The 56,889-nt window shown below is 61.1% G+C and carries 52 protein-coding genes (2 of these 52 running past the window's edge); 36 read left to right on the forward strand and 16 right to left on the reverse strand.

All coding sequences use genetic code 11. The features are described 5' to 3' along the window. A protein-coding gene (locus TL5118_RS15530; protein ID WP_058244751.1) for an ABC transporter substrate-binding protein crosses the window boundary here: on the reverse strand, window positions 1-618 show its 5' portion. The gene continues 414 nt to the left of window position 1, outside the view; only the first 618 of its 1,032 coding nucleotides appear in the window; the start codon lies at window positions 616-618; the stop codon falls past the left edge of the window. Window positions 619-641: 23 nt separating this feature from the next. Then, window positions 642-1,322 (reverse strand): GntR family transcriptional regulator, encoded by a 681-nt coding sequence (locus TL5118_RS15535; protein WP_242601796.1) that lies wholly within the window; start codon window positions 1,320-1,322, stop codon window positions 642-644. Between the two features lie 196 nt (window positions 1,323-1,518). Between TL5118_RS15535 and TL5118_RS15540 the strand changes: the two genes are divergently transcribed. Then, a complete protein-coding gene (locus tag TL5118_RS15540) occupies window positions 1,519-2,751 on the forward strand; it encodes a lytic murein transglycosylase (RefSeq protein ID WP_058260806.1) in 1,233 nt (410 codons plus the stop codon). A gap of 52 nt (window positions 2,752-2,803) precedes the next feature. Here the strand turns inward: TL5118_RS15540 and TL5118_RS15545 are convergent, their stop codons facing one another. Together TL5118_RS15545 and TL5118_RS15550 are read right to left on the reverse strand one after the other, a co-directional pair. Next, window positions 2,804-5,113 carry a molybdopterin cofactor-binding domain-containing protein gene (locus tag TL5118_RS15545; protein WP_058244749.1) on the reverse strand — a complete coding sequence of 770 codons (2,310 nt, stop codon included), beginning with the start codon at window positions 5,111-5,113 and terminating at the stop codon, window positions 2,804-2,806. A gap of 5 nt (window positions 5,114-5,118) precedes the next feature. Continuing rightward, window positions 5,119-5,583, reverse strand: a complete 465-nt coding sequence (locus tag TL5118_RS15550) for a (2Fe-2S)-binding protein (RefSeq protein WP_058244748.1) — start codon at window positions 5,581-5,583, stop codon at window positions 5,119-5,121. A 189-nt stretch (window positions 5,584-5,772) separates the two neighbouring features. Between TL5118_RS15550 and TL5118_RS15555 the strand changes: the two genes are divergently transcribed. Further along, window positions 5,773-6,333, forward strand: coding sequence for a TetR/AcrR family transcriptional regulator (locus tag TL5118_RS15555; RefSeq protein WP_165590054.1), 561 nt, complete (start codon window positions 5,773-5,775; stop codon window positions 6,331-6,333). 46 nt (window positions 6,334-6,379) lie between these two features. Here the strand turns inward: TL5118_RS15555 and TL5118_RS15560 are convergent, their stop codons facing one another. Together TL5118_RS15560 and TL5118_RS15565 are read right to left on the reverse strand one after the other, a co-directional pair. Further along, window positions 6,380-7,033 carry a ChrR family anti-sigma-E factor gene (locus TL5118_RS15560; RefSeq protein WP_058244746.1) on the reverse strand — a complete coding sequence of 218 codons (654 nt, stop codon included), beginning with the start codon at window positions 7,031-7,033 and terminating at the stop codon, window positions 6,380-6,382. Between the two features lies 1 nt (window position 7,034). Next, on the reverse strand, window positions 7,035-7,550 hold the full coding sequence (locus TL5118_RS15565; protein WP_082626404.1) for a sigma-70 family RNA polymerase sigma factor: 516 nt from the start codon (window positions 7,548-7,550) through the stop codon (window positions 7,035-7,037). A 282-nt stretch (window positions 7,551-7,832) separates the two neighbouring features. Between TL5118_RS15565 and TL5118_RS15570 the strand changes: the two genes are divergently transcribed. The 5 genes from TL5118_RS15570 to TL5118_RS15590 are packed head-to-tail and all read left to right on the forward strand — an operon-like array spanning window position 7,833 to window position 12,272. Further along, the gene (locus TL5118_RS15570) at window positions 7,833-9,146 is read left to right on the forward strand and encodes an NAD(P)/FAD-dependent oxidoreductase (protein ID WP_058260807.1); all 1,314 of its coding nucleotides are present in this window, start codon (window positions 7,833-7,835) and stop codon (window positions 9,144-9,146) included. Between the two features lie 26 nt (window positions 9,147-9,172). Next, the gene (locus TL5118_RS15575) at window positions 9,173-9,922 is read left to right on the forward strand and encodes a DUF1365 domain-containing protein (protein WP_058244744.1); all 750 of its coding nucleotides are present in this window, start codon (window positions 9,173-9,175) and stop codon (window positions 9,920-9,922) included. Continuing rightward, complete coding sequence (locus tag TL5118_RS15580; RefSeq protein ID WP_058244743.1) at window positions 9,923-11,080, forward strand: SAM-dependent methyltransferase; 1,158 nt, start codon at window positions 9,923-9,925, stop codon at window positions 11,078-11,080. It abuts the gene before it with no gap. After that, window positions 11,073-11,843 (forward strand): SDR family NAD(P)-dependent oxidoreductase, encoded by a 771-nt coding sequence (locus tag TL5118_RS15585; RefSeq protein ID WP_058244742.1) that lies wholly within the window; start codon window positions 11,073-11,075, stop codon window positions 11,841-11,843. Before TL5118_RS15580 ends, TL5118_RS15585 begins: the two co-directional genes overlap by 8 nt. Window positions 11,844-11,873: 30 nt before the next feature. Then, window positions 11,874-12,272, forward strand: a complete 399-nt coding sequence (locus TL5118_RS15590) for a DUF2177 family protein (RefSeq protein ID WP_058244741.1) — start codon at window positions 11,874-11,876, stop codon at window positions 12,270-12,272. 17 nt (window positions 12,273-12,289) lie between these two features. Here TL5118_RS15590 and TL5118_RS15595 read toward each other — a convergent pair whose 3' ends face one another. Then, complete coding sequence (locus TL5118_RS15595; protein WP_058244740.1) at window positions 12,290-12,820, reverse strand: gluconokinase; 531 nt, start codon at window positions 12,818-12,820, stop codon at window positions 12,290-12,292. A gap of 358 nt (window positions 12,821-13,178) precedes the next feature. Here TL5118_RS15595 and TL5118_RS15600 point away from each other — a divergent pair, with 358 nt between their 5' ends. From TL5118_RS15600 to TL5118_RS15610, 3 genes are all read left to right on the forward strand, one after another. Further along, a complete protein-coding gene (locus TL5118_RS15600; RefSeq protein WP_058244739.1) occupies window positions 13,179-14,186 on the forward strand; it encodes a glycine betaine ABC transporter substrate-binding protein in 1,008 nt (335 codons plus the stop codon). Window positions 14,187-14,384: 198 nt separating this feature from the next. Continuing rightward, window positions 14,385-15,275, forward strand: coding sequence for an ABC transporter permease (locus TL5118_RS15605; protein ID WP_058244738.1), 891 nt, complete (start codon window positions 14,385-14,387; stop codon window positions 15,273-15,275). After that, window positions 15,268-16,293: a quaternary amine ABC transporter ATP-binding protein gene (locus tag TL5118_RS15610; protein WP_058244737.1), complete on the forward strand. Its 1,026-nt coding sequence runs from the start codon at window positions 15,268-15,270 to the stop codon at window positions 16,291-16,293. The genes TL5118_RS15605 and TL5118_RS15610 overlap by 8 nt, the downstream gene beginning before the upstream one ends. Window positions 16,294-16,341: 48 nt before the next feature. Here TL5118_RS15610 and TL5118_RS15615 read toward each other — a convergent pair whose 3' ends face one another. Then, on the reverse strand, window positions 16,342-17,286 hold the full coding sequence (locus tag TL5118_RS15615) for a GlxA family transcriptional regulator (RefSeq protein ID WP_058244898.1): 945 nt from the start codon (window positions 17,284-17,286) through the stop codon (window positions 16,342-16,344). A gap of 141 nt (window positions 17,287-17,427) precedes the next feature. Here TL5118_RS15615 and TL5118_RS15620 point away from each other — a divergent pair, with 141 nt between their 5' ends. From TL5118_RS15620 to TL5118_RS15670, 11 genes are all read left to right on the forward strand, one after another. Further along, window positions 17,428-18,588, forward strand: a complete 1,161-nt coding sequence (locus TL5118_RS15620) for an acyl-CoA dehydrogenase family protein (protein ID WP_058244897.1) — start codon at window positions 17,428-17,430, stop codon at window positions 18,586-18,588. Window positions 18,589-18,591: 3 nt separating this feature from the next. After that, a complete protein-coding gene (locus TL5118_RS15625) occupies window positions 18,592-20,649 on the forward strand; it encodes an acetate--CoA ligase family protein (RefSeq protein ID WP_058244736.1) in 2,058 nt (685 codons plus the stop codon). Then, window positions 20,630-21,433: a carnitinyl-CoA dehydratase gene (locus tag TL5118_RS15630; protein WP_370701685.1), complete on the forward strand. Its 804-nt coding sequence runs from the start codon at window positions 20,630-20,632 to the stop codon at window positions 21,431-21,433. Before TL5118_RS15625 ends, TL5118_RS15630 begins: the two co-directional genes overlap by 20 nt. 1 nt (window position 21,434) lies before the next feature. Then, the gene (gene bcoG, locus TL5118_RS15635; protein WP_058244735.1) at window positions 21,435-22,361 is read left to right on the forward strand and encodes a 3-dehydrocarnitine:acetyl-CoA trimethylamine transferase BcoG; all 927 of its coding nucleotides are present in this window, start codon (window positions 21,435-21,437) and stop codon (window positions 22,359-22,361) included. Then, window positions 22,361-23,125, forward strand: a complete 765-nt coding sequence (locus tag TL5118_RS15640) for an SDR family oxidoreductase (RefSeq protein ID WP_058244734.1) — start codon at window positions 22,361-22,363, stop codon at window positions 23,123-23,125. The genes bcoG and TL5118_RS15640 overlap by 1 nt, the downstream gene beginning before the upstream one ends. Further along, entirely contained in the window at window positions 23,122-24,558 is a 1,437-nt protein-coding gene (locus TL5118_RS15645) for a carnitine 3-dehydrogenase (RefSeq protein ID WP_058244733.1), read from the forward strand. Before TL5118_RS15640 ends, TL5118_RS15645 begins: the two co-directional genes overlap by 4 nt. 87 nt (window positions 24,559-24,645) lie before the next feature. Continuing rightward, window positions 24,646-25,881, forward strand: a complete 1,236-nt coding sequence (gene pepT, locus TL5118_RS15650; protein WP_058244732.1) for a peptidase T — start codon at window positions 24,646-24,648, stop codon at window positions 25,879-25,881. Between the two features lie 238 nt (window positions 25,882-26,119). Further along, window positions 26,120-27,061: a MotA/TolQ/ExbB proton channel family protein gene (locus TL5118_RS15655; protein ID WP_082626392.1), complete on the forward strand. Its 942-nt coding sequence runs from the start codon at window positions 26,120-26,122 to the stop codon at window positions 27,059-27,061. 3 nt (window positions 27,062-27,064) lie between these two features. Next, entirely contained in the window at window positions 27,065-27,442 is a 378-nt protein-coding gene (locus tag TL5118_RS15660; protein ID WP_058244731.1) for an ExbD/TolR family protein, read from the forward strand. 4 nt (window positions 27,443-27,446) lie between these two features. Continuing rightward, window positions 27,447-27,833 carry an ExbD/TolR family protein gene (locus TL5118_RS15665; protein ID WP_242601797.1) on the forward strand — a complete coding sequence of 129 codons (387 nt, stop codon included), beginning with the start codon at window positions 27,447-27,449 and terminating at the stop codon, window positions 27,831-27,833. Further along, window positions 27,830-28,849: an energy transducer TonB family protein gene (locus tag TL5118_RS15670; RefSeq protein WP_058244730.1), complete on the forward strand. Its 1,020-nt coding sequence runs from the start codon at window positions 27,830-27,832 to the stop codon at window positions 28,847-28,849. The genes TL5118_RS15665 and TL5118_RS15670 overlap by 4 nt, the downstream gene beginning before the upstream one ends. 76 nt (window positions 28,850-28,925) lie before the next feature. On the opposite strand, the gene TL5118_RS15675 is transcribed toward TL5118_RS15670, so the two are convergent. Continuing rightward, on the reverse strand, window positions 28,926-29,510 hold the full coding sequence (locus TL5118_RS15675; RefSeq protein ID WP_058244729.1) for a helix-turn-helix domain-containing protein: 585 nt from the start codon (window positions 29,508-29,510) through the stop codon (window positions 28,926-28,928). A gap of 520 nt (window positions 29,511-30,030) precedes the next feature. After that, entirely contained in the window at window positions 30,031-30,978 is a 948-nt protein-coding gene (gcvA, locus tag TL5118_RS15680) for a transcriptional regulator GcvA (protein ID WP_082626391.1), read from the reverse strand. Between the two features lie 219 nt (window positions 30,979-31,197). On the opposite strand from gcvA, the gene TL5118_RS15685 reads away from it, so the two are divergent. The 5 genes from TL5118_RS15685 (at window position 31,198) to TL5118_RS15705 (ending at window position 37,764) form a co-directional block, all read left to right on the forward strand. Next, the gene (locus TL5118_RS15685; RefSeq protein WP_058244727.1) at window positions 31,198-32,301 is read left to right on the forward strand and encodes a glycine cleavage T C-terminal barrel domain-containing protein; all 1,104 of its coding nucleotides are present in this window, start codon (window positions 31,198-31,200) and stop codon (window positions 32,299-32,301) included. A gap of 236 nt (window positions 32,302-32,537) precedes the next feature. Then, window positions 32,538-34,100: an ABC transporter substrate-binding protein gene (locus tag TL5118_RS15690; RefSeq protein ID WP_058244726.1), complete on the forward strand. Its 1,563-nt coding sequence runs from the start codon at window positions 32,538-32,540 to the stop codon at window positions 34,098-34,100. A gap of 141 nt (window positions 34,101-34,241) precedes the next feature. Beyond that, window positions 34,242-35,195: an ABC transporter permease gene (locus tag TL5118_RS15695; RefSeq protein WP_058244725.1), complete on the forward strand. Its 954-nt coding sequence runs from the start codon at window positions 34,242-34,244 to the stop codon at window positions 35,193-35,195. Window positions 35,196-35,207: 12 nt separating this feature from the next. Continuing rightward, window positions 35,208-36,131 (forward strand): ABC transporter permease, encoded by a 924-nt coding sequence (locus TL5118_RS15700; RefSeq protein WP_082626390.1) that lies wholly within the window; start codon window positions 35,208-35,210, stop codon window positions 36,129-36,131. 4 nt (window positions 36,132-36,135) lie between these two features. Then, the gene (locus TL5118_RS15705; protein WP_058244724.1) at window positions 36,136-37,764 is read left to right on the forward strand and encodes an ABC transporter ATP-binding protein; all 1,629 of its coding nucleotides are present in this window, start codon (window positions 36,136-36,138) and stop codon (window positions 37,762-37,764) included. A 55-nt stretch (window positions 37,765-37,819) separates the two neighbouring features. Here TL5118_RS15705 and TL5118_RS15710 read toward each other — a convergent pair whose 3' ends face one another. After that, window positions 37,820-38,698 carry a LysR substrate-binding domain-containing protein gene (locus tag TL5118_RS15710; RefSeq protein WP_058244723.1) on the reverse strand — a complete coding sequence of 293 codons (879 nt, stop codon included), beginning with the start codon at window positions 38,696-38,698 and terminating at the stop codon, window positions 37,820-37,822. A gap of 101 nt (window positions 38,699-38,799) precedes the next feature. Here TL5118_RS15710 and TL5118_RS15715 point away from each other — a divergent pair, with 101 nt between their 5' ends. From TL5118_RS15715 to TL5118_RS15730, 4 genes are all read left to right on the forward strand, one after another. Beyond that, window positions 38,800-40,410, forward strand: a complete 1,611-nt coding sequence (locus tag TL5118_RS15715) for a GMC family oxidoreductase (RefSeq protein WP_058244892.1) — start codon at window positions 38,800-38,802, stop codon at window positions 40,408-40,410. 3 nt (window positions 40,411-40,413) lie between these two features. Continuing rightward, window positions 40,414-41,520, forward strand: a complete 1,107-nt coding sequence (locus TL5118_RS15720; protein WP_058244722.1) for a mandelate racemase/muconate lactonizing enzyme family protein — start codon at window positions 40,414-40,416, stop codon at window positions 41,518-41,520. Window positions 41,521-41,698: 178 nt separating this feature from the next. Next, a complete protein-coding gene (locus tag TL5118_RS15725; RefSeq protein WP_058244721.1) occupies window positions 41,699-42,007 on the forward strand; it encodes a Dabb family protein in 309 nt (102 codons plus the stop codon). Window positions 42,008-42,064: 57 nt separating this feature from the next. Beyond that, window positions 42,065-42,700, forward strand: coding sequence for a TetR/AcrR family transcriptional regulator (locus TL5118_RS15730; protein ID WP_058244720.1), 636 nt, complete (start codon window positions 42,065-42,067; stop codon window positions 42,698-42,700). A 38-nt stretch (window positions 42,701-42,738) separates the two neighbouring features. On the opposite strand, the gene TL5118_RS15735 is transcribed toward TL5118_RS15730, so the two are convergent. Further along, window positions 42,739-44,331, reverse strand: coding sequence for a 5-guanidino-2-oxopentanoate decarboxylase (locus tag TL5118_RS15735; RefSeq protein WP_058244719.1), 1,593 nt, complete (start codon window positions 44,329-44,331; stop codon window positions 42,739-42,741). Beyond that, entirely contained in the window at window positions 44,328-45,518 is a 1,191-nt protein-coding gene (locus TL5118_RS15740; RefSeq protein ID WP_058244718.1) for a pyridoxal phosphate-dependent aminotransferase, read from the reverse strand. The genes TL5118_RS15735 and TL5118_RS15740 overlap by 4 nt, the downstream gene beginning before the upstream one ends. Before the next feature lie 408 nt (window positions 45,519-45,926). On the opposite strand from TL5118_RS15740, the gene TL5118_RS15745 reads away from it, so the two are divergent. Together TL5118_RS15745 and TL5118_RS15750 are read left to right on the forward strand one after the other, a co-directional pair. Beyond that, window positions 45,927-46,970 (forward strand): isopenicillin N synthase family dioxygenase, encoded by a 1,044-nt coding sequence (locus TL5118_RS15745; protein ID WP_082626389.1) that lies wholly within the window; start codon window positions 45,927-45,929, stop codon window positions 46,968-46,970. Then, window positions 46,970-47,614 carry a LysE family translocator gene (locus tag TL5118_RS15750; protein ID WP_058244717.1) on the forward strand — a complete coding sequence of 215 codons (645 nt, stop codon included), beginning with the start codon at window positions 46,970-46,972 and terminating at the stop codon, window positions 47,612-47,614. Before TL5118_RS15745 ends, TL5118_RS15750 begins: the two co-directional genes overlap by 1 nt. 21 nt (window positions 47,615-47,635) lie before the next feature. Here TL5118_RS15750 and TL5118_RS15755 read toward each other — a convergent pair whose 3' ends face one another. Further along, window positions 47,636-48,571: a GlxA family transcriptional regulator gene (locus TL5118_RS15755; protein ID WP_165590055.1), complete on the reverse strand. Its 936-nt coding sequence runs from the start codon at window positions 48,569-48,571 to the stop codon at window positions 47,636-47,638. A gap of 99 nt (window positions 48,572-48,670) precedes the next feature. Between TL5118_RS15755 and TL5118_RS15760 the strand changes: the two genes are divergently transcribed. After that, on the forward strand, window positions 48,671-49,471 hold the full coding sequence (locus TL5118_RS15760) for an MBL fold metallo-hydrolase (protein WP_058244715.1): 801 nt from the start codon (window positions 48,671-48,673) through the stop codon (window positions 49,469-49,471). Between the two features lie 63 nt (window positions 49,472-49,534). Here TL5118_RS15760 and TL5118_RS15765 read toward each other — a convergent pair whose 3' ends face one another. Beyond that, window positions 49,535-49,900, reverse strand: a complete 366-nt coding sequence (locus TL5118_RS15765) for an SMR family transporter (RefSeq protein ID WP_058244714.1) — start codon at window positions 49,898-49,900, stop codon at window positions 49,535-49,537. Further along, complete coding sequence (locus TL5118_RS15770; protein WP_058244713.1) at window positions 49,897-51,390, reverse strand: UbiA family prenyltransferase; 1,494 nt, start codon at window positions 51,388-51,390, stop codon at window positions 49,897-49,899. Before TL5118_RS15770 ends, TL5118_RS15765 begins: the two co-directional genes overlap by 4 nt. A 161-nt stretch (window positions 51,391-51,551) precedes the next feature. On the opposite strand from TL5118_RS15770, the gene TL5118_RS15775 reads away from it, so the two are divergent. The 3 genes from TL5118_RS15775 to TL5118_RS15785 form a co-directional block, all read left to right on the forward strand. Then, window positions 51,552-53,264 carry a glycosyltransferase family protein gene (locus TL5118_RS15775; RefSeq protein ID WP_058244712.1) on the forward strand — a complete coding sequence of 571 codons (1,713 nt, stop codon included), beginning with the start codon at window positions 51,552-51,554 and terminating at the stop codon, window positions 53,262-53,264. Window positions 53,265-53,437: 173 nt separating this feature from the next. After that, on the forward strand, window positions 53,438-55,630 hold the full coding sequence (locus TL5118_RS15780) for an endonuclease (protein WP_058244711.1): 2,193 nt from the start codon (window positions 53,438-53,440) through the stop codon (window positions 55,628-55,630). Between the two features lie 305 nt (window positions 55,631-55,935). Continuing rightward, window positions 55,936-56,889, forward strand: the 5' portion of a protein-coding gene (locus TL5118_RS15785; protein ID WP_058244710.1) for a BMP family protein. 39 nt of this gene lie beyond the right edge of the window; 954 of the gene's 993 nt are visible here — the first part of the coding sequence; it begins with the start codon at window positions 55,936-55,938; its stop codon lies off the right edge, out of view.

Consider the following 56,889-nt stretch of genomic DNA (forward strand, 5'->3'; position numbering starts at 1 on the left):
GCCAGACCCCGCCAGCGGCTTGGCGATATGGGGCACGATGGACCAGGCATCGATTTGGCCGGATTTCAGCGCACCGATGATGGCGCCCACCTTCTGCAGCGGTTTGAAGGACATCTCAACGCCTTCAGCGGCCGCAACCTTGGAGCCCATGTAGTGGAAGCTGGACCCGGCGGTGGACATGCCAAAGGTCTTGCCCCCCAGCGCCGCTGGTGAGGTCAGGCCCGCTTGATAGGCCGCATCCGAGGCCAGGATCTTCTGGCCGTCAATGCCTGGCTCTTCGCTCAGCGCGCCACCGATCACTTTGATCGCGCCTTTGTCAGCGAGTGAGATCAGGCCACCGGAAATCGCGGTCACCGCATAGTCCACATCGCCTGATGCAATGGCCACGGCCATCGGCTGTGCGGCCTGGAAGAACTTCAGCTCAACATCCAGACCCGCTTCGGCGAAATAGTTGCGTTCCTGCGCGATGAAGCTGCCGGAATGTGAGGTGAAGCGCAACGCGCCCACGGTGATCTTCTTGTTCATGGCAATGGCCGGGGCGGCCAGGCTGCTGGCCGCAGCAGCACCGGCGAGGCCCCCGAAAAGGCCCAATGTCTGACGACGGTTGAATTTGGTCATGATCTCCTCCCTCATTGACCCTGTCACAGGTGCGATGCACCCAAATCTTCGATGATATCCTGTTCCAACAGATGCAGCGCGGCGGCGCTGTTGCGCGCCAGCACGGCCTCCTGCAGGGCGCGTGCGCGGTCGCTGCGGGCGGTAAAATCGATCCGCCCTTCGCGCAGACGTGCCAGCCGGAAGCGGCGCGATTGATTGTAAAACTGATCCGCCATCGCCATCAGCCGGGGTGAGTCTGAGGCGGAAATCAGCGCGCTTGACAGCGTGTGACAGGCCTCATCCCAGGTCAGTGCCGTCAGATCATCCGGGCTGGCCTGCACCTCAGCCTCGGCACGGCTCAGGGCGTGAAAGGCTGCTACCACGCGGGTTTCCCAGGCGATATCGCCGGCCTTCATCGACCGCTCCAGCCCCAGCTTTTCGCATTCCAGCCGCATCAGCAGGATGTCGCGCAGATCTTCCTCGGTGGCGGAGGTGACGCGAAACCCGCGCTGTGAGGTCGCTTCGACCATGCCTTCAGCCGCCAGCATCCGCAGGCATTCACGCATGGAGTGGTTGGAACCACCGTAGCTTTGGCGCAGCTGGTCGATCTTCAGCTTCTGATCCGGCGCCAGCACCGCAAAGGAAATGTCGCGCCTTATGGCCGATGCCAGCATGGCCACCACGGTCTCCTCTGTCTTTTTGCTTTTGCCGAACAGCACCATCATGCCTCGTTTTCAAAAATGTTGGATATTTTTGCGCTTGTTGGAGGTGTTGAGTCAATACGGTGAAACTCCGTGCCTCCACTTCATTGTCAGCGCCGCCTTTCAATGTTCCCAAAATACTCCCGCCGGAGGCGTTGCTCTGGCCATCCCGGCCAGCGTAGGATTGGCGTGTTTCACATCGCCCCCAACAGGTTTTCCAATGATCCGCCGATTTGCCCTTGCTGTGACCGCCGCGCTGTTGCTGAACCCTCAAGCCGCCCAAGCGGATGCCAAGCTGGAAAAACAGTTCCAGGTCTGGCTGCAGCAGGAGGTCTGGCCAGAGGCCAAGGCGGCAGGTGTGCGGCGCAAAACCTTTCAGGCGGCCTTCAAGGGGGTGACGCTGAAGCTGGATCTGCCGGATCTGGTGATCCCCAGCAAAAAGGCCGAACAACAGGTGCAAAAACAGGCCGAGTTCGGTCGCCCCGCGCGGTATTTCACCCGCCAGACGCTGGAGTACAACACCCGGGTGGGCAAGGAGCTGCGCGCGAAACACAGCGCACTTCTGTCCCGGCTGGAGAAACAGACCGGCGTGCCGGGGCGGATCCTGCTGGCGATCTGGGGCCGGGAAAGCGGCTTTGGCCGGGTGGCGATCAAACATGATGCGCTGCAGGTCTTGGGGACCAAAGGGTTCCTGTCGACCCGCGCGGATTATTTCACGGATGAGCTGATCGCGGCGCTTCAACTGATTGAGGCCGGCCACGCCAGTCCACGGGGGCTGAAATCCAGCTGGGCCGGGGCGTTGGGGCAGCCGCAGTTCATGCCGTCAAATGTTATGAAATACGGCGCTGATGGTGATGGCAATGGCACGGTGGATCTGTTCCGGTCTGAGGCTGACACGCTGGCCTCCATCGCGCGATATCTCGCTGACCATGGTTGGGTTGCGGGCCGCGACTGGGGTTTTGAGGTCAAGGTGCCTGCCAGCCTGTCCTGCGCGCTGGAGGGGCCGGATCAGGGGCGCAGCATCGCAGATTGGGCTGCACTGGGCGTCACCCGCATCAACGGGCGTGCCTTCCCCGCGCATGAGGCCAAAGGGCAGGGCTATCTGATGTTGCCTTCCGGGCGGCACGGTCCGGCCTTCCTGGTGACGCCGAATTTCTACGTGCTGAAAGACTATAACGAAAGTGACCTCTACGCGCTGTTCGTCGGCCATGTCGGTGATCGGGTGCGCTACAACATGGGCGATTTCAAGGTCGGCTGGGGCAAGACGGACAGCCTGCTGCGTTCAGAAGTGGCGGCGATGCAGCGCGGGTTGGAGGCCCTGGGCCATGACGTGGGTGGCGCTGATGGTCTGGCCGGCTCCCGCACCCGCCGCTCCATCGGCCGCTGGCAAGAGGCGCAGGGTCAGACCCCCACCTGCTGGCCCAGCAAGGCGATTGTGCGGCAGTTGAAATAAGCGAGACCCCGAAACATCGTAGCGATATTCCGGGGCCCAATTGGTTTTGGGATCAGACAAAATCCACGTAATTGGCGAAGGGCATTTCCCGCAAGCGGGTGCCGGTCGCAGCAAAGATCGCATTGGCCAATGCGGCGGGTGCTGGCGGCACTGGCGGCTCACCGATGCCTTTGATCTTGTCGCCGTTTTCCAGCCCCTTGATGAAGATCTCAGGGCATTGATAGAGGCGCATCGCCTCGGCACTGTCAAAGTTTGACTGTTCGGCCATCCCGTCGGAATAGGTGATCTCACAGTTCATTGCGTGGCCCAGGCCCCAGACAACGCCGCCCTGCATCAGGTTTTCAAAGTTCACCGGATCAATGATCTGACCAACATCGGCGACCACAAAGGCCTTGTCGATCTTGATGCCGTCTTCTGTGGCGGTGACCTCAATCACCTCGGCGGTGGGCACGCCGAAGCTCTCGACCATGGCGATGCCGCGGCCGCGGTTCGGGCCCAGTTCACTGCCCCAGTTGGACATGTCTGCGACGGTTTCCAGCACTTTGCGGTGGATCGGGTTGTTGACCAGCCGCAGCCGTTCCATCATCGGGTCGGCACCTGCGGCATGGCACAATTCGTCAAAGAACCCTTCGGCAAAGAACCCGTTGGATGAGGCCCCGACCGACCGCCAGGAGCTGATCGGCGCCAGCGCAGGCGCTTTGTAGCCACGTACCCGCAGGTTCGGGATGTCAAAGGGCATGTTCCACGCGCCCGAGATGATCTGCGCATCCGGGCCTACGACGGGCTGTTCCAGACGCGCGCCTTGTGAGGCCAGAACCGAGGGCATGGCGATCTGCAGATCCCAGGCATCCACCTTGCCGTCCTTCACCGCACCACGGGACCGCGACATTGCGATCTGGCGCGGGAAATCATGGGCAAAGTCCTCTTCGCGTGAATAGGTCAGTTTCACCGGCACGCCGGGCAATTGCCGGGCGATTTCCGTGGCGACCATGATGTTTTCAAACTCCAGCCGGTGGCCAAAGCTGCCGCCGATGAACTGGTTGTGAAAGGTGACTTTTTCCTGATCATCCAGCCCCAATGCGCCGGCAACTTTCATCTGCAGGAAACGTGGCATCTGGTGGCCGGCCCAGATTTCGGCGCCGTCACTGTCGACCCGCACAATTGCGCTCAGCGGCTCCAGCGGCGCATGGGCCACATAGGGCGCGCGGTATTCCGCCTCCAAGACCTCAGCCCCCTCAAGAGCGGCATCAACATCGCCGTCTTTGCGCCAATCGGTGTCCAGCCGCTCCTCGGTGAAACTGTCAGACAGCACCTGCCAATGGCCGTCCATTTCAGCCGGGTAGGGGGCTTTGCCCCACTCGATGTCAATCGCCTCCAAGGCCTGGAAAGCGCGCCAGGTGTTGTTGGCGATCACCGCCACGCCTACTGGTCCACTCCGTGTCGTCAGGCTGCCATCGGCGGCGCGCTCGGTGATTGGTCCTTGCACCTCGATGACCTGCTGGACGCCGGGCATATCCTTGGCGGCTGAGGCATCAAACCCCAGCATGGCGCCGCCCTGACGCGGGTTTACTTTGGCCGCGGCGTGGACCATGCCGTCGATCTTTAGGTCGATGCCATAGGTCAGGGTGCCAGTGGATTTGGCAACGATATCCGTCCGCTGCATCGGTTTGCCGATCAAACGCCAGTCTTTGGGATCGCGCAGAGTGACCTCGGTCACGGGATCAAGATCCGCTGCGGCCCCGGCCAGCGCGGTATAGGCCAGTTCCGTGCCGTCGGGCAGCTGTACGGCCCCACGCGCTGTTTTCAGCTGGGCGACTGGCACGCCAGAAACCTTTGCGGCGGCCGCCTTCAGCGTTTCGCGGGCCACGGCCCCTGCGGCGCGCAGCTTTTCATATTGGTCGGGCATCGAGGACGACCCGCCCGTGCCCTGCAGCCCCATGACCTTGGTCACCGCCCCCAATGCACTGCGGGTGGTGCGGGCGGCGAAACCCTCATCAAAGCTCATGAAGGGGGCCAGCTCCCCGGCCATAGCGGTGTTCCAATAGGCGGCGGCTGGCTTGCCAAAGCTGATTTCAACCTGATCCAGCTCCACATCCAGCTCTTCGGCGATCAGCGCAGCCTGGGCGGATTGCACGCCTTGGCCCTTGTCAGCATGGGGCGCGATCAGGGTGATCTTGTTGCTGGTGATTTTCACGAACGGGTTGATCGCCGCTTCACCCGCGGCCAGATCGGCCTCCAGCGGATTGTCATGCGGGCGCTTCAAGGCGTAGGTGCCAAAGGCCACACCGCCAACGATGGCGGTGGCCCCGATCAGGAAGGCGCGGCGGGAATATTTGCGCAAACGGGACTGCGGTTTGTTCATAGTCTTCAGGCCTCCTGCAGGGTCTGAGCGGCGGTTTTCACCGCGGCGCGGATGCGCGGGTAGGTGCCACACCGGCAGAGGTTGCCGCTCATCGCGTCATCGATGTCTTCATCCGTCGGGTTCGGGATCTCAGCGAGCAACGCGGCGGCCTGCATGATCTGGCCGGACTGGCAATAGCCACATTGCGCCACCTGATGTTCGACCCAGGCCGATTGCACCGCATGCAGGGCCGGCGGGGTGCCAAGGCCCTCGATGGTGGTGATTTCCATACCGTCTTCCAGCGTGTCGGCGGTCACCTGACAGCTGCGCATGGCTTCGCCGTCGACATGGACGGTGCAGGCGCCACAGGCGGCGATGCCGCAGCCGTATTTCACACCGGTGATGCCCAGCTCATCCCTGAGAATCCACAGCAGGGGCATGTCATCTTCGACCTCCACCTGCCGTTCAGTGCCGTTCACAATCAGTTTCATGCTGCAATCTCCTTGGTGGCGCCCCGGCTGCGTTGGGCTGTCTTGAGCTGCCTTAGATAGGTCAATGGTAAGCCGCCCCTTGTTGATGGCCAGAAAAGGTCGGCGGTGCTGACCGATTTGGGCATCTGTACACGAGTCGTCTTTGTGTCCAATATTGACACTTGGCCGTTTTTTGTCAATATGCCCATTATGAGTGACAGCAAGATCGAAATCCTTGAGGCTGCGATGCGGGTGTTCACCCGGTTTGGCCTGAAAAAAACCACCATGAAGGACATTGCCGAAGAGGCCGGTGTGGCCCGCCAGACGGTCTACAACGCCTTTTCCAGCAAGGATGTGCTGCTGTGCGATTTGATCCGACACGCCGGGGTCCAGATCGAAGAGCAGACCCGCGCGCAATGGGCGGAAACGCCTGCGCTAGCGGATAAGCTGGATATCTTTTTTGAGATTGCCCTGGTGCAGCCGTTTCGGATCATGACCGCCTCACCCGAGGTGGAAACGCTGGAGGAAAGCCTCAGTGCTGCCGGGCATCGGGCGATGTCCGAGGTGGATGCCATCAAGGAGGCCTTGCTGCTGGATCTTTTTGCAGATCAGTCAGCCGCCTTGGCGCAGCATGATCTGACGGTCGAACAGATGGCGGAATGGGTCAGGGTCACCTGTGTCGGCTATAAATCCCAAGCCAAGAGCGAGACGCAATTGCGTCAACTGTTGTCCGTGGTGCGTCACATGGTGGGGCTGGTCTGCGCGCCCTGATCTGGGCGCGCTGAGGTCCGATAGGGCAGGACAGTTAAGAACAGGCTCAAATCCGGAAAATCGGCTGGAACAAGCGCGGCATGAATTCGTTGAACCGCAGCGGCGCATCCGTGGCTGCCAGACAGATGCAGGGATCGCCCGCATCCGCCACCGGTGTGTGATCCAGATCTTCGTCTGCCACTTCGATGTCACCGGGGCCAAAACGGCCGGTTTCGTCGCTAAAGCTGCCTTGCAGCACCAGCGTCAGCTCCATCCCGTTGTGGCCGTGGTCCGGAACCGCCTGTCCCGGCGGGATGTGCAGCAACCGCACCGAGCCGTGCGCATCGGCGCTGATGATGGCCTGTTTCATGCCCAGTCCCAGCGAGCGCCAGCGCGGGGGCTTGTTTTTCAGCGCCTCCATCAAAGGGCCGGGGTAAATGCCGTTGGCCGCAGCGGGTTTGGGCAGATCGCGCGGCAGGGCCGCCTCTGGCGCCATATCCAGCTTGGCAAAGATGTCTGATTTCACGCTGTCGCTCAGTGCAATGGCATCGGTGGCATCCAGCAGCGCACCGCCGATGGCCTGATGGCTTTCGTAGGCGGCACGGCAGGTTTCGCACATGGAGATGTGCGTGGCCACCACAAGCGAGAACACGGGCGATAGGCTACCGGAAGCGTAAGCAGCCAAAAGCGCGTCGGGGGTATGTTGGGTAATTGCGGTCATCTTAGCGCATTGCCTTGAGATCGTGGCGCAGTCGTTCCAGCCCAAGCCGGATGCGTGATTTGATCGTGCCAAGGGGCAGGCCTGTGGCCTTGCTGATGTCCTGATGGCTCAGCTCACCCAAGTAGGCTTTCTCGATCATTTCACGCTGGTTCGGCGCAAGGCGCGACAGCGCGTCTTTCAATTGAGTGGTTTCCTGCTGCACCGCGAGGATCTGGCTGGCGTCGGGTTCCAGGCCCGGCTCTTCCTTCAGCTCTTCGGGCACGGGGCGGCCCAGTTTACGATGCAGGTCGATTTGACGGTTGCGGGCGATTTGGTAGATCCACGCCGAAACCTGGGCCCGGTGCGGGTCAAACTGATCCGCCTTGTGCCAAACGGTCAACATGACGTCCTGCACAATTTCCTCCGCCTGCGCCGGATTGCAGCCAGAGCGGATCACAAACCCTTTCAGGCGTGGCGCAAAATGGTCAAACAAGCGCGCGAAGGCCGGTTTGTCGCGTTGATCGCGGACAGCCAACATCCACTGCGTTTCAGGTGCGATTTGCACCTCAGTCGCAGCGGGCTTTTGACAGCCGTCATCCCCTGGCGCTGACGTCACTTTCTTGCGCTCCCTGCGGGCCACCGAAGCCCCGAGCGTGGCACGGGGGCGAAGGGTGGCGATGTCTTCGTAACTTTTTGTCAGCATAGCCCTGTTACGGGACGTCTGAAAAGTTGGATCATTCTTTTTTCATTTAAGTGATCCGATGGCGTTGTTGAGGCGTAACACCCTCAAATAACTCAGGCAAACCTAACAGGAGATCTCATGTCGTTTGACGCTCTACCCGTTGTTCCGCAGCGCATCGCCGTGATTGGCGGCGGCATTTCCGGTCTCGCTTCGGCCTACCTGCTGGCGGGCCAGCATGAGGTGACCCTGTTCGAAGCAGCGCCGCGGCTGGGCGGGCATGCACGCACTATTCAGGCTGGGATCACTGGTCAGCAGCCGGTGGATACCGGGTTTATCGTTTTCAACTACGCCAACTATCCGCACCTGACCCGGATGTTTAAGGATCTGGATGTCCCGGTCTGCAAAAGCGACATGAGCTTTGGCGCCTCGATTAATGAGGGTGAGGTGGAATACGGGTTGCGCAACATCAAGGCCTTGCTGGCGCAGAAGCGCAACGTGTTGCGTCCCAGTTTTGTGCGGATGCTGCGCGATGTGATGCGCTTCAATGCCCGCGCTGAAGCATTGGCCGACAATGATGACAGCACCATCGCTGATTTGATGGCCGATCTGAACCTCGGGGATTGGTTCCAGCGGTACTACCTGATGCCGCTATGTGGCGCGATCTGGTCAACGCCGCCGTCTGAAATTCGCAGCTTCCCAGCCAAATCGCTGGTGCAGTTCTTCCGCAACCATGCCCTATTGTCGGCCAGCGGTCAGCACCAATGGTGGACGGTGGATGGCGGCAGCATCGAATATGTCACCCGGTTGGAACGTCACCTGACCCGCACCGGCGTGTCGCTGCGCAAGGCCACACCGGTTTCGGCCGTCAAACGGGATGGCATCGCCGCGACGGTTTTCGCCGATGGGATGGAGCCGGAACGGTTCGATCAGGTGATCTTTGCCTGCCATTCGGATCAGGCATTGCGCCTGCTGGCCAACCCCACGTCTGAGGAACAGGCGGTTCTGGGCGCGATGCGTTTCCAGGACAATCAGATGATCCTGCACCGTGACGTCAGCCAGATGCCTGAGCGCCGTGCGGTCTGGTCCTCCTGGGTGTACAAGGCCGATACCCGCCTGCCGGAGCCCAGCATTGGCGTCACCTATTGGATGAACCGGCTGCAAAACATTGATGAAAGTGATCCGCTGTTTGTCTCACTCAACCCGGCAACCCCGGTGCCGGATCACATGATTTACGATCAGACCGATTTCCGTCACCCGGTGTTTGACCGTGCGGCGCTGGCGGCGCAGCAGCAGTTGCGGCAGATGCAGAGGCAGAACCAGACCTGGTTCGCTGGCGCCTACACCCGCCATGGCTTCCACGAAGATGGCTTTGCCAGCGCTGTGCGTGTCGCGCGCGAACTGGCGCAGAACGCCCAGGCCGCGGGGCCAGAGCTGCGGGCACAATATGCATGAGTGCAGAGTACAAGAGTAACCAAGGTATGGACCAAGTTCAGCACATTCAAGGCGTGACCACCCACACCCGGCGCGGGGCGCATCGCAATGCCTTCCGCTACAGTGTCGACTTCCTTATGCTGGACCCGGAGGCAACAGGCCCAACGCCAAGGCTGTTCAGCCGCAACCGGTTCAATCTGGCGGCGGTGCATGACCGGGATCATGGCGGTGTTATTGGTGAAGGGCAGGGCGCCCCCTGGGCCCGTGAGGTGCTGGAACAACATGGGCTGACGACAGAGGTCACGCTAAGGCTGCTGACGCAGCCGCGTTGGCTGGGCTACGGGTTCAACCCGGTCAGTTTCTGGCTGGCCTATCACAATGACGATCTGCTGGCGGTGATTGCTGAGGTCTCCACCCCCTTCAACGACCGCCATTCTTACCTGTGTCACGCGGAGGACTTTGCGCCGATCACCCGCGAAACCCAGCTGAGCAAATCTAAACGACTGCATGTCTCGCCCTTTCAGGAGATTAAGGGCGGCTATGACTTCCGCTTTGATATCCGCCCCGATCAGATCGCCATCCAGATCCTGCACCGCAACGGTGAGGAGGGTGTGATGGCCACCCTTTCTGGGCAATGCCAGCCGCTGACCAATCGGGGCCTCATGCGGGCCAGCCTGCGCCGCCCGATGGGCGGTCTGCGCACCATGGCGCTGATCCATTGGCAGGCGCTGATCCTGAAACTCAAAGGCGCGCGCTACCGCACCCGCCCTACACCCCCAACACATGAGGTGTCTTGAATGCTGTTCCTAAGCAACCGTGTCAAAGCAGACTTTCTGGCAACCTGCGAACGGATCGACCGTGGCACCCTGCATCTGCGCACCCCTGAGGGGGAACGCTACACCTTCGGGGCAGGCGCGCCTGAGGCAGAGATGGACATCAAGGACTGGTCGGTTGTGACGACGATTGCCAGCAGGGGCGATATTGGTCTGGGCGAAACCTATGTGGCGGGCCTGTGGGAAACCCCCTCGATTGAGGTGCTGACCAAAGTGGCGCTGATGAACCTCGAACAGTTCACCGGCTATGCCTATGCCGGGTTCTGGCAGACGCTGAAATTCCGCGTGGTGGACCGGCTGCTGCGGGCAAACTCCCGCCGGGGTGCCGCGCGCAACATCAAAGCGCACTACGATGTCGGCAATGAATTCTACCAGCTGTGGCTGGATGACACGATGACCTATTCCTCAGCGCTGTTTGCGCCGGGCGATAATGACCTGTCCCGCGCACAGACCCGCAAATATGATCGGATCCTTGATCGTCTGGGCCAAGGCGAAAACATTCTGGAGATCGGCTGCGGTTGGGGCGGCTTTGCGGAACGTGCCGCAGAACAAGGGCGTCGTGTTACCGGGGTGACCATTTCACCCAGCCAGAAAGGCTATGCTGATGCCCGGCTTGATGGCCGCGCAGACATCCGGCTGCAAGATTACCGCGCGGTGCAGGGTCAGTTCGACAACATCGTGTCGATTGAGATGATTGAGGCGGTGGGCGAACGCTACTGGCCGACCTATTTTTCCACCCTGAAACAGCGTTTGGCGCAGGGCGGGCGCGCGGTCATTCAGGCGATCACCGTGCAGGATGATTACTTTGACACCTACCGCAACAGCTCGGACTACATCCGGCAATACACCTTTCCCGGCGGCATGCTGCTGAGCACACAAAAGATCACCGAACAGGCCCATCAGGCCGGTCTACAGGTGCGCGGCAGCCATGGCTTCGGCATCGATTACGCACGCACCTGCGCGATGTGGGATGAACGGCTGGTGGAACAGTCAAACCGGATCCGCCGCCTTGGCTATGACGAAGGTTTCCTGCGCAACTGGCGCTATTACCTTGGGATCTGCGCGGCCTCCTTCGCGGTGGGGCAGACCGATGTGGTGCAGGTGGAGCTGGCCCATGCCTGAAGGACGACGATCCGGCGGGCCTAACCCGCGCCGGTCCGAACGGATCTGGCTGATCGGTGCGTCTGAGGGCATCGGTGAGGCACTGGCGCGTGCCTATGCCGATCGCGGGGATAGCCTGATCCTGAGCGCGCGCACCGAAGCGCGGCTGCATGTGCTGGCGGAAACACTGCCCGGAAGTCACGATGTTTTGCCGTTGGATATTGGTGACGATCAATCAATCGCGCAGGCCCAGCTGGCAATGCGGTCGATCGGGCCGGTGGACCGGGTGATCAACATGGCGGCGCTTTATGATCCCGGTCAGGTGGAGGAGCTGGATTTGCAGCGGGCCTCTGACATTGTGCGTGTGAACCTGGTTGGCACACTGATGGTCGCGCGCGCGGCTGTGTCGGTGTTGCGACCGGCAGGTCAACTGGCGCTCTGTGGCAGTGTCGCGGGCTATTTTGGTCTGCCGCAGGGGCAGATCTATTCCGCCACCAAGGCGGCGGTGATCAATCTGGCGGAAAGCCTGCGGATTGAACTGTCCGGCCGCTTTGACGTGCGCCTGTTGTCGCCGGGGTTTGTTGACACCCGTCTGACCCAAAAAAACGCCTTTGCCATGCCCGGGCTGATGACACCCGAAGGTGCAGCGCAGGCGATTGTGCGCGGGCTGGATCGCCGCCCGTTCGAAGTACACTTTCCCCGCCGCCTGACCCTACCCCTGAAGCTGCTGCGCCTCCTGCCCTATGCGCTGGCGTTCCCCTTAACCCGTAGGTTACTGCGCTGAGCGCGGCTTGTTCTAAGAAAGAAGAGCCTCATGAATATCGTCTTCCTCTACCTAGCCACCGCGTTGATTTTCTTTGTGGTCGATGTGATCGGATTGAAGCTGTTCATCAAACCGGTGTTTGAACAACATGTGGGTCACCTCTTTGCCGAGGATTTCCGGCTGGGGGCGGCAGGGTTGTTCTATCTGGGCTATGTGGCCGGGATTGTCTGGTTCGTTTCACTGCCGGCCATGCGGGCTGATGATCCTTCGGCGGCGCTGATTGGGGGGATTTTGCTGGGGCTGATGGCCTATGGCACCTATGAGTTCACAAATTACGCCACGTTGAAGGACTGGACGATGCAGCAGGTGGTGCTGGACACCATTTGGGGGGCGGCGCTGACTGGCGTGGCGGCCTGGGGTGGCGTCAGCATGCTGCGCGCCATCGGTTAAAGCTTTAGGTTATTACGTTAGGTAAGTGCAGCGAGGCAGGCTGCGGTGACCTGTTCCAGATCGCCATCGATTGAAACAGTGACATGCGCCTCATCCGCTTGCGGCGTCTCCAGCGTGGCAAACTGACTGTCCAGCAGGCTGGTGGGCATGAAGTGGTTTTGCCGCGCCGCCATACGGGCGGCAATCACCGCCTGATTGCCGCTTAAGTGTAGAAACACGGCGTCCGGCAGTTGGGTGCGGATCAGATCACGGTAGCTGCGTTTCAGCGCTGAGCAGGCCGTGAACACTTGCTGGTCAGGGTGGGCAGCCTGCTGGTCGGCCACATGCAACGCCAGCGCCCGCAGCCAGGGTAGGCGCATCGCATCACTCAGTGGTTGGCCGGCCGCCATATGGGCCACATTTTCTGCCGGGTGCAGCGCGTCTGCTTCAACGTAGATCCCATTGCGCGCCGCGGCCAGAGCGGCGGCGATACTGCTTTTGCCGCAGCCGCTGACCCCCATCACAAACAGCGCCGGTCTGCCGGGGAAAACAGGGCTGGGATGAGGCATGGCGGGCCTTTCGGTTGGCTGCAGGAGTTGCCGCAAATGATTGCGCTAACAGATTGGCCTGTGCAAGCCTTAAACACAGCACAGGGTCACGGGCGCCGTGGGGCCATTGGTCACTGATATCAGATGATAAATCGTAAAACGTGAACTGGACGAAGCCTCTTCGCAGTTTACTTTGAATCCCACCTGTGGTCTGTTTGCGACATAGGCTCGGATTAATGTCGTTTTTGTTTCATTATTTGGTAACCGCTGTTTGGGTAAATTCTCCGAGCAAATCGCCTTCTCCGGGCGGTGCCGGATCGTGGTCGACGGGGCCATGGGCGGGGTCAACTTGAACAAAGTCTTTGGGAGAAATCTGAACATGAAGAAATTTGCAGCGCTCGGCGCAGTGAGCATGGGTGTGTCGTTGATGATGGGGGGCGCGGCAGCCGCAGAGTGTGGCAACGTCACCATCGCGGAATGGAACTGGGCCTCGGGTGAGCTGATGGCCAATGTCGATAAGATCATCCTCGAAGAGGGCTACGGATGCGAAGTGGATCTGATCCCCGGCGCCACCACCACCACCTTTGCGTCGATGAACGAAAAGGGCGAACCGGATGTGGCAGGCGAACTGTGGATCAACGCCGTGCGCGATCCGCTGGCCAAAGCCACCGAAGAGGGGCGCCTGCATTCCGTTGTAAACGGCCCGATCACCGGTCTGGGGGAAGGTTGGTGGGTGTCGCCCGCCTTTGTCGAAGCCCATCCTGAGCTGAACACCGTGGAGAAGGTTCTGGCGCGTCCCGATCTGTTCCCCTACGTCGAAGATGAAAGCAAAGGCGCCTTCCTGGGCTGCCCTGCCGGCTGGGGCTGTCAGCTGTCAAACGCCAACCTGTTCCGCGCCTTTGACATGGAAGACAAAGGCTGGACGCTGGTTGATCCGGGTTCCGCCGCGGGTCTGGACGGCTCGATCGCCAAAGCGGTTGAACGTGGTGAAAACTGGTTTGGCTACTACTGGGCGCCGACCGCGATGATCGGCAAGTACAACCTGACCCTGCTGGAATGGGAAACCGCTTGGGGTGGCTCGGAAAACTGGGACGGCTGCATCGTGAAGCCAGAACAGGAATGCCTGGACCCGCAGATGACCTCTTACACCGAATCTGAGGTGCATACCGTGGTCACCGACCGCTTCCTGAAAGAGGGTGGCGTGGCTGTTGATTACCTGAAGGAACGTGTGTTCCCCGGTGACGTCATGAACACCATGCTGGTTTACATGAACGAAAATCAGGCCACCGGTGGTGACGCGGCCTGGTACTTCCTGGAGACCTATCCTGAGATCTGGGAAGCCTGGGTCAGCGAAGACGCTGCAACCGGCATCAAAAAAGAACTGTGATCTGACGGATCATACCTAGAACGGGGGGCACAGGCCCCCCGTTCGCATGCCAAACCCACCGCCAAATCGATCGGGGGCGGCACATAAAGACCCCAAGCGGCCGATGGCCACGGGGCGTTCATCAAGGCCCGGGCCATAACGGCCCGCAAAAAGGGCCAGCTAACGGGCCATAAAGGCAAGACCGAAGGGAGGGGAACCATGTGGGAGTTCCTGACCGAGTTTCCGTCACTGGGACGGCGTGACCTCGCAGATTTCAAAAACACGATCGACAGTGCATTTCGCAATTTCTCGCGCGAATATGGCGAAGCACTGGAAGCATTCTTTTCACCGCTGCTGAAATTCCTCGTCTGGTTTGAGAAGCTGCTGCTGGCCACCCCCTGGCCGCTGATCATTGCCATTGTTGGCCTTCTGGCCTGGCTGGGCGCCCGCAGCTGGAAGGTGACCGCAGGCACAGTTGTTGCCTTTCTGGTGATCGGCTTCCTTGGCATGTGGGAAGATACCATGGCGACGTTGGCGATCATCTCGGTCGCGACGCTGCTGTGTATTCTGATCGGCATTCCCATCGGCATTCTGATGGCGCGTTCGGATCGGACGCAGGCGGCCATCACCCCTGTCTTGGATGTGATGCAGACCATTCCGTCCTTTGTTTACCTGATCCCGGTGGTGATGCTTCTGGGGATCGGCAAGGTGCCGGGGCTGCTGGCAGTGCTGATCTACGCCATCCCGCCGATTGTGCGCCTGACCAATCTTGGGATCCGTCTGGTCGACAAGGATGTGCTGGAGGCGGCTGATGCCTTTGGCGCCTCCCCACGGCAGAAACTCTTTGGTGTGCAGGTGCCGCTGGCGTTGCCCAATATTTTTGCCGGGGTGAACCAGACCATCATGATGGCGCTGTCCATGGTTGTGATCGCGTCGATGATCGGGGTGAAAGGGCTGGGCGTGCCGGTGCTGCGCGCCATCTCCAACCAATATCTGGCGCTGGGTCTGATGAATGGTCTGGCCATCGTGGCACTGGCCATCATTTTCGACCGTATTTCGCAAAGCTATGGCAAACGCCTGCAGGCACACCGGGGGCAGGGACATGGCTGATCCGAAAATCAAGATTGAAAACCTCTACAAGATCTTTGGCTCCAACCCGAAGAAACATCTGCCCAAGGTGCAGCAGGGCATGACCAAGGATGAACTGCTGGAGAAGCACAACCACGTGCTGGGGGTCGATGATGTCTCGCTTGATATCATGCCGCGGCAAATTCAGGTGGTGATGGGCCTGTCGGGGTCCGGCAAGTCGACGCTGATCCGCCATATCAACCGGTTGATCGAACCCACCGGCGGTTCGCTGTCGATCGATGGCGAAGATGTGCTGGCGATGAATGAGGACCAGCTGCGGGATCTGCGCCGGCATAAGATGTCGATGGTGTTTCAGAAGTTTGCGCTGCTGCCGCATCGCACGGTGCGCGAAAACGTCGGCTATGGTCTGGAGGTGCAGGGCGTTGAGGAGGGCGAGCGTGACCGCCGCAGTGCTCATTGGATCGATCGGGTGGGCCTGTCGGGCTATGAGGATAAGTTCCCCGGCCAGCTGTCCGGCGGCATGCAGCAACGTGTGGGCCTGGCCCGTGGTCTGGCAACGGATGCGGATATCCTGCTGATGGATGAGGCGTTCTCGGCGCTTGATCCGCTGATCCGGTTTGACATGCAGTCGATCCTGCTGGAACTGCAGGAAGAACTGCACAAAACCATCGTTTTCATCACCCATGATCTGGATGAGGCGCTGCGCCTTGGCGACAATATTGCCATTCTGCGCGATGGTGCCATGGTGCAGAAAGGTGACGCGCAGGAGATCGTGCTGAACCCGGCGGATGACTACATCCGTGACTTCATCAAGGACATCAACCGCGGCCGGGTGATCCAGCTGCGCGCCATCACCGAACCCTTGCCTCAGGGCATGACCGCCAACGGGGCACCGCAACTGGCGGGCAACACCGTGCTGGAGGACGCGCTGGCGCCGCTGTCTGAGGCGCCGGATCAGACCATCATGGTGACCGACAGCGCAGGGCAGGTGACCGGATCCGTCTCGCTGACCCGGGCCATTCAGGCGCTGCACACCTGAGGGCTGCTAAGTTGAAGTTAAGGGGGCCGTCCTGCGGGGGCGGCCCCTTTATTTGGCCAACTGCCGGGCCTGCCGGGGCGTGATCCCATATTCGGCGCCAAAGGCGCGGGCCATCGCCGTGGGGTCACGGTAGCCACAGCGCAGGGCGATCTCTGCCACGCTTTCGCGGGTCTGTTCCATCCTGCGACGTGCCTCTGCCAGGCGGATCCTGCGGTAGATCTTGCCGGGGCTGTCGCCGGTTTCGGCGCGGGCGATTTGTTCCAGCCGGCGTTGGCTGATCTGCAGGTGTTCGGCCACAGCGGCAATGCTCAGCGGTTCCTCAATATGACGGCGCATCAGCGCGGCTGCGGCGTGCAGCAGCTGATCGTCGGGCCAGCGCCGCAGCGGGTTCATCTGCGGATCCCGTTCGCCAAACATGAACAGCGCCGCCACCTCCAGTGCCAGCGTTGCGCCATGGTGGCGCTCAATCAGCTCCAGCATCATTTCCAGCGTGGTGGTGGCGCCGCCGCAGCTGGCGCGGGCGCCGTCAATCACCCAACGGGCATCGACCACATCCACCTCGGGGAAGGCCTCGGCCAGTTCGCCCAGCGTGTCCCAATGAGCGGTGGCGCGATAGCCGTTTAACAACCCCGCCGCCGCCAGCAACCAGGACCCGGTATCCAGTCCCGCCAGCATCTGAAACCGCCCCGCCGCCGCGCGCAGGCTGCGGCGCAGGTCCGGCGTGTCCAGCTGGTGATAGCCATAGCTGGGCATGATCAGCAGCGCCGCCCCCGCGGCCTCCCCCGTCAAGGGTTTGGGTTGCACTGGCAGCGCCGAGGAAGACTGCACCGTCTGGCTGCTGCGGCTGTAATAGGTCCAGTCATAAAGCGGGCGGCGGGCCAACGTATTGGCGGCGCGCAATGGTTCCACCGCATTGGCCAGACAGAGGTTTGAAAACCCCTCAAACAGCAGGATGCCGATGTGTTTTGTCGTGATGTCTTTCGGTTTTGGCACGGTATTTTGCAAAATCTGCAAGGTTGATGCGAAAACCCTGCGCTAGCGTGCGCGAAAAGACAACGTAAATCGCCGCGCGGCACGCCCGCCAGCGCGCCGTGACCAAAGGGGAAATCAATGCCGCAAGATCAGGCTATGGGGCTGAATTTTGGCCTCAGCGATGAGCAAGAGATGATCGTCTCAACCGTGCGCAGCTTTGTGGAAAATGAGATTTATCCGCATGAGGCGGAGGTTGAACGGACCGGGCAGGTGCCTTTGGAACTGGGCAATGCGATCAAGCAGAAATGCATCGATTTGGGGTTTTACGCCTGCAACTTCCCCGAAGAAGTTGGCGGCGCGGGCCTGAGCCATATGGATTTCACCCTGGTGGAACGTGAACTGGGCCGCGGATCGATGGCGCTGACCCATTTCTTTGGCCGCCCTCAGAACATCCTGATGGCCTGCGAAGGCGAGCAGCGCGAAAAATACCTGCTGCCAGCGGTGCGCGGCGAACGGATGGATGCGCTGGCGATGACGGAACCGGATGCGGGATCTGACGTGCGCGGCATGAAATGTCAGGCGGTGCGCGATGGCGGTGATTGGGTGATCAATGGATCCAAACACTTCATTTCGGGGGCGGAACACGCGGATTTCTTCATCGTATTTGTCGCCACCGGCGTGGATGACACCCCGCGCGGTCCGAAAAAACGGATCACCTGTTTTCTGGTCGATCGTGGTCATCCCGGCTTTGAGGTGCGCGATGGCTATAACTCGGTCAGCCATAAAGGATACAAAAACTATATCCTGACCTTTGATGACTGCCGGCTGCCCGATGCGCAGGTGTTGGGCGACGTGGACGGCGGTTTTGATGTGATGAACGAATGGCTTTACGCCACACGACTGACCGTTGCGGCCTTCTGTGTGGGCCGGGCGCGGCGCTGTTTCGATCACGCGCTGCAATACGCCACCGAGCGTAAACAGTTCGGCCAGCAGATCGCCAAGTTTCAGGGCATCAGCTTCCAGGTGGCTGATATGATCACCGAGATTGACGCGGCCGATTGGATGACCCTTTCGGGCGCATGGCGCCTGGATCAGGGGCTGCCGGCCAACCGCGAAATCGCCAGTGCCAAGCTTTATGCCAGTGAGATGCTGGCGCGGGTCACCGATACGACCTTGCAGATCTTTGGCGGCATGGGGCTGATGGATGACTTCCCGATTGAGAGGTTCTGGCGCGATGCGCGGGTAGAACGGATCTGGGATGGCACCAGTGAGATTCAACGTCACATCATCAGCCGGGATCTGTTCCGGCCCTTGGGGGCCTGAGCCATGTTGCGGCGGGTCAGACCGTTGCAGCGCCTGCTGGCACCAGAGGTCATTGCGGTGATCGGTGGCGGGACCTGGGCGGCCAATGTGATCGCGGAATGTCGCAAGATTGGCTTTGCCGGGCGGATCTATGCGGTGCATCCCAAACGTGCGGAGGTCGCAGGCATCGCGACTGTTCCCACGGTCGCTGACCTGCCTGAGGTGCCGGATGCGGTGTTTGTCGGGGTCAATCGCAGCGCCACGGTCGATGTTGTGCGGTCTTTGCGTGATCTTGGCGCGGGCGGCGCGGTGTGCTTTGCCTCCGGCTTTCTGGAGGCCGCCGCCGAGAGCAGCGATGGCGCGGATCTTCAGGCGGCATTGCTGGCGGCGGCGGGGGACATGCCGATCCTTGGGCCCAATTGCTATGGCATGATCAACTATCTGGACGGCGCTGCGCTGTGGCCCGATCAGCATGGTGGCGCACGCGTGGACAGCGGTGTGGCTTTGCTGACGCAAAGCTCAAACATCGCGATCAACCTGTCGATGCAGCGCCGCGGTCTGCCCTTGGCCTATCTGGTGACGCTGGGCAATCAGGCGCAGCTGGGCCTTTCTGAGGTGGCGCAGGCGCTGCTGGAGGATCCCCGGGTCACCGCCTTGGGGCTGCATATCGAAGGCATCGATGATCTGCGTGGCTTTGAGGCGCTGGCACAGGCGGCCTATGCGGCAGGCAAACCCATCGTGGCGCTGAAGGTTGGCAGTTCCGAACAGGCGCAGGCCGCCACGATTTCGCACACCGCGTCGCTCGCAGGATCCGCCGCTGGCGCCGCGGCTTTGTTGAAACGGTTGGGCATTGCGCAGGTGACCTCGCTTGAGGTGATGCTGGAAGCGTTGAAACTGCTGCATGTGGCGGGGCCTTTGCCCCATGCCGGGATCGTCTCAGCCTCCTGTTCGGGGGGCGAGGCCAGCCTGATGGCCGACCTCGGCGCGGCCGCCGGGGTGCAGTATCCACCCTTGAATGAGGTGCAACACAACGCGTTGCGGGCTGCACTGGGGCCGCAGGTGGCACTGGCCAACCCATTGGATTATCACACCTATATCTGGGGCGATGGCGCGGCGATGCAGGCCTGTTTCGCCGCGATGATGGATCCGGCGCTGGCGCTGGGTATCCTTGTGCTGGACCTGCCACGTGACGATCGCTGTTCGGGAGAAGACTGGCGACCAACGCTCGATGCACTGGCCGCGGCACGCGCGGGTCAGGACCGGCCGATGGCGGTGCTGTCGTCCCTGCCGGAAGGCCTGCCAGAGGCGGTGGCGGCTGATCTGATTGCGCAAAACATCGTGCCGCTCAATGGGATGGACCCTGCGCTGCAGGCCATTGCGGCGGTGGCTGGGATGTCAACACCCAGCGCTGATCCCTTGTTGCTGCCCAAGGACAGTGGCGCAGCGGGGCAAGTGCTGCATGAGGCGGAGGCAAAGGCCGCCCTGGCGCAGTTTGGCCTGCAGGTGCCGGGCAGCTTGCAGGCGACCAGCGTGGCGGAGGCTGTGGCGCAGGCAGGTATCCTTGGCTACCCCGTGGTTCTGAAAGCCGCCGGACTGGCACATAAGTCTGAGGCTGGCGGCGTTGCGCTGAACCTCAAAAACTCCGAAGAGGTCAGGCGCGCGGCTGAGACGATGCCGGCCACGTCCTATCTGGTGGAACAGATGCTGGCGGATTCGGTGGCCGAATTGCTGATCGGTGTCACCTGTGATCCGGCCCATGGCTATGTGCTGACCCTAGCGGCCGGTGGCGTGATGACCGAGGTGTTGCAAGACAGCGCCCACCTGTTGATCCCCGCCAGCCGGAACGAGGTCGCAGCAGCTTTGCAAAGCCTGAAAATGGCCCCGGTGCTGGCTGGGTTCCGCGGCAAACCAGCCGCGGATCGTGAGGCCATATTAGACGCGGTGGCGGCAGTTCAGGCCTATGTCATCGCCACGCAACCCGCCGAATTAGACATCAACCCGTTGATCTGCACACCGCATGGGGCGGTGGCGGCAGATGCTTTGATCAAGACAGGAGGTCACGATGACCCAAGCCATGGCTGAGGCCCCAAACCCAATTGAAACCCAGCGTGACGGCCATGTGCTGGAGGTGACGCTGAACCGGCCCAAGGCCAATGCCATCGATCTGGCAACCAGCCGCATCATGGGGCAGGTGTTTCAGGACTTCCGCGATGACCCCGAACTGCGGGTGGCGATCATCACCGGGGCAGGGGCCAAGTTTTTCTGCCCCGGTTGGGATCTGAAGGCGGCGGCAGATGGCGACGCGGTCGATGGCGATTACGGTGTCGGCGGCTTTGGCGGCCTGCAGGAACTGCGCGGCCTCAACAAACCAGTGATCGCCGCCATCAACGGCATCTGCTGCGGTGGCGGGCTGGAACTGGCGCTGTCAGCCGACATTATTCTGGCGGCGGAGCATGCGACCTTTGCTCTGCCCGAAATCCGCTCTGGCACCGTGGCCGATGCGGCCTCGGTCAAATTGCCGAAGCGTATCCCTTATCATATCGCGATGGAGATGTTGTTCACCGGGCGCTGGCTGGACGCTGAAGAAGCGGCGCGCTGGGGCATGATCAATCAGGTGCATCCGGCGGACCAATTGATGGCCAAAGCGCGGGAGATGGCGCAGCTGATCGCCTCGGGCCCGCCGCTGGTCAACGCCGCGATCAAAGAGATCGTGCGTGAGGCCGAGGATATGAAGTTCCAGGACGCCATGAACCGCATCACCAAGAGCCAGTTCGCCACCGTCGAAACGCTCTACACCTCAGAAGATCAGCTGGAAGGCGCCCGCGCCTTCGCTGAGAAACGTGACCCCGTTTGGAAAGGGAAATAACATGCCTTTGTCGATGAACCGCGATGTTTTCATCACCGCTGCCGTGACCGGATCCGGCGGCACGCAGGACCGCAGCCCCCATGTGCCGCGTAGCCCCGAACAGATCGCCAAGTCCGCCATTGATGCGGCCAAGGCGGGCGCTGCAGTGGTGCATTGCCATGTGCGCGATCCCGAAACCGGTGCGCCCAGCCGGGATCTGGGCCTGTACCGCGAAGTGACCGATCGTATTCGGGACGCAGAGGTGGATGTGGTGCTGAACCTCACCGCTGGCATGGGCGGCGACATGGTCTTTGGCTCAACCGAGGCGCCGCTGCCGGTGAATGCGGCTGGCACCGACATGGTGGGCGCGACCGAACGCATGGCGCATGTGGCCGAATGCCTGCCGGAGATCTGCACGCTGGACTGCGGCACCATGAACTTTGCCGAGGCCGATTACGTCATGACCAACACGCCGGGCATGCTGCGGGCGATGGGGCAGATGATGACCGATCTGGGCGTGAAGCCTGAGATTGAGGCCTTTGACACCGGTCATCTGTGGTTTGCCAAGGAACTGGTGAAAGAGGGCGTGCTGGCACCAGACGCCTTGGTGCAGCTGTGCATGGGGGTGCCCTGGGGCGCGCCCAATGACCTCAATACCTTTATGGCGATGGTCAACAACGTGCCCTCTGACTGGAACTGGTCGGCCTTCTCACTGGGGCGTGATCAGATGGCCTATGTGGCGGCCTCGGTTCTGGCGGGCGGTAATGTGCGCGTGGGGCTGGAGGATAACCTGTGGCTCGACAAAGGGGTGCTGGCGACCAATGCGCAGCTGGTTGAACGGGCTGTGACCATCATTGAAAACATGGGCGCCAAGGTGATCGGACCAGAGGCGGTGCGCGAACGGCTGGGGCTGGTCAAACGCGCACCTGTGGCCAAAGGCACCGGCTGATGGCGCAGCGGGTTGTGGTGACGGCTGGGGCGTCAGGCATTGGTCTGGCGCTGGCCGAACGGTTTCTGGCAGAGGGGGCTGAGGTTGCGGTCTGTGACGTCGACCCGCAGGCCGTCGCCCGCTTTGCGGGGGCGCATCCCGACTGTGTGGCGATGGTGGCTGACGTCACCTCATCAGCGCAGATGGCGGCGTTTCTGGATGCGGTGGAGGTGCGCTGGCGCGGGGTGGACGTGGTCTGCGCCAATGCTGGCACAGGTGGCCCCGTCGGCCAGATTGAGACCTTGCACTATGCCGAGTGGCAGCGCTGTCTGTCGGTCAATCTGGATGGCGCCTTTCTGATCTGTCGCTGGGCCGCACGGCTGATGCGGGCGCAGGGCAGCGGTGTGATCCTCATCACCTCATCAACCGCTGGCTTGTTCGGCTACCCGATGCGCAGCCCCTATGCGGTGGCGAAATGGGGGCTGATCGGGTTGACCAAAACCCTCGCGATGGAACTGGGGCCGGTCGGTGTGCGGGTGAACGCGATTTGCCCCGGCTCGGTCGAGGGGCCGCGGATGGACTGGGTGGTTGCCAATGAGGCCTCGCAACGTGGCCTCAGCGCCGAGGAGGTCCGCGCCACCCATGTGGCCAACACATCAATGAAAACCTGGGTGAAGCCCAGTGAAATTGCGGACACCGCTGTGTTTCTGGCCTCGCCTGCGGCGGCCAAGATCTCGGGCCAGGTGCTGTCCGTGGATGGACATACAGAAGGATTGTTTCAATGAGTGTAAAACCTGCGCGTGAAAAGGCAGCGATCATTGGCGGTGGTGTTATCGGCGGCGGCTGGGCAGCGCGGTTCCTGCTCAACGGCTGGGACGTTGCGGTCTATGACCCGGATCCCGAAGCGGAACGTAAAATTGGCGAAGTGCTGGACAACGCCCGCCGTGCGCTGCCCGCGCTTTATGACAAACCCTTGCCGCCTGAGGGCGCTTTGACGTTTCACGATGATCTGGCCACTGCGCTGGACGGCGCCACATGGGTACAGGAAAGCGTGCCGGAACGGTTGGATCTGAAACATCGCATCCATGCGGATCTGACGGCGCTGGCCCCGGCAGGGGCGGTGATCGGCTCCTCCACCTCTGGCTTCAAGCCGTCGGAACTGAACGCGAATGGCGCGCGCGCCATTGTCGCCCATCCGTTCAACCCGGTCTACCTGCTGCCACTGATCGAACTGGTGGGCGACGCTGATGACTGCGTGCGTGCGGCTGAGATCCTGCGTTCGGTTGGGCTCTACCCGCTGAAGGTCCGTAAGGAGATTGACGCCCATATCGCTGACCGCTTTCTTGAGGCTGTCTGGCGCGAGGCGCTGTGGCTGGTCAAAGACGGCATCGCCTCCACCGAGGAAATTGATGAGGCGATCCGCATGGGCTTTGGCCTGCGCTGGGCGCAGATGGGGCTGTTTGAAACCTACCGGATTGCCGGGGGTGAGGCTGGCATGAAACATTTCATGGCGCAGTTCGGCCCGGCGCTGGAATGGCCCTGGACCAAACTGATGGATGTGCCTGAGTTCACCGACGAACTGGTGGACCTGATTGCCGGACAGTCCGACGCGCAATCCGGTCATATGTCGATCCGTCAGCTGGAACGCCTGCGCGATGACAATCTGGTGGGCATGATGCGCAGCTTGAAACAATCCGGCAGCGGGGCGGGCGGGGTGATCTGCGCCCATGAGGCCAGGTTGGAGGTGCCGCAGACCGGGGATCTGCCGGTGACGCTGGACATTCAGGTGCCGCAGACCTGGACGGATTACAACGGCCATATGAACGAAACCCATTATCTGGAGGCCGGTGCCAAAGCCAGCGACCGTTTTATGGAGATGATTGGCGCAGATGCCGATTACATCGCCGGGGGGCTCAGCTACTTCACCGCGGAAAGCCATGTGCGCTATCTGGATGAAACCCATCAGGGCGCGCGCCTGCAGGTGCAGACACAGGTTCTGGCGGGACAGGGCAAGAAGCTGCATCTGTTCCATATGCTGCGGTCCGGCGATCGGCTGGTGGCAACGGTGGAAACCCTGCTGCTGCATGTGGATCTGGAAACCCGCCGCTCCTGTCCCCCGGCGGAGGCCGTGGAGGCGCAGTTGCTGGCCTTTGCCAGCGCCCATGCAGAACTGCCCACGCCAGAGGGCGTTGGCCGCGCGGTCGGGCAGCAGCCATGACGCCCTGAGGTTGGGGGGCGGCTGGCGGGTGGCTTGACATTGCCCGCGCCAGCCGCCCTTTTTGCACCCAAACCGCAGGAGGGTGTGATGACCGATAGATTTACCGATGAACTTGAGGACCGTCTGGTCCGCTATGCCGCGATCGACAGCCAAAGCGTTGCCGACAGCCCCAGCGCCCCCAGCACTGAAATCCAATATGACGTGCTGCGCCTGCTGGAACAGGAGCTAAACACGATCGGCGCGGCGGATGTGGAACTGACCGAATACGGCGTGGTTCTGGCCACCGTGCCGGGCAATGTTGATGGGCCGACCGTTGGCTTTCTGGCCCATGTCGATACCGCACCTCAGTTCAACGCCACGGATGTGAAACCCCGTGTGATCAAGGGCTACAACGGTGGCGATATTACCTTCCCCGATGATCCCGGGTTGGTCCTGTCGCCTGCGGAATATCCCTATCTGGCGACCAAACAGGGCGATGACATCATCACCGCCTCGGGCCTGACGCTGCTGGGGGCGGATGATAAGGCCGGTGTGGCCATCATCATGACTATGGCGCGCCATCTGCTGGAAAACCCGGACATTAAGCGCCCCACATTGCGGATCGCCTTCACCCCGGACGAAGAGATTGGCCGCGGTGTCGGACAGGAGTTGCCCAAGGACCTGAAAGCCGATTTTGCCTATACGCTGGATGGCGGTCAGGTGGGGGAGATCGAATATGAAAGTTTTTCGGCCGATGGGGCGGTTGTGACCGTCAAAGGCGTGTCGATCCACCCCGGTCTGGCGAAGGAGAAGATGGTCAACGCGATCCACCTTGCCTCCAAGATTGTGCAGACCTTGCCGCAGGCGACAATGACGCCGGAAACCACCGATGAGCGCGAGGGCTTCATCCATGCTACGGATATGGTGGGCGGATCGTCTGAGATGGTGATCAACTTCATCCTGCGCGATTTTGAGCTCGATGGACTGGAAGCCAAAGGCGAGTTGCTGCGCAAGACCTGTGAGGCGGTGCAGCTGTCTGAACCGCGCGCCGAGATCACGGTGGAGATCCAGCCGCAGTATCGCAACATGCGCTATTGGCTGGAAAACGATATGACCCCGGTGGATCTGGCCCGCGATGCCAGCCGCGCCCATGGGATCGAACCGGTTTCCGTGCCGATCCGTGGGGGCACCGATGGCTCCCGCCTGACGGAATTTGGCGTGCCGACGCCCAACATCTTCACCGGGATGCAGAACATCCACGGCCCGTTAGAGTGGGTGTCTGTTCAGGACATGGCCAAAGCGACCGAGGTCTGCCTGACGCTGGCGCAAAAGGCGGCGAAGTAACGCGCAAGCCCAAGGGCGCGGCAGCTTCGGCTGCCGCCCCGGCCCCGATGCGGTCTCATGACTGCGCAAACTTGACAAAAACACTCGACTTGAGTAACCCGTTGCCCAGCCGCGCTACAAAACCTGGTATGGTTTTGTGGGTAAGCCAAAATGTCAGCCGCCGCATCCGGTGGAGGGACTGAGGTAAGCTGCTGTCATCTCCTGCTACATATGATGCCGCGTAACTTCGGACGTATTTATGTCTGCAAAGAATTTTGGCGCGACCTCTGTTGGATTGGTTGTCGGGTTTTTGGCGTTTTGCGGCGCTGCTTTGGCGCAAGAGAGCACGACCCCAACGGCCCCTGCGATGCCTGCAGCCCCCGCAATCACCCCGCCTGCTGCGGATCTGATCACCATCGCCCCGCAGGTGCAGGCCACATTTGAGGCGCCGTTGGAAGGCAGCACAGCGGCGGCGCCTCAGGGCGCCGCAGATGAGAGTGTGCAGAAAACCTTGCAAAACAGTGGCTCTCAGATCCGACACGCCACCGAAGCAGCCAGCAAGTTCCTGCGCGACGGTGGCCCGTCGATCTGGGCCATTGCCGCGCTTTCGGTGATCACCCTTGCGCTGATCCTATGGAAAACCTGGCGCCTGTTGTTGCTGGGCGCATGGTCGCGTGGCAGCGCCCATAAAGCGGTTGCTGCTTGGGAAGCTGGCGATGCACAGCGCGCATTGTCGATTGTGGCCAAACGTCGTGGCCTGCGCTCGCGCGTTGTGGCCGCCGCGATCCGTGCCCGCATGGATCTGCCTGAGGCCGCCGCCCGGGAAGAAACCACCCGGGTTGCAAAACTGCAGCTGGCCGGGGCTGGCACCGGTCTGCGGGCGCTGGAGCTGATTGCCTCCATCGCGCCTCTCCTAGGTCTGCTTGGCACGGTTCTGGGCATGATCGCCGCCTTCCAGGCGCTGCAGGAAAGCGGCAGCCGGGCCGATCCCTCGCTGTTGGCGGGAGGTATCTGGGAAGCGCTGCTGACCACCGCCGCTGGTATGGCTGTGGCCATCCCGGCCTCGGTCGCGCTGACTTGGTTCGAAGCTGTGGTCGACGGGCTGCGCCGCGATGTGGAAGACGCGGCATCGCGGATCTTCCTGGTTCAGCCGCGCTATGAGGCGGACGAAGAGGTTGTTCAGCCGCTGGCGGCGGAGTGATCGATGGATCTGGGACTGACATCCCGGCCCCGCCGCAGGCCCTCACTGACGCCGATGATCGACGTGGTGTTTCTGCTGCTGGTGTTTTTCATGCTGGCCTCGCGGTTTGGCATGGATCAGGTGGTGGAAATGCCGATCGCTTCGGGCGGGGGGGACGCCTCGGGCGCGCCTAAGCTGGTGGATATCCTGCCAGAGGAGCTGCGGCTGAACGGGATCAGCCTGCCGCTGGACCGTCTGGTGGCGGAATTGAAAACGCTGGTTGAGACGCCGCAGGACACTATTGTGCTGCGCAGCCTTGATGAGGCCAACGTCCAACGGATCATCGCAGTGTCCGAGGCGTTGCAGGCGGCGGGTTTCAAAGCCCTGGTTTTGGTGGAGTGACACGATGATGGACTTCCAGCCCCCCGCACGGCCGCCGAAGGCGGAATCGATTGTGCCGATGATCAACGTGGTTTTCCTGCTGTTGATCTTCTTTCTGATGACCGCGCAGATCGCCCCGCCGGAACCTTTCGAAGTTGCCGCGCCGCAGGCGGGCAAGGCCGGCGATCCCAAGGGTGAGGTGACGCTATACCTCAGCGCCGAAGGCTTGGCGCAGTATCAGGATCAGAAAGGTGAGGCTGCCTTTGCTGCGCTGAAGGCTGAGCTGGGGGGGAACAAAGAGGTTGTGCTGCGCGCTGATGCCAAGGCCCAAGGCACGCGTCTGGCTGAGGTGATGGCAGAGCTGCGGCGTGCAGGCTTCAGCGCCATTGAACTGGTGGTGGACCTGAAATGAGACGGAGTGTTGAATTTGTAGGTTTTGCCGGGGTGGCCGCGTTGGTTCATCTGGCATTTTTTGCCTATGCGTCGCCTGACGATGGCGCCGATGCGGGTGGGGTCGGTGGTGAGGCCATCGTGACCCTGCAGGGCGCGCCTGACAGTATCGCTGAGGTGATCGAGGAATGGACCCGCCCGCCCGCGACCCATACGCCAGATGTTGTTGAACAACCCCGTTTGATCACCGAAACGGTTGAGATGGCGCAGCTTCATATCGATGAAGCCCCCTCCGCCAAGATCAAGATCGCCGCGCTGACAACTGAGGCGCCAGAGTTCAAACGCCCGATCATTCCGCAGGCCCTGGATCTGGTAAAGCCAGAGGTGGCCCGTCCACAGGAACTGCAAGCCCCTGAGGTGCTGCAAGAGGCGGCCTTGAAACGGCCTGAGATGCAGGTCCAGCCGCTGCGCCCCAAGACGCAGCCGCAGCAGTTGGTGCTGGATCAGCAAATCAAAACGCCGACTGTGGAGACAACGCCACCGCCCCCGCCAGAACCTGAGCCCGAGCCAGAACCCGAACCCGCGCCCAAACCCAAGGTGAAACCAGAGCCGAAGCCCAAGCCCAAAGCGAAGCCTTCGGATCGCAACAAGGCCGCCAGTCAGGGCTCGGTAACGCAGAAAGCGGCCGGCACGGGCGGAACGCAGCAGGCCGGCAGCAGCGGTATCTCCAAGGTCAAGGCGTTGTCTAAGGGCAAAGAAGCCAAATTGCTGACCGTCTGGGGATCGAAAATCCGCACCCGGATTGAGCGACGCAAGAAATCGCCACGCGGCGTCAAAGGGGGCGGCACCACGCATCTGAACCTGCGTGTCTCACCTGCGGGGCAATTGCTGTCAGTTTCGGTGGCGAAGTCCTCGGGCAACGCCAATCTGGATCAGGCAGCGCTCTCGGCGGTGAAACGGGCTGGCAAATTCCCGAAAGCGCCCAAAGAGTTGGGGAAGCAAAGCTATCGCTTCTCAATCCCGATCCGGATGAAATGACGCGGTTGATTAGGCGAAGTCAGACCAGTGACAGGTGCCACTGGTCTGTGTGCTCATTGAGTTACCGGATCTGAACTTAGCGGGCTTCGACCCAGAGAATACGCGCCGGGTCGCCTTCGGCATTCTCCAGCTGGGCAGGCGCGACAGAGGTCAGGTAGGCTGAATCGCCGGCCTCAAGCACATGGGCATCAGCGTTCTCAACCCGCAGGGTTAGGCGGCCCTCCAGAACATGGCACATCATCTCCGCGCTGGGCAGGCTGGCGTGGGGCGCGGGCGCACTGCTGGCACTTTGAAGGGTCAAGATCTGGCTTTGCAAACGGTCCGATGTCCCTTCGGGGAACAGGGGCGCGTGATGCAGGTCTGCCTTGGGCGTGGGGCTGGGGGCGTCGGCTTTGGCAATGCAGATGACGGGATCAGCTGCGGTGGGGGGCGTCAGCAGGGCTGCGGCCGGAACCCCAAGGCCCCGGGCGATCCGCCCGATGGTTTCATAGGTTGGCGAAATGAGCGCATTTTCGACCTTGGACAGGTTGGATTTCGACACGCCTGAAGATTTTGCCAATTGGCTGAGAGATATTTGCTGATGGTGCCGAATCTGGCGGATAATCGTCCCGATTTTCGTCAAATTTTCATCGGGTTGGATTTGCTGCACTTGGGGGGTCATGCAATTTCCTGAATTTGGGGATTAAGTGAGTGTGAGACTGCGTGACGCAATGCCCGTCCGCTTTCAAGTGGGCAAAAAATGCAGGTTGTGCCGTAGGTGAAACTTCGGCGGGTTTTGGGGTATTTTTGCCACAAACTGCGGCAATTTTTCGCCGTATAAGCGTGCGGAGATCAGGGCTGCAACACAACTTATGCGCCACGAGGGCGGGGGAGGGTATCAAAAAACTCTCCGTTCGAATTGTGGGAGCGAAGTCTGGTTTCTGGACCCGGTGCCTGGAACCCGTATCAGAACCGCATGCAAGGAGGTGCATCCTGTCATCGAACACGTCGCCGCGTTTGGCAGAACTATCTTTTACAGACCTGATCGCGTTGCGGCAGTAGTTGCACCGTCAGTCGGGGTGCTCTGGAGCAGCGGCTGAGACGGCCAAACGCATCGCGGCTGAGCTGGTCCGGCTGGGGGGAACCCCGGGGGCATTGACTGGGCGGGCATGAAGCGGGTGATCCCTAAGCCGCAATGTGATCTAAAGCGATTGCATCCGCTGCGGGTGGCGCGGGGTTAGCGGGCTGGGGCGCCGTTGCGGCGCGCGTTCAGCCTCATGCAGCAGCCATTCGCGCAGCAGACCCGCCTTGGGGTGCACGGCCCGGCCACTGGGGGACGTGAGGTAGAAGGCTTCATTCAACGGGACGGGCAGGTGGAACGGGCGGATCAGGCGACCGCTGTCCAGCATCGGCCCGCTCATCGAGGACCGGCCGAGAGCCACCCCACCACCGGCAGCGGCAAATTCAAATACCGCCAGCGAGTTGTCGAACTGCATGCCCTGACCGGGGTTCACACCATCGACACCCGCGCTGCGCAGCCAGGTGGACCAGCCTTCCTCATAGCCTAGAACATGCAGCAGCTGATGATGGCGCAGGTCATTGGGATGCACCAAAGGCGGGCCGTTTGACAGCAGCGATGGCGCGCATAGCGGTTCAAAAACCTCCCATGTCAGGCGATCTGAGACCAGACCGGACCAATCCCCGGTGCCATAGCGGATTTCCATATCAACGCGGGGGGCGTTGCTGGCCTCATCCCAGACCGAGGAGATCAACCGGATCGGGCAGTCCGGATAGGCCTCGGTAAAGCGGCGCAGGCGCGGGGCGATCCATGTGACGGCGAATCCCACCGGAGCGCGCAGAGTCAGGGCCTCTGACAGGCGACCGCCAAAAACCTCCTCGGTGCCGGAGAGGATTCGGTCAAAACCATCGCGCACCTTCGGCAGGTAAGCAGCGCCGATTTTGGTCAACGCCAAGGAGCGCGGACGCCTTTCAAATAAGGGCTCTCCCAGAAATTGTTCCAGCAATTTGACCTGTTTGCTGACCGCCGCCTGCGTCAGGTTCAGCTCAGCCGCGGCGCTGGTGAAGCTCAGGTGGCGCGCCGAGGCCTCAAAGGCGCGCAGCCAGGTCAGATGCGGTAATTTCTGGGCCATGCAAAACCTTCCCATAACGAGACTGGCGTCATGATGACTGTTCCGTTAGAAGGCCGATGTGCCGGAAACGGCGCTCGAGGAGCGAAAAGCGAACGTTGAGGGGGCGTGGCAGCAAGAAATCCATAACCACAATAGGGGCTGACCCCCCATATATGTCGGTTGTGGCGGGACCCTTTGCTGACCCAACATCAAGACCACTCAATGACAGGAATATCGCCGATGTTTTCGATCGCTCCCAACGCACGTCTGCGCCCGACACCGTTCCTCAATGCGGCCCGCGCCGAAGGTCTGAAGACCGCGATGGTCTATAACCGTATGGTTTTGCCGGCCTCTTACGGAAATCCAGAAGAAGAATACTGGCGACTGATCAATGGCGTTTCCATGTGGGATGTCGCGGTGGAACGTCAGGTGCAGATCACCGGCAAAGATGCGGCCAAGCTGGCACAGATCCTCAGCCCGCGTGACCTGAGCAAATGCAAACCGGGGCAGGGCAAATATGTGCCGCTGTGCAATCATCGCGGCACGCTGATCAATGATCCCATTCTGCTGAAACATGACGAGGACCGGTTCTGGTTTTCCATCGCCGACAGCGACATCTGGTTCTGGGCCGGCGCAATTGCTGCCGAGCGTGGCCTTGATGTGCAGATCGAAGAGCCTGACGTCTCCCCGCTGGCGGTGCAGGGTCCGAAAGCGGTGGAGGTGGTTGCCTCGATCTTTGGCGATTGGGTGCGGGATCTGAAGTACTTCTGGTTCAAAGAAACCGAGTTGGAAGGTATGCCCGTGGCCGTGCAGCGCTCGGGTTGGTCGAAACAGGGCGGGTATGAGATTTACCTCAAGGATGGCAGCCAGGGCGATAAGCTTTGGGACATCGTCAAAGAGGCGGGTGCGCCTTTTGATATTGGGCCCGGTTCACCCACCACGCCGGAACGCACCGAAAGCGGCCTGGTCTCGGTCGGAGGCGATACCGATGCCAACACCAGCCCGTTTGAAGTGCGTCTTGGCCAATATGTTGATCTGGATGTGGAGGACGATGTGGTGGGCATTCGCGCCCTGCGCAAAATCGCCGAGGACGGGCCGAAACGGCACCAGCTGGGTCTGAAGCTGCAGGGCGATGCCCCCGCGCCGCTGGGCTTTGCCTGGGAGGCCCTGACGAAGGACGGGCGCAAAGTGGGCGATATGACCAACTGCACGTGGTCTTTCCGTTTGAAACAGAACATCGGCTATGCGCTGATTTCGGTCGACATGCAGGCCGGGGATCAGGTCATGGTTCAGCGACCGGGTGGTGAAGTGGCTGCAGAATTGGTGGAGTTGCCTTTTCTGTGAACCCCTATCCGATTGTCATAACTCAGTTTTCTTGGCAGGCTACCCCAAGGGCAGCTGTGAAAGGCCTTGAAATGCTGTGCAAAGGTCGGGCTACTATAGCCCCCAGCACAGATCCCTTTGCCGCGCGCAGTGCCGCGCCAGATGCGGAGGGCAAGAGATACCGGCGGTGAGGAACACGCTGGCAGCCATCGCGGGATCCCCTGCGGTGGCTACATCAACAACAGAGGAGAAAATCAATGACACAGATGAACAAGTCCGGCATCACCCGCCGTGGGCTGCTGCGCGGTGCCACCGCGATGGGCGCCGCTGCGCTGATCCTGCCCGCGGGCATGCGCGCTGCCAGTGCCGCCCCGAAAAAAGGTGGCGTTCTGCGCATCGGCATGGGCCACGGCAGCACCTCGGACAGTCTGGATCCGGGCACATGGGATAACGCCTATTCGCAGGTATTTGCCAGCGCTCGCCATAACTACCTGACCGAGATCGACGCCGACGGCCAGCTGGTGCCCGAACTGGCGACCGAGTGGTCCTCACCTGATGCGACCACCTGGACCTTCAAGATCCGCGAAGGTGTGACCTTCCACAGCGGCAAAACCCTGGACGCCGGCGACGTCATCGCCTCGCTGAACCACCACCGCGGTGAAGACAGTGAATCGGCCGCCAAGCCGATCGTTTCGTCCATCGTCGACATGAAGGCCGACGGCAGCCACACTGTTGTCATCACCCTGGAAGCAGGCAACGCCGACTTCCCCTTCATCATCTCCGATTATCACCTGGCCATCCTGCCCGCCAAAGACGGCAAGATCGATCCGATGACCCTGGACGGCTGCGGCGGCTATGTTGTTGACAGCTTTGAGCCCGGCGTGCAGGCGACCCTGTCGCGCAACCCGAACTACTGGAAGTCCGATCGCGCCCACTTCGACGGTCTGGAAATCCTGCCGATCGTTGATGCAGCGGCCCGTCAGAACGCCCTGCTGTCCGGTCAGGTTGATGTGATCGACCGTGTTGACCTCAGCACCGTGCACCTGCTGGAGCGCGCACCGAACGTCAACATCCTGTCGGTTTCGGGCACCCAGCACTACGTGCTGCCGATGGACAGCCGCGCAGCGCCCTACAGCGACAACAACGTCCGTCTGGCGCTGAAGCACGCGATCAACCGGGAAGAGCTGGTCGACAAGATCCTGAACGGTTACGGCTCGGTCGGCAACGACCACCCGATTGGTGTGTCCAACCGTTTCCACGCCTCTGAGCTGGAACAGCGCACCTATGACCCGGACAAGGCCAAGTTCTACCTGAAAGAAGCCGGCCTCAGCAGCCTGGACGTGGAACTGTCGACCTCGGAAGCGGCCTTTGGCGGTGCAACCGATACTGCGGTTCTGTTCTCGGAAAGCGCCAAAGCGGCAGGCATCAACCTGACCGTCAAGCGTGAGCCGGCAGATGGCTACTGGTCCAACGTCTGGATGCAGAAACCCTTTGTGGCCAGCTACTGGGGTGGTCGTCCGACCGAAGACTGGATGTTCACCACGGCCTATGCCTCGGGTGCATCCTGGAACGACAGCTACTGGGAGCATGAGCGCTTCAACAAGCTGCTCACCGAAGCCCGTTCGGAACTGGACGACGCCAAACGCCGCGAGATGTATGTTGAAATGCAGAGCATCGTCCGTGACGAAGGCAGCGTGATCGTACCGATGTACGCCAACTACGTGATGGCCCTGTCCAACGCGGTCGCAACCCCTGAAAAAGTTGCCTCGAACTGGACCATGGACGGCTTCAAAGCTGTTGAGCGCTGGTGGTTCGCGTAAACCGCGCCGCTCTTTAGCGATTGATATGGGCCCGGTGCGGAAACGCGCCGGGTCATGCCCCACTCAACCGGGCCATGCCCCACCCACAGGGGGCACAAAACACAAAAATGACCTGTGGGAACAGACGGAGGGACACTACAGATGGCGCATGTCTGGCGCATGATTGCGCAACGACTTGCCCTAGGATTTCTGACGCTTTTCGTGATTTCGCTGCTGATCTTTGGCGCGACCGAATTGCTGCCCGGCGACTTCGCCGAGGCCGTCCTGGGACAATCGGCAACCGAAGAGACCGTGGCGGCGATCCGCCGGGATCTCGGGCTCGACCAACCCTTTCACACCCGCTACATCGACTGGCTGTTTGGCGTCCTGCAGGGGGATTTCGGAAAATCGCTGTCCAATGACCGCCCGGTGCTGGATCTGATCGGCAACCGGCTGGGCAATACCCTGTTCCTGGCGATCTATGCCGCCTGTCTGGCGGTTCCGCTGTCGCTGGCCCTTGGCATTCTTGCCGCGCTTTTCCGCAATTCGATCTTTGACCGCGTGTCCAACGCGGCGGCGCTGACCTCAATCTCCTTCCCTGAGTTTTTTGTCGCCTACATTCTGATCCTGTGGCTGGCGCAGGGCGGGCATTTCCCGTCGATTGCACGGCTCAGCAGCTCGGCCAGCTTGGGCCAGACGCTCTATCAGACCTTCCTGCCGGCGCTGACGCTGACCCTTGTTGTCACCGCCCATATGATGCGGATGACCCGGGCGGCGATTATCAACCTCTTGGCCAGCCCCTACATTGAAATGGCGCGCCTCAAGGGGATGAGCCCGATGCGGGTGATCCTGAAACACGCGCTGCCCAATGCGCTGGCCCCGATCATCAACGTTGTGGCACTGAACCTCGCCTATCTGATCACCGGTGTGGTCGTGGTTGAGGTGGTCTTTGTCTACCCGGGCCTTGGCCAGTTGATGGTGGACAGCGTGACCCGTCGTGACATCCCCGTGGTGCAGGCTGTGGCGCTGATTTTTGCCTCGGCTTATGTGCTGTTGAACCTCACCGCTGACGTGCTGTCGACCCTGTCGAACCCACGTCTGATGCACCGTCGTTAAGGGGGATCTGATATGTCGTTTCTGATGACCCTTTTCTGGGTGGTTGCAACCGCTCTGGGCGCGCTGGCATTGGGCTGGCTGTTCCGGGCGGTTTTGGTTCTGGCCACACCGGCCAATATGGCGCGTGAGCTGCGCAAGGCACCGTTGACTGCGTCTTTCGGGATGCTGGTGATCCTGATCTACGTTGTGGTGGCCCTGTTCGCCCCGCTGATTGCCCCCTTCGCGGAAAGCGAAGTGGTGGGGCGCCAGTATCAGCAGTGGGACAGCACCTATCTGCTGGGCACCGATAACCTGGGCCGCGATATGCTGACCCGGATGATCTATGGCGCACGTAACACAGTTGGGATCGCCTTCGCCACGACGGCGCTGGCCTTCTTTGTCGGCTCCATCCTTGGCCTGCTGGCCGCGGTGGTTGGTGGCTGGCTGGACCAGTTCCTGAGCCGCGTGGTGGACATCCTGATGGCCATTCCGTCGCTCATCTTCTCGCTCCTGCTGCTGACCATCTTTGGCACCTCGGTGGTGTCGCTGATCCTGGTGATCGCAACAATCGATGCCACCCGCGTGTTCCGTCTGGCCCGCTCTGTGGCGCAGGGCATCGTGGTGATGGACTACATCGAAGCCGCCAAACTGCGCGGTGAGGGGCTGTGGCACCTGGTGACCCGCGAAGTGCTGCCAAACGCGATGGCCCCATTGGTGGCCGAATTTGGTCTGCGCTTCTGCTTTGTGTTCCTGGCCATTTCGGCGCTGTCGTTCCTGGGCCTTGGCATTCAGCCGCCCACGGCTGACTGGGGATCGATGGTGCGCGACAACGCAACGCTGATCACCTTTGGTGACATCACCCCGCTGCTGCCGGCTGGTGCAATTGCGCTGCTGACGGTTGCGGTGAACTTTGTGGTGGACTGGCAGCTGCACCGCGCCAGCGGATTGAAGGAGTAAGCCCATGGCGAATGATAAGACGCAAGAGCCACTCCTCACCGTGCGCGGCCTTAGGATTGAAGGCAAATCTGAGGATCAGTGGAACGAAATCGTCAAAGGCGTGGACCTGACCCTGCATCGGGGTGAGGTGCTGGGCCTGATCGGCGAATCCGGCGCGGGCAAATCCACCGTTGGTCTGGCCTCAATGGGCTTCACCCGCGATGGCTGCCGGATTTCCGGGGGGGAGATCACCTTTGACGGCATCGATCTGCGCAACGCTTCAGCGGCGGACAAACGCGGGTTGCTGGGCAAGCGGATCGCCTATGTGGCGCAATCCGCAGCGGCCAGTTTCAACCCGGCGCATAAGCTGATTGATCAATACAGCGAAGCGCCGGTGGTGCATTCCGTCATGTCCCGCGCGGATGCTGAGGCGGATGCGGTGGATCTTTACCGCCGCATGCAGTTGCCGGATCCTGAACAGATCGGCTTCCGTTATCCGCATCAGGTGTCTGGCGGGCAGCTGCAGCGGGCGATGACGGCCATGGCGATGTCCTGTCGGCCCGACCTCATCATCTTTGATGAGCCGACAACCGCGCTGGATGTGACCACCCAGATTGAGGTTTTGGCGGCGATCCGCGACATCGTGGAACAGTTCAACACCGCTGCGATCTATATCACCCACGATCTGGCGGTTGTGGCGCAGATGGCGGATCGCATCAAAGTGCTGCTGAAAGGCGAAGAGGTCGAAGAGGCGGACACCCGCTGCATGCTCAGCACCCCGAAGGAGGACTATACCAAGTCGCTCTGGGCGGTGCGCAGCCATGCCCGGCCCGAACAGCCGAAACCCGAAGGGGAAACCCCGGTGGTGTCGGTCCGCAACGTGACGGCGGGTTATGGCAAAGTGGATGTGTTGCAGGATGTCAGCTTTGACATTCACAAACGCCGCACCGTGGCCGTGGTGGGCGAAAGTGGATCGGGGAAATCGACCACCGCCCGGGTGATCACCGGCCTTTTGACGCCGCGCCGTGGTGAGGTGCTGTTTGACGGCGAAACGCTGCCTGCGGACTATCGGTCGCGCAGCCGCGATCAGCTGCGGCAGGCGCAGATGATCTATCAGATGGCCGACACCGCGCTGAACCCGAAACTGACCATCCGTGAGCTGATCGGTCGCCCGGCACAGATGTATCTGGGCCTGAAAGGCAAGGCGCTGGAGGATCGGGTCAAAGATCTGCTGAACCTGATTGAGCTGGAGCCGGAGCACTATATCGACCGGCTGCCCTCAGAGCTGTCGGGCGGTCAGAAACAGCGGATTGGCATTGCCCGCGCGCTGGCGGCGGAGCCGAAATTCATTATCTGCGATGAGGTCACATCGGCGCTGGATCAGCTGGTGGCGGAGGGCATCCTTAAACTGCTGGACCGGCTGCAGGAACAGTTTGATCTGGCCTATATGTTCATCACCCACGATCTGGCCACAGTGCGCGCCATCGCAGATGAGGTGGTGGTGATGCAGCAGGGTCGGGTGGTTGAACAGGGCGTGAAGTCCGAGATGTTCCAACCACCGCACCATCCCTACACCGAGCTACTATTGTCTTCGGTGCCTGAGATGGATCCGGATTGGCTCAGCGATCTGTTGGCCAGCCGCGCCGCGAAATAAAGAAAGGGCGCCCCAAGCGGGCGCCCTTTTTCTGTTGGGGATCAGATGCTTGCTTTTATGATGCGGCCTCAGCGCGCAGCCAGGTGATCAGCTTGTCGAGGTCCGGTGAGGGCTGGCGCCCCGGCGCGCGCAGCAGATACATGCCCTGGTCCTGCTGATACGCGGCCTGGACCGATGGCACCAAAGTGCCCGCGGCCATATAGGGCTGGGCAAAGGCATCAAAGACCAGGCAATGCCCCACCCCCTGCGCCGCGACGTCGAGGGCGACACTGGATTGATCAACAACCATTGCCGGATCCGGCAGCGGATCGGTCAGGCCCTGACGGTGAAAAAACCGGGTCCAGCTTTCGGTCACGCCAGCGATCTCGATCAGCGGGGCGTGGCGCAGGGTTTCCAGATCCGGCGCCGTTTTGGCCAGATCGGGGTGGGCCAGGGGCAGAACCTTCCCACGCACCAGTGGTTCGGGCAACACGCCGGTCCATTCGCCCTGACCATAGCTGATGTCCAGATCCAGCTGTTCACTTTCCACCGTGCCCGCCCAACCCGCGGTGTGCAGCTGCAACCGCACCTCAGGGTGGGCCGCGCGGAACCGTGGCAGGCGCGGGATCAACCAGGATTGGGCAAAGCTTTGCAGGCAGCGCAGGCGCAGCGTCGCCTGCTGACCCCGGCCAAACACATCCGTGGTGGCCAGCGACAGATCGCTGAAGGCTTGCCGCACCGCAGGCAGGTAGTTTTCCCCCAGCCGGGTCAGCAAAAGATGGCGGTTGCGGCGCAGGAACAGCGGATAGCCCAGCTGACCCTCAAGACTGCGGACCTGATGGCTGATGGCGGCAGGGGTGAGCGCCAGTTCTTCGGCGGCGAGGGTGAAACTGCCAAGCCGTGCAGCAGCCTCAAAGGCGCGCAGCCAGGGCAGGGGAGGGAGGTTATAGCTCATCCCCCCTTTTCAAATGAAACAGGGTCGAGAGCAAATGTTTCTTTGTTTGTCACAAAAGCTTCACCTGCGCCATCTTGGCCAAAACCAAGGAGGGCGCGTGCGTGGACAGGTTTGATTACGTCATTATCGGTGCAGGATCAGCAGGTTGCGTGCTGGCGGATCGGCTGAGCGCCTCTGGCAGGTATCGGGTATTGGTGCTGGAACGGGGGCCGCGTGATCGATCGCTCTGGATCAAGATCCCCGCCGGCTATGGCAAGCTGTTTTATCATCCCAAGCTGAACTACGGCCTGCAGGCCACCCCATCTGACGCCATTGAGGGCCGGGTGGATTACTGGCCACGGGGCCGCGTGGTTGGCGGCTCGGGCTCAATCAATGCCATGGTCTATTGCCGTGGTTTGCAGCAGGATTTTGACGATTGGGCCAGCCTTGCGGGGCCTGAGTGGGGCTGGGACGCTGCCTGCGAAACCTATGACCGGATTGAAACGCATCACCACGCCGATGGCCGCGTTGTCGGCAGCGGCCCGTTGCAGATCACCGACGTGAGTCAGCGCATCCACCCGGTCAATCGCCACTATTTCACCGCGTTGGAGCAACAGCAGTTGCCGCAGACTGATGACATGAACGGCCCGCAGCCCGAAGGCGGTGGCATCTACCGGCTGAACACCTACAAAGGCCGCCGCTGGTCGGCGGCGCAGGCGCATCTGAAACCGGCCCTGCGGCGCAGTAATGTCACCCTGCGCACCGGCGCCGAGGTTGAACGGATCCTGTTTGACGAAAGCCGCGCCACCGGGGTGGCCTACCGTCGGAACGGGCAACGGGTGGAGGTGCAGGCCGGTCAGGTGATCCTGTCGGCGGGGGCGGTGCACAGCCCGCAGATCCTGCAACTGTCAGGTCTTGGGCCGGGGCAGGTGCTGCGTGATCTGGGCATTTCGCTGCGGCTGGCCAATGACAATATCGGCGGCAATCTGCAGGACCATCTGGGCATTAACTATTATTTCCGCGCGACCGAACCGACATTGAACAACCAACTGGCCCCTTGGTGGGGCAAGGCGCTGGCCGGGCTGCAATATGTGCTGGCGCGGCGGGGTCCGCTGGCACTGTCGGTGAATCAATGTGGCGGCTTCTTCCGCTCAGGCGCGATTGAGGGGCAAGTGGACCAGCAGCTCTATTTCAACCCGGTGACCTATACGACCACCAAGGCCGGCACCCGCAATGTGATCAACCCCGATCCTTTCCCGGGCTTTATCCTTGGCATGCAGCCCACCCGGCCCAGCAGCCGTGGTCGGATCGATATCCGCTCTGCCGATCCGGGCACCGCGCCACGGATTGATGCCAACCCCTTGGCGACGGAGGATGACCAAAAGGCGGTGATCGCAGGCGGTCGGCTGTGTCAGCAGATCCTTGCAGCGCCTGCGTTGCAGGCCTTGATCGATCAACCGATGTATGGCGATGTGCAGCAGATGGATGATGCCGCGATCCTGAGCGATTTTCGCGCCCGTTGCGGCACTGTGTTCCACCCGGTGTCGACGGTGCGGATGGGGCTGGATCCGGCCACCTCAGCGCTGGACCCGCAGCTGCGGTTGCGCGGCGTTGACGGGCTGCGGGTTGTCGATGCCTCGGCCTTCCCAAACATCACTTCGGGCAATACCAATGCCCCCACCATGATGCTGGCCCACCGGGCGGCAGATATGATCCTGAAAGACGCGAGTTGAGCCATGAAGATCACCAAGATTGAAACTTTTTCCAATGAATTCGTAGGCTTCACCCGGTTGACGACCGAGGATGGCGCGCAGGGTTGGGGGCAGGTCTCGACCTATAATTCTGACATCACGGCGCAGGTGTTGCACCGTCAGATCGCCCCTTGGGCGCTGGGGCGGTCAACCCAAGATCTGGAGGCGCTGGTTTGTGAAATCCCCGAGCGTGAACATAAATTCCCCGGCTCCTACCTGCGCCGGGCGATGGCGGGGCTGGATACGGCGATCTGGGACTGGCGCGGCAAACAGGCGGGCAAACCGGTTGTCGAACTGCTGGGCGGTACACCGGGCCGGCTGCGGGCCTATGGGTCATCGATGACCCGTGACATCACGCCCGAGGAGGAGGCCGCGCGGCTGGCGCGGCTGCGGGGGGAACAGGGGTTTGACGCCTTCAAATTCCGGGTGGGCCGGGAATGTGGGCACGATGTGGACCAGTGGCCCGGGCGCACCGATGCGATTGTGCCTGCGGTGCGCGCGGCGGTGGGCGAGGATGTGGCGCTTCTGGTCGATGGCAACTCGGGCTATTCGGCGGCCAAGGCGATTGAGGTCGGCAAGATGCTGGAACAAAACGGTGTCGACCACTTTGAGGAACCTTGCCCCTACTGGCTGATGGAAGAAACCAAACAGGTCACTGATGCCTTGGATCTGGATGTGACAGGCGGGGAACAGGACTGCGATCTGCAGCATTGGAAGCGGATGATCGCGATGCGCGCGGTGGATGTGATCCAGCCCGATATCCTCTATCTCGGCGGTATTTCTCGCACGCTGATGGTGGCCGAGATGGGCGCCAAGGCCGGGCTGCCCTGCACGCCCCATTGCGCCAACCTGTCATTGGTGACGCTGTTCACCATGCACCTGCTGAAGGCCATTCCAAACGCCGGCAAATATCTTGAGTTCTCTATTGAAGGCGATGACATTTATCCTTGGCAACGCGATCTGTTTGTGACCTGTCCCTACGGCATCGAAGACGGTCATGTGACGGTCTCTGAAGCGCCGGGTTGGGGAATTGAGGTCTCGCCTGAATGGCTGTCGCGGGCGCAATATCAGGTCAGTGAGCTGCCTGTATAACCCTGTGAGTTGTTTCGATATTCGTATATTTTGCAAAGGTATGCGGTGAAGGTATCCTGTGGATAAGTTTTATCCACAGGTTTATGCACATAGCTGATTAGGCAGTCATTATGTCTCTCAACCGCCTTGACGCAGCTGCCGCATCTGCGCAGGCTCACCTCAGGGACAGGAGGGGCCCATGATCCGCCATATCGTATTGATCAACTTCCGCGCTGAAGTGTCTGAGCAGGAGATTTCTCAGATGTTTTCTGCCCTGCCAGTGCTGCAGGATCTTTTGCCCGGCATGGGGGCGGTCACTGCGGGGCGCAGCGAAAGCCCGGAACAGATGGAACGCGGATACATGCACGGGTTTGTGGTGGATTTCGACAGCTGGCAGAGCCTGCAGGCCTATCAGGATCATCCCCAGCATAAGGCGCTTGGGGCCAGGCTGGTTGCGGCGGCCGAAGGGGGCATAGACGGCATTCTGGTCTTTGATCTGGAGGTTTAACCGCTTGCGCCCAGACCGCTAAATCCGGCACACTCGGCCCAAATCCGGGGGCTTGAGGTGCAGGAAAAGCGACGTAAATTCAAACGGCAAAGCGCAGAGGAGCGGAAGCAGGCGCTGGTGCAGGCAACCTTGGATCTGGTGGCAGAACAGGGTGTTCAGGCTGCAACCGTGCGCGCGATTTCCGAACGCGCTGAGGTGACGCAAGGGCTGATAAGGCACTACTTCTCAACCAAAGAAGAGCTGATCCTGGCCGCTTATGAATACCATATGAACGCGCTGACCGATCAGGCCAGCGCAGCGGCTGAGGCGGAGCATGACAGCGCCCGCGGCAAGCTGGCGGGGTTCATCCGCGCGTCGCTCAAACCGCCCGTTGTCGATCCGCGGGCGCTGGCGCTTTGGGCGGGGTTCATGACGATGCTGCTGCGGGATCCGGCGATGCGGCAGATCCATGAGCGCAGCTATGTCTATTTCCGCAACCGTCTACAGGCGCTGATCGCTGAGGCCCTGACGGAGGCCGGGAAAACGGTGACAGAACTACGGCTTAGGGCCTTAGCCATTGCTTGCAATGCGGTGGTGGATGGCCTGTGGCTGGAAGGCGGCGCCTTGCCTGAGGCCTTCGGCGACGACGAATTGCCTAAAATCGGGCTGGAGGCCGTGGGCGCGATTATAGATCTGCCGCTGGACTTGGGGTGAGGTGGCCCGGCCTATCCGCCGGGCCTGTTCACTACTGGCTATGAAGCAATCACAACCTCAATCATCACCGGACCGGGCGCCTGCGCCGTGTCGCGCAGGGCAGCGCTCAGCGCCTCGGGCTGATCAGGCACCTGCCGGTACACCATCCCGTAGGAGGCGGCGGTGTCGGCAAAACGGGGCGGGGTTGGATCGCAGCCAATCACCGGTGCATTCACGTCGCGCATGGCGGCAGCGATTTCGCCAAATCCGTAGTTGTTCCAGATCACAAAGCGTACCGGCAGGCCCTCCTGCGCGGCGACGGCCAATTCGGGCAGCGAAAACTGCGCGCCCCCATCACCGGTCAGGCAGATGGTTGGCTGATCGGGCTTGGCAATGGCCGCGCCAATCGCCGCGGGGATCGCGTAGCCCAAGGCACCATAGCCGGTGGAGGAATTGAACCATCCCCCCGCAACGTTATGATCGTAATAGAGATTTCCTGCATAGATCGGCTGCGTGGAATCGCCCACGATCTGCGCGCCGGGCAGGGCATCGCGCATCGCGTTGAGCATCGCAACATTGGCGCGGTAGGCTGGGCCGAGGGCAGCCCAGGCGGCGGTGCGGCAGGCCTCGGCCCGGGCAACACCATCGGTTTCGGCGCGGCTTGGCAGTACGGCGGCCAGTTGACCCGCCACCGTTGACGCATCAGCGCAGAGGGCGATCACATGCGGGTGACGGGCGATTTGATCCGGGCAGATGTCCACCCGGATCAGCCCGCGCATCTGCGCCATGTCGCCGGTTGCGTACATGTCATAGTCGGTCGGCCCCAATTCGGTCCCAAGGGCCAGCACGCAGTCGGCCTCCTCGATCAGATCGCGCACCGGTTTCAGGCTGGGGCTGGCGGGCACGGTCAAGCGATGCTGATGCATCAACCCGCGCGCATTGGTGGTCTGAACCACCGGCGCGTCGAGGTGCTCTGCCAAAGTTTGCAACGCGGCCCCACCGGTTTTGATACCGCCGCCGGCAAGGATCACCACCCGTTCTGCCTGCGTCAGCTGGGTGACCACCTGTTGCAGCGCGTCATCTGCGGCGGCTTTCGTGGCGGCTGGTGGGGCAGGGGGCGCCAGCGGGTTGGCCGTGACGCCGGCCACATCCAGCGGCACCTCAATATGTGCGGGCGTCGGGCGCGTGGCCTGCATCGCGTCAAAGGCGCGCGTTAACGCGCCGTTCAAGGCGTCAGGGTTGCTCACTTGTTCCGAGGTCGCGACCACGGTTTGCATCAACCCCTGCTGGTCGGGCAACTCATGCAGATGGCCCATGCCCTGACCCAAAGTGGCGCGGGCATTGACGCCCGAGACCACCAAAACCGGGACCGAGTCCGCACGGGACTGGGCCACGGGGGTGATCGTGTTGGTCAGGCCGGGGCCGGTGATCACGAAGGCCACACCGGGTTTGCCACTGGCGCGGGCATAGCCATCGGCCATGAAACCCGCACCCTGTTCATGCCGGGGGGTGACGTGGCGGATCCCGTCAAGATCCAGACCTCGGTAAAGCTCAATCGAATGCACGCCGGGAATGCCGAAGACGCAGTCAACGCCGCGCTGTTTCAAGCCGCTGACCAGTGCTTCGCCGACGGTGGGTTTGGTCTTGCTCATGAGGCGACCGCCTGTGGCTGAGTGGCTTTGGCATGGGTCAGCATACGGTCAATTGCTTGATCAAACTGGTCGTCTGGGATGGTCAGGGCAACACGCACCCAGTCCTGCAGGCCATCGCCAAAGGCACTGCCCGGCATCACGGCAACGCCCTGATCCAACAACGCCCAGGCGTAGGCTTCACCATCAAGCCCAAGGGCCTTGGCGGACACCAATGCAAACATGCCCGCCGCTGGCATATGCACGGCGAGGTCACTCTGTGCCTGTAATCGATCACGTAGCCGGGTGGCACGCGCGCTGAACCGCGCAGCCATGCCTGCCGCCACGGGCGATCCTTCGCGCACGGCAACTTCGGTCATGTCGGCGATGAAGGGTTGGTTGCCAAACAGCATGGTTTCGGCAACGGGCAGCAAAGCCTCGCAGAAGGCGGCAGGGCCAACACACCAGCCGCTGCGGAACCCAGGCGCTGCGTGAGATTTGGAGATTGAGGCCACCGCGATGACCCGATCCGCGATTTCGGGCAGGGCAAGGGGCGAACAGAAGGTGGTCCCATCAAAGATCAGATCTTCGTACACCTCATCCGAAATGATCCAGAGGTTGTGCTGACGGGCCAATGCACCGATCGCCTGCAGCTCGTCCCGGCTGAGGACCGCGCCGGTGGGGTTGTGCGGGGAGTTCAGCAGGATGGCGCGGCTTTTGGGGGTGATTGCGGCGGCCAGATCATGGGCCTGCATGCGGAACCCATGTTCGTCCCGCAGGGGCACCGGGACCATCGTGGCGCCAGTTGCACGCACCACCCCTTCGTAGGTCGCATACATCGGATCGCCCACCAGCACCTCATCACCCGTTTCGGCAACGCCCATCATCACGGCATAAAGCGCGGTCTGGGTGCCCGGCAGGCAGAGGAAGTTCTCAGGTCCAAAGGGCCGACCAATCCGTTGTGTGTAGCGATCCGCTAGAGCCTGCAGCAGCCCTTCTTCGCCTTGTCCGTTGGAATATTGCGTGCGCCCGGCGTTCAGCGCTTCAATACTGGCGGCAACCAATCTGTCTGGCACTGGCACATCAGGTTCGCCAATGGTCATTTCAATGATGTCTTCGCCCGCCTCAATGCGATCACGCGCCGCAAAATGCACCGCCCATTTGGCGCCGCCCAACCCGGCCAACCGGGTGGTGATATCGGCCAGTTTCATGGCTGTTGTCCTTATTCAAGTGGCTGTGGGGCGGGGACACCCCCAATACAGCGCGAGTGGTCTACAGGTGTGTTTTGTCTTGTTGTGCATCTGTATAATAAAGCTGTCAACTAGAACCTAAGTGCAGGCGGGATCATGGGGGCTGGGGTGTGAGCATCCAAATTCAGCCACAGATTTCAGCCAAAAAAGCGGGAATCTTTGGGTGTGTGTGGTGGCTTGGCACCTTGGTTCAAAGGCTAATCTTCTGTGATTGCACAAAATTTCGCCTCTAAGCTGCTTGGAGTGGCAAATCACCTTATGGGTGAGTAGCTTCCGCTTCCTTCAATCACCGATAAGTCATTGAATTTCCACAATTTTTCCTAAAACCCTGAATATCTGTCTCTGGCCACAACTCAACTGGAGCAGAAAATGAACATTAAAACATCATCTTTCACCCCCTATGACGACGGCACCCTGCCGTTGATCAGTCTCAGCGATCTCAGCAGTGAGGATCCTGTCAAACAGCAAGCGGTTGCAGACCAGATCGGTCAGGCCGCACGGCAGTTCGGGTTTTTCCGGATCTGCGATCACGGCATCAATCCGGTGCTGATCGAGGCGGCCTATGCGGTGGCCGCGCTGTTCTTTGCGCAGCCCGAACGGCACAAGATGCGCCATTACATCGGCAACAGCAGCAATCACCGCGGCTATGTGCCGTTCAGTGAAAAAGGCGATTATGCCGATGAGAAAAACCGCAGCTATGAGGCGTTTGATCTGGGTCTGGATCTGCCGGCGGATGACCCGGATTATCTGGCGGGCAACCGCCTGTTGGGGCCAAATGTCTGGCCGGATAGCCCCGGATTTGCCCAGATCATCGGCACCTATTACCAGCAGATCGCGCGGCTTGGTCAGCGGGTGACTGGTGCGTTGGAGCAGCACCTTGGCCTGCCGCAGGGCGCCATGCTGGCCCAGATGGACAAGCCTGTTTCACAGCTGCGCCTGCTGCATTACCTGCGCGACGATGAGACCACCGACCATAAATCGGTCAATATGGGCGCCCATACGGACTATGAATGTCTGACTCTGTTGCATACACGCAACCCCGGCCTGCAAGTCCTTGCAACCTCTGGTAAATGGATCGACGTGCCGGTCGATCATTCGGTCTTTGTGGTCAATATTGGCGACATGTTGGAGGCCTGGAGCAACGGAATTTTGCGCTCAACACCTCATAGGGTCTTGAATTCAAGCGCAGAACGGTTTTCGATGCCGTATTTTGTAGCCGCAAATTACGACACGATGATTGAACCCTTCCCTCAGCTTATCAGCGAAAGCCGCCCATCAGGCTATACGCCATTCAAAGCGGGGGAACATCTGGAGACTATGCTTATGCGCGATTTCCCCTATCTGCGGGACGGTCAGTCAGATACCAACTTCTCAAACCCCTTTGAAGGCCGACTGCAGGGAGATCAGCACTGATGCCACCCTTTGAAACGATCTTGGCGGTGCTGCTTGCGGGATTTGCACTTAGCGCGACACCCGGTCCCTCGATGCTTTACGTGCTGTCGCGCACGGTGGGGCAGGACCGGGTTGCTGGGCTGGCCTCGGCCTTTGGGCTGGCGCTGGGGGGCATGGCGCTGGCCGTGGCCACCGCGATGGGGCTTGCGGCGGTGTTTGCCAAGTTCACCTGGATCGTGCCGGGCCTGCGCTATCTGGGATCGGCCTATCTGATCTGGCTGGGCATCGGCATGATCCGCGAAGCCCGCGCGGCAGCGCTGGCGGATCTGCATGTCAGCGAAGTGGTGCGCAAACCCGTGCGTGCGATCGTCTGGCAGGGGGTTCTGGTGGAACTGCTGAACCCCAAAACGGTGCTGTTTTTCGCGCTGTTCCTGCCGCCCTTCATCAGGATGGGGGAGGGCAATGGCAGCGTTGAGCTGCAGTTCCTGATCCTTGGCGCACTGGTCCCGCTGACGGCAATCCCATCGGATATGTTGGTTGTCTTCATGGGCTCCAGCCTGGCCGGGGCGATCAACAAACGCCGGCATCTGCGTGAGGCGCTCGGCTGGATTGGCGGCGGACTGCTGATCCTGATCGCGGTCAACCTGCACCTTGGGGTGATCTGATCCAAGTGTTTGCAAATTGTGTTAAAGGGCGGTGCCACAGGCGCCGCCCTTTGTCATGTCGCGCAGGCTTTTGCGGAAGGCGGCCGGGGTCTGACCACTGATGCGGCCAAAGACGCGGTGAAAGGCAGGCAGATCCTGATACCCCGATTGCGCCGCCACCTCTGCAACCGGCAGGGCGCTGTCCGCCAGCAAGGTTTTGGCATGTTCAACCCGCAACTGCTGCAGGTATTGGGTGACGGTCAGCCCGGTGGCCCGCTGGAACCGCCGCTGCAAGCTGCGTGGTGATAGGCCCAGCCGCTGCGCCAGCAGGGGCAGGGCAGGCGGATGCGCAAGGTCGCGGGCCAGCCCGTGCTGGGCCTCGGCCACCTTGGCATCTCCATGGTCAAACTGGGGTTGGAACCGCTGAAACCGGCGCTGATCGCGCCGACAGGGATCCACCACAAAATGGCGCGCGGTTTCCAGCATTTTTGCATGCCCGCACAGCCGTTCAATCACAATCCGGGCCAGATCCACCCAGGCCATCAATCCGCCCGCGGTGACCAGATCGTCATATTCGATCACCAGCCGATCGGTGTTGATCTGCAGATCCGGCCAATGGCGCTGCAGATTATGGCCCGCGCCCCAATGGGTTGTCACCGGGCGCCCGGCGTCAAGACCGGCAGCGGCCACCCAGATCACCCCAACACAGGCGGAACAAATCAGCGCGCCCTGCTGCGCCTGGTCCGCAATCCAGCGCGGCAGATCGGGGTGGGCGACAGGATCAGGGGCCGTGGCTGCCGGCGGCAACAGGATCGCACTGGCGCCCGGCATGTTTGCCCAGTCCGCCGCTGTCATGTCCTGTGGGCGCACTGTCTCGGGCCGGAGGCCCGCGTGTGTCAGTATATCCACCAGCCCCAGCACTGCAGATGCCAGCGCACCGGGATAGTCGAGGAGGAGAACACGAGGGGCAGATGTCATCATAATGGCGCAATCCGCAAATTCACAGTCACTTGTGACAATATCGCTGATCCGCGCCACAGGCCATATCCCATTTCATCAAAGACATAGGAGAGCGTTATGAGCGCACGTGTACATGACATGAAGATCGGTGAGATTGATCTGCGGATCTTCGATGATGGCCGGTTCACCCTGCCTGCCGCCTATTTCGGCAATCTGCCCGAGGGCATGGAACTGGGCGATCAGGTGGAGATTGGCGCGAACCTCTGGCTGATCCGCAGCGGTGATCGTGTGATCCTTGTTGATACCGGCTCGGCCAAAGCGCTGAAGGCCAGGTTCCCAGAAACCGGTGCGGCCTGGGGGGATTTGCGGGGTGTACAGCCGACTGACATCGTGTTGACCCACATGCATGCCGATCATCTGGGCGGCTTTGCCGATCCGGCGGCCTTTGCAGGGGTGACCATTCATGTGGCTGCGGCGGAATGGGGGTTCTGGACCAACCCGGATCTGCCCGGTCTGGTGCCCGAGGAAAACCGCCCGATGGTTGAGATGATCCAAAGCGTTGCGGCTGGGATCGCGGATCGGGTGGTGACCCATGACGGCGCGGCAGAGCTGGCCCCCGGTGTCACCCTGGCGCCCCTGCCAGGCCATACGCCGGGCCATACCGGTGTGCAGCTGCAAAGCGGCGGACAGGAGCTGCTGATCGTATCGGACGCGGTGATCTCGGAACAGATCCAGATGGCTCAGCCCCAGGTGACATATGCCCTGGACGGGGATGCTGCCGCAGCCGTAGCCACCCGCCAGACCCTGCTGGCTGAGGCCGCAACCAAAGGCACGCCAATTGCGGCCACGCATTTTGCTTTCCCCGGTGTTGGCACCGTTGTGGCGGAGGGGCAGGCCTACCGGTTCCAACCCGTCTGAACAGTGAAGATCAAGGCGTGCCCACATGGGTGCGCCATTTTTGGCTGTGTGTCCGGTCCGGAATCAGCCCCGGGCCATCACCAGCAGCCCCAGGATGATCAGCGCCAGCCCCAGAAGCCGGGGCAGGCTGACAGGCTCGCCCAGGAAAACGATGCCTGAGACGGAGACCATGACAAAGCTCATCGCCACAAAGGGATAGGCCAGCGACAGATCCATCTGGCGCAGGGCAAAGAGCCACAGAACCGTCCCGACGCCATATAGCGCCAGACCCAGCAGCACTAACGGTGAAAAGAGGAAGCTCGCGGCCTTCAGCCACAGCGCTGCGGCTTCAGGCAGGGTCACGCGGGACACGCCCATTTTGAACGCCGTTTGGGCCACGGCAGACAGGCTGACGCTGACCAGAACCAGCAGGAAACCAGATAGACTCATCCGCCAAATCCCCTCAAATCGACGTAACGGGCCAGCAGCACAATCGCCAACATTGCTGCGACAGAAATGCGGCTGATCTGATCACGCAGGGCAAAAACAACCGGGTCATCCCCGATCTGATCGCGGTTGGCCCACATCCAGCTGCGATAGGTCCAGAACATCATCACAGGCAGCAGCAGCCACAGAAACTCGGGCGTGAGGTAGCGTTCTTTCACGGTGTCGCTGTTGACGTACTCAGCCAGTGTCAGCAGCGACAGCGCTCCATTTGCGATGCCAAAGGTCTGCACCACCGTGATATCGCCGCTGTAGTAGTTGCGGGCAGGCAGGCGTTCATCGGCCTGTGCCTCCGCCGCGATCAGGCGCGACAGCTCAATATAGCGCTTCATGTAGGCGAGGCTGAGGAAAAAGAACAAAGAGAAGGTCAACAGCCACGGGCTGGGCATCACCATGATCGCAGCCGCGCCTGCAATGATGCGCACCGTGTATAGCAGCGCCAGAACCACCACATCGATGGTGGAATACTGTTTCAGCCAGAGCGAATAGGCCTTGGTCAGGGTCACATAGGTGATCAGGATGGCCAGGAACAGTGGCCCGATCAGCGCCCCGAAGATGAGCGCAAGTGCAAACAGCCCGGTCGAGGCGGCAAGCCCTGTGAACGGGCGCAACGTCCCTGCGGCAAAGGGGCGGTTGCATTTCGTTGCATGCGCCCGGTCCGAGTCTACATCCAACAGATCATTCAGCAGATAGACCGCTGAGGCACAGAGCGAAAACGCCAGAAACCCCAGAGCCGCAGCCATCAGGCTGGCCCCATCAGTATAGAGATGGGCAAAGATCAGAGGCAGGAACAACAGCGCGTTTTTGGCCCACTGATGGGGTCGCATCGCCTTCAGCAAGGCACGAGCGGTAGAACCCGTTGCGGTGGGTTGTAGCGTCGCCTCATCCAGCCAATGCTGTGCTTCTTTCGGGGCTTTGGCAAAACCGCGGGCTGTCGCCGCCTGCCAGATCGGCATGTCCGCCCGGCTGTCGCCTAAGTATTCAAACGGGCCGTTGTCACAATGGGCCTGAATGGCCGCCAGCTTCGCCGCCCCTTTAAGGTTGCTGCCGGGGGAGGAGGCAATGATTTCGTCAAAGACACCCAGATGCGCCGCCACGGCCTCTGCCACGTGTTGATCGGCGGCGGTGGCCAGTATGACAGGGCGACCCGCGGCGCGGGCTGCTGCGATGTGATCCAGAACAGCCCCATTATAGGGCAACAGATCCGCGCGCAGCGGCACCTCTTGGGCCAGCGCGGATTTTAGACCGCTGAACCCCTGTTGCAGGGTTGCCTTCAAGGCGCGCCATAGGGCGACAGGGGATTTGGCTGACCGGATCAGCATTTCCTGCGCCACATCGGTGCGCACCAATGTGTGGTCCAGGTCAACGTAAAGTGGCAACGCAGTCGTGGGCGCGCTGGCTGTTGGATCTGTTTTGGCGTCTACAATCTGGGTCATCAACCTGTGTTGTTTCCAAGAAATATATCTAAAGAGCTATACGACTGCTTTTGACTTGGTGTTACGCGCCTTTCCTTTGCTTCGACAAGGGTTTTGCGTTTACCAAGAAATGCAGAAGCTTCTGCATTAGCCGTTTTGGCGCGTGGTTCTGGGACCGTTTAATGAAGAGATTTGGCAAAACTGAGGCGTTGACCTGCCTGGCGCTTTTTCTTTTGGCGCTGGGCCTGCGGTTGACCGGTTTGGACTATGGCTATTTCCACGGGGATGAGCGTGTGAATGATGCTGCCAAGGTGCTGACGGGGCAGCTGATCCCCGGGCAACACTTCTACCCGCCGTTTATCAACTATCTCAATGCGGTTGCTTTGGTGGTGCTGTTTGCCGTCGGGATGGTGGCGGGCTGGTGGGACAGTGCCGGGGCTTTCCGCGACCAGTATTTTGCTGATCCAACCGCCTTTTACATGGCCACCCGGGCGATGACCGCGCTTTGGGGGGCAGGGATGGCGGTGCTGTTCTTTCTGGCGGCGCGGCAGCTGCGCCTGAAACAGCGAAGCGCCATAGCGATCGGGCTGTTGGGGGCGTTTTTCCCGCTGGCGGTGTTCATGGCGCATATCTCAAAAGGGGACGCAGGCCTCGCAACAGCGATGATGGCCTGCATCTGGGCGATGCTGATGCGCATGGACGATCCACGCCACGGCCGCTGGGATCTGATCCTTGGCCTCTCGGTCACCCTGGCGCTGAGCTTCAAACATTCAGCGATTTTTGTCCTGCTGCCGATGGGGCTGGGCTGGCTGGCGCTCTTGGCGCAGCAGGAAGGCACAGGCGCGGCGTTGAAATCCTTTGCCCGGGTGTTTCTTCTGACGGCGGGCTTGTGGCCCATCTTCAACATCGGCGCGCTGCTGGATTTCCAGAACTTCCTTGAATATCAGCGTATTCAATCAGTGATGTCTGTGCAGGGCGGCACCGCTGGACCTTGGGCGGGGATCACAACGCTGATCGCCCGCAGCTTTGAAACGGCATTCGGCATGACCTCCGCAATGGCCTTGGCGGCAATCCTATCCCCCTTCCTGATCCTCACCGCGCCGCGTCTGTCGCAGAAGGGCAGCCTGCTGGTGATCTGGCTGGCCCTCACCATTGGCACGCTGGCGACGGCTTGGATCACCGGCAGCCGCCAGCCCGAACACCTGTGGATCGCCAATTTTGCAGGTTACCTGTTTGTAGGCGCCGTGGCTTTGGCGGCCTATGTCGAAAGCGGCCCGCGCCTGTCGCAACATCTGGCCGCATCCTGGCTGGCCGTGGGGCTGGGCCTGAGCATTTGGGGAAGCGTGATAGTGCTGACGCAGGCGACCGCGATGCCTGTGCAGGTGGCGCTGGATAACTATCTGGCGGAAAACCACGCTGACCGCCGTATCCTGACCGCCGCTGCCCACCGGATCCCGCAGCAGAAAGAAGCCCAGGCGGTGGAGTTGCGGCGGATTGAGCGGCTGGCGCGCAAATATAAGATCGACGCGCCTGAGGTGGCCGAGGATCGGATCATTCACACCTCAGCCGAGGGCGCACTGTTCTACGTACACATGCCCGTGGTGATGTATGGGCTGGAGTCGGTTGATGACGGCCAGGAAGGTTACGACGTCAAAGCCCATACCTGGCCGTTGCAGGCGGAAGAGTGGCAACGCAGCTATTGGATGAACCAAGGCTTCAGCCTGTTTGTGGTTCAGGATTTTGCCAATTACGCCCACCGTTTTGAATCGGAAATACGTCGCCAGTTTTTGCAGGCGCTGGATCGTGATTGCGCCGAGCTGCGCCGGTTTGATCCGTCAAAGCCGCTGTTTTTGGAACGCGAAGTGCGTGTCTATGACTGCGCGGATGCCAGCTAAACCCGGGCGTTTTTTCGCGACGGGATTCGTGCTACCATAAATCCACTTTTGCTACATTTCATTTCGCCCCGTGCCGCATTTTCGGCTGTTCTGGTTTGATCGGGGGCTGTGATTGACCTGTCGCCGCCCAAGTTGAGGCGGCCCAACTCAACGCTATTTTTATGAGGTCTTTGATGAAAACCCGTTTGAATGCAGCGGCTATTGACGCCGCCGTGGCCCGCCATTTCCGCGATACGCAAAACCCTCAGTCCGCGTTTGAGGCCGTTGTGCGATCCGGCAACACGGCTGAGATCAACAAGACAGATGAGCTGCCTCGCTATGTGAACCGTTTCCTGCAAATGGGGCGGGCGGATCTGGCGGCAGAGTTTGTCAAAGAGGCGACCGGAAAAGGCATGCCTCATGTCTCCGCGCTGGAACGGATCATCGAACAGAATGAGTTGATGGGCGTGGCCTTTTTCACCCGCGGCATGACGGCCGCGCGCACCGTGGGGCGGGTGGTGATCCGCAACGCAGCGGGGGGCGTGTTGGGGCATGGCACCGGGTTCATGATTTCGCCGCAGCTGCTGATGACCAACAATCATGTGCTGCGCACCCCGGCGGAGGCGGCGGCGAGCTATATTGAATTTGACTACGCCCTGGGCGCGGATGGTGCGCCGTTGACCCCGGTGCATTTCGCATTTGACCCGGCGCGTTTCTTTCAGACAAGCGGCCCCCTTGATTTCACCATCGTCGCGGTGGAGCCGGAAAACGGCAGCGGTCAGCAAGTTGAGGAGCGCGGCTGGATGCATCTGATCGCTGACAGCGGCAAAGCGGTGATCGGTGAGCCGATCAACATCATTCAGCACCCCGGCGGCCAACGTCAGCAGATCGCCATTCGTCAGAACAAGATTGTGAAAGTGGTCGATGACTTCCTGCATTACACCACCGATACGATGCGGGGCACCTCGGGCTCTTTCTGTGCCAATGACCAGTGGCAGGTGGCCGGGCTGCATCATGCAGGTGTACCAAACACCGATGCCATGGGGCGCTGGCTGAAGCAGGACGGATCGGTCTTCCAGAACGGCGTGGATGATCCCAAAACCATTCATTGGATCGCCAACGAAGGGGTGCGGATTTCCAGCATCGTCACTGAAATGCGCGCGCGCGGCCTGTCCTCGGTGGATGAGGCGCTGTTTGATCGCGCGTTTGAGCCTGCGCCGGTGATGGAGTTCTTTGATGCCGGCGACTTTGATGGGTTTGAGGAACGGGCAGGGGGTGGCGCTTCAGGTCAGCAGACACCGGGGCTGACGGTGGGCGCGGATGGTGTGGCGCGGTGGAACTTCCAACTGACCTTTGGCCCGCTGGGCGGGGCCGGGCAGATGCCCGCCAGCCCGGCACCAACGCCAAAGGCCAGCCCAACCCCGCCGCCACCCGTTGAACTGCCAGACAGCACCCCGGCCCGTGTCGAAAGCGTGTTTGAGCCGCGTGGCACTTATTACGACGCCGGGGCCGATACGCTGGCAGCTGGCAACTATTACAGCGGTTTGGCGGGGTCGATGACCAAGAAGGATCGCTTCTGGGCGTTGCATGGCCTGCTGAAAGACAGCCATCACACGGTGTTCAGCTATTATGACGCGCGCCACGATCACCTCTACCCGTGGATTGACCGCCACCCCGATGAAACCCTACGTTCCATCTATTCAAACGATGTCATGGCTGAGGAGCTGTTCCTGGCAGAACGGATCGCGGTGGAGGCGGCCCTGTCGCAGGCGGCGCGGGTGCAGGAAATCGCCCGGGCCGACCTGACGCCGGAGGCGATTGAGCTGGAGGATGCGCTGCTGGAGGCCACCAGCACCTTCAACTGCGAACATGTGGTGCCGCAGTCCTGGTTCAAAGGCGAGGCTGAGAAGCGGGCGCAGAAAAGCGATCTGCACCATCTGTTTACCTGCGAAGGCGGCTGTAACAGCTTCCGCTCCAACATTCCCTATTCCGAGTTTTCAAGCGAGGAGGAGGCCAAGCTGCTGGCGGCAGAGGTACTGGCGGTTGAGGCCCTGGCCAACCCCGAATTGGAGGCCGCTCGTCCGATGTGTGGGCTGCGGGATAAACGCCGGTTTGAGCCCACGGCAGGCAAGGGGGCCGTCGCCCGCGCCACGCTTTACTTCCTGCTGCGCTACCCCGGCGTGGTTGGTGATGTGAAATCAGGCAGTAAGAAAGAGCTGACGAAATCGAACCTCGGGATCATTTTGGATTGGGCCAAGGCGGAACCGCCCAGCCTTTATGAACGCCACCGCAACGCGGAGATTGCCAAGGTGCAGGGCAACCGCAATCCCCTGATCGACACGCCGGATTGGCTGGGTGAGATCGCTTTTGAAGAGGGATTTGGCTGAGTCGCGTGAGGTAAACCCTGACCTCGGTGGCCAATAGCTTACAAAATCGCCTCTGCTGACCGATCAAGACAGGCACAGGCCGCAGTCCCGCGCTGCGGCCTTTCGGATGGTTGGGATTTTCCTTTATTCACATAGAGTTAGTGCGGCAACGATGAGGTGGATTAGCGCTGCCCAGAAAACAGTCCATGCGCCTGAAAATGAGGCATCTCACAACCAAGAGGCGCGTTTCCCTAGGGGAAAAGCATTGACCGGTTGGTCAAAAAGCAAGACGGTTGACGCAATAAATCAAAACAGGGGGTCTGATTATGAAGACATTGAAAACCGTGTCACGTCGTGTGGCATTGGCGATGACCGTGGGCTTTGGCCTGGCTGCTTCGGCAGGCATGGCTGCGGCCGAGGCGGTGAAAGTCGCGGCAATTTACACGCTGCCCGTGGAACAGCAGTGGATCAGCCGGATCCACAAGGCGCTGAATGCAGCGGCGGAGCGTGGCGATATTGAATATGTGTTTTCGGAAAACGTCGCCAACACCGACTATGAGCGGGTGATGCGTGAATATGCCGAACAGGGTAAACAGCTGATCGTGGGTGAGGTGTTCGGTCTGGAGCGCGCGGCGCGCAAAGTGGCCAAAGACTATCCGGAAACCGCCTTCCTGATGGGATCGTCCTTTGGGGCGGTGGCGCCGAACTTCTCGGTCTTTGACAACTGGATCCATGAACCCAGCTACCTGTCGGGCATGGTTGCCGGTGCCGCCACCGAAAGCAACGTGATCGGCATGGTTGGTGGCTACGCCATCCCTGAGGTGAACCGCCTGATGCACGCCTTCATGGATGGCGCCCGTGAGGTGAACCCTGAGGTCAAGTTCATCGTGAACTTCATCGACAGCTGGTATGATCCGCCAAAGGCCAAAGAAAGCGCCTTTGCCATGATGGATGCGGGTGCGGACATCATGTACGCCGAACGCTTCGGTGTTTCGGATGCTGCCGTGGAGCGTGGTGTGAAGGCGATCGGCAATGTGATTGACACCTCGGGTGACTACCCGGGCACCATTCTGGCCTCGGCCCTGTGGCACATGGAAGCCACCATTGACAAAGCCGTCGCCAGCGTTGCCAGCGGCAGCTTTGAGGCCTCGGATTACGGTCAGTATAGTTTCATGGCTTATGGCGGCGGATCGCTGGTCATGGATGAGGCGCTGATCTCGGCCGATGTGGTGGAGAAGGTGCGCGCTAAAGAGGCCGACATTCTGGGTGGCATGTTCCGT

The organism is Thalassovita autumnalis (assembly GCF_001458255.1).
Classification (GTDB): domain Bacteria; phylum Pseudomonadota; class Alphaproteobacteria; order Rhodobacterales; family Rhodobacteraceae; genus Thalassobius; species Thalassobius autumnalis.

Coding starts and splice junctions, on each gene's coding strand:
- TL5118_RS15630 (WP_370701685.1), top strand. CDS start 20,630: ATGACCCAAGCCATGGCTGAGGCCCCAAACCCAATTGAAACCCAGCGT.
- TL5118_RS15555 (WP_165590054.1), top strand. CDS start 5,773: ATGAGTGACAGCAAGATCGAAATCCTTGAGGCTGCGATGCGGGTGTTC.
- TL5118_RS15765 (WP_058244714.1), bottom strand. CDS start 49,900: ATGAGTCTATCTGGTTTCCTGCTGGTTCTGGTCAGCGTCAGCCTGTCT.
- TL5118_RS15745 (WP_082626389.1), top strand. CDS start 45,927: ATGAACATTAAAACATCATCTTTCACCCCCTATGACGACGGCACCCTG.
- TL5118_RS15545 (WP_058244749.1), bottom strand. CDS start 5,113: ATGAACAAACCGCAGTCCCGTTTGCGCAAATATTCCCGCCGCGCCTTC.
- TL5118_RS15755 (WP_165590055.1), bottom strand. CDS start 48,571: ATGACATCTGCCCCTCGTGTTCTCCTCCTCGACTATCCCGGTGCGCTG.
- TL5118_RS15575 (WP_058244744.1), top strand. CDS start 9,173: ATGGACCAAGTTCAGCACATTCAAGGCGTGACCACCCACACCCGGCGC.
- TL5118_RS15600 (WP_058244739.1), top strand. CDS start 13,179: ATGAAGAAATTTGCAGCGCTCGGCGCAGTGAGCATGGGTGTGTCGTTG.
- TL5118_RS15655 (WP_082626392.1), top strand. CDS start 26,120: ATGTCTGCAAAGAATTTTGGCGCGACCTCTGTTGGATTGGTTGTCGGG.
- TL5118_RS15535 (WP_242601796.1), bottom strand. CDS start 1,322: ATGATGGTGCTGTTCGGCAAAAGCAAAAAGACAGAGGAGACCGTGGTG.
- TL5118_RS15700 (WP_082626390.1), top strand. CDS start 35,208: ATGTCGTTTCTGATGACCCTTTTCTGGGTGGTTGCAACCGCTCTGGGC.
- TL5118_RS15760 (WP_058244715.1), top strand. CDS start 48,671: ATGAGCGCACGTGTACATGACATGAAGATCGGTGAGATTGATCTGCGG.
- TL5118_RS15750 (WP_058244717.1), top strand. CDS start 46,970: ATGCCACCCTTTGAAACGATCTTGGCGGTGCTGCTTGCGGGATTTGCA.
- TL5118_RS15565 (WP_082626404.1), bottom strand. CDS start 7,550: ATGTTGGCTGTCCGCGATCAACGCGACAAACCGGCCTTCGCGCGCTTG.
- TL5118_RS15645 (WP_058244733.1), top strand. CDS start 23,122: ATGAGTGTAAAACCTGCGCGTGAAAAGGCAGCGATCATTGGCGGTGGT.
- TL5118_RS15690 (WP_058244726.1), top strand. CDS start 32,538: ATGACACAGATGAACAAGTCCGGCATCACCCGCCGTGGGCTGCTGCGC.
- TL5118_RS15705 (WP_058244724.1), top strand. CDS start 36,136: ATGGCGAATGATAAGACGCAAGAGCCACTCCTCACCGTGCGCGGCCTT.
- TL5118_RS15725 (WP_058244721.1), top strand. CDS start 41,699: ATGATCCGCCATATCGTATTGATCAACTTCCGCGCTGAAGTGTCTGAG.
- bcoG (WP_058244735.1), top strand. CDS start 21,435: ATGCCTTTGTCGATGAACCGCGATGTTTTCATCACCGCTGCCGTGACC.
- TL5118_RS15775 (WP_058244712.1), top strand. CDS start 51,552: ATGAAGAGATTTGGCAAAACTGAGGCGTTGACCTGCCTGGCGCTTTTT.
- TL5118_RS15780 (WP_058244711.1), top strand. CDS start 53,438: ATGAAAACCCGTTTGAATGCAGCGGCTATTGACGCCGCCGTGGCCCGC.
- TL5118_RS15605 (WP_058244738.1), top strand. CDS start 14,385: ATGTGGGAGTTCCTGACCGAGTTTCCGTCACTGGGACGGCGTGACCTC.
- TL5118_RS15695 (WP_058244725.1), top strand. CDS start 34,242: ATGGCGCATGTCTGGCGCATGATTGCGCAACGACTTGCCCTAGGATTT.
- TL5118_RS15665 (WP_242601797.1), top strand. CDS start 27,447: ATGATGGACTTCCAGCCCCCCGCACGGCCGCCGAAGGCGGAATCGATT.
- TL5118_RS15570 (WP_058260807.1), top strand. CDS start 7,833: ATGTCGTTTGACGCTCTACCCGTTGTTCCGCAGCGCATCGCCGTGATT.
- TL5118_RS15640 (WP_058244734.1), top strand. CDS start 22,361: ATGGCGCAGCGGGTTGTGGTGACGGCTGGGGCGTCAGGCATTGGTCTG.
- TL5118_RS15540 (WP_058260806.1), top strand. CDS start 1,519: ATGATCCGCCGATTTGCCCTTGCTGTGACCGCCGCGCTGTTGCTGAAC.
- TL5118_RS15585 (WP_058244742.1), top strand. CDS start 11,073: ATGCCTGAAGGACGACGATCCGGCGGGCCTAACCCGCGCCGGTCCGAA.
- TL5118_RS15550 (WP_058244748.1), bottom strand. CDS start 5,583: ATGAAACTGATTGTGAACGGCACTGAACGGCAGGTGGAGGTCGAAGAT.
- pepT (WP_058244732.1), top strand. CDS start 24,646: ATGACCGATAGATTTACCGATGAACTTGAGGACCGTCTGGTCCGCTAT.
- TL5118_RS15580 (WP_058244743.1), top strand. CDS start 9,923: ATGCTGTTCCTAAGCAACCGTGTCAAAGCAGACTTTCTGGCAACCTGC.
- TL5118_RS15610 (WP_058244737.1), top strand. CDS start 15,268: ATGGCTGATCCGAAAATCAAGATTGAAAACCTCTACAAGATCTTTGGC.
- gcvA (WP_082626391.1), bottom strand. CDS start 30,978: ATGGCCCAGAAATTACCGCATCTGACCTGGCTGCGCGCCTTTGAGGCC.
- TL5118_RS15560 (WP_058244746.1), bottom strand. CDS start 7,033: ATGACCGCAATTACCCAACATACCCCCGACGCGCTTTTGGCTGCTTAC.
- TL5118_RS15770 (WP_058244713.1), bottom strand. CDS start 51,390: ATGACCCAGATTGTAGACGCCAAAACAGATCCAACAGCCAGCGCGCCC.
- TL5118_RS15675 (WP_058244729.1), bottom strand. CDS start 29,510: ATGACCCCCCAAGTGCAGCAAATCCAACCCGATGAAAATTTGACGAAA.
- TL5118_RS15735 (WP_058244719.1), bottom strand. CDS start 44,331: ATGAGCAAGACCAAACCCACCGTCGGCGAAGCACTGGTCAGCGGCTTG.
- TL5118_RS15660 (WP_058244731.1), top strand. CDS start 27,065: ATGGATCTGGGACTGACATCCCGGCCCCGCCGCAGGCCCTCACTGACG.
- TL5118_RS15595 (WP_058244740.1), bottom strand. CDS start 12,820: ATGCCTCATCCCAGCCCTGTTTTCCCCGGCAGACCGGCGCTGTTTGTG.
- TL5118_RS15710 (WP_058244723.1), bottom strand. CDS start 38,698: ATGAGCTATAACCTCCCTCCCCTGCCCTGGCTGCGCGCCTTTGAGGCT.
- TL5118_RS15720 (WP_058244722.1), top strand. CDS start 40,414: ATGAAGATCACCAAGATTGAAACTTTTTCCAATGAATTCGTAGGCTTC.
- TL5118_RS15625 (WP_058244736.1), top strand. CDS start 18,592: ATGTTGCGGCGGGTCAGACCGTTGCAGCGCCTGCTGGCACCAGAGGTC.
- TL5118_RS15670 (WP_058244730.1), top strand. CDS start 27,830: ATGAGACGGAGTGTTGAATTTGTAGGTTTTGCCGGGGTGGCCGCGTTG.
- TL5118_RS15590 (WP_058244741.1), top strand. CDS start 11,874: ATGAATATCGTCTTCCTCTACCTAGCCACCGCGTTGATTTTCTTTGTG.
- TL5118_RS15685 (WP_058244727.1), top strand. CDS start 31,198: ATGTTTTCGATCGCTCCCAACGCACGTCTGCGCCCGACACCGTTCCTC.
- TL5118_RS15740 (WP_058244718.1), bottom strand. CDS start 45,518: ATGAAACTGGCCGATATCACCACCCGGTTGGCCGGGTTGGGCGGCGCC.